This window comes from Runella zeae DSM 19591 (assembly GCF_000423565.1).
Lineage (GTDB): Bacteria > Bacteroidota > Bacteroidia > Cytophagales > Spirosomataceae > Runella > Runella zeae.
The window spans coordinates 288,358-346,028 of record NZ_KE384036.1; the positions used below are offsets into that span (position 1 = coordinate 288,358).

The following is a 57,671-nucleotide window of genomic DNA, read 5'->3' on the forward strand; positions in this document are numbered from 1 at the left end:
CCCTGATGAGCCTTTCGAAGACCCACTTCAAGGAAATGGCGGCTACAAGGCTTTTCCAGTAGACTTGCGTACCAACTTCATCAAACGTTGTATCGGAGTGGCAGGAGATGTGATTGAAATCAAAAAAGCAGTAGTATATGTCAATGGGAAAGAAGCCGAAATTCCTCCCAAAGCTCAATTCTTTTACCGCTTAGAATCCAACGATTTGTTGGATGACCGGTTTTTTGAAAATGAAGATATTCAAGCTTATAGTGCTTATCCAGCCGACTCGATTACTACAAGCAAATACGTTTATCAAATCCGTACAACTCCGCAGATTGTGGATGGATTAAAAAAACATAGTTTTATCAAAAGTGTAACCCACGAGAGTCCTTATACGCCTACAAGTACCGAAAATGGGCTTTTTCCGGTCTCGGCCAAACAAAACCTTGACTATTGGGGGCCAGTACAAGTCCCCAAAGAAGGACTCACAGTCCAGCTTGACTCGGCCAATGTCGCTAAATACGCTAATGTAATTAAGTATTTTGATCATAACGACGCCGATAAAGTAGTGATTGCCAATGGAAAAATAAGCATCGACGGCAAAGCCATTACTAGCTATACTTTCAAGCAAGATTATTATTTTATGATGGGCGACAACCGCTACGAATCGGCAGATTCTCGTTTTTGGGGATTTGTACCCGCCGACCACATTGTAGGCAAAGCGGTGTTTATTTGGATGTCGATAGATCCCAATCCCAAATCAGTTCTTAATAAAATCCGTTGGAATCGACTCTTTAGACTTATCCATTAAGTGTTCATTGCTAATTGGCATTTAGACTGATGTATTTGTTTCGATTAAATTGAGTTCAAAACAATAGAGTGGTAAAACCTGAAAATACAGTTTTTACCACTCTATTGTTTTTCATTACGGGACCAAGCTCCGCATCTTCAGTTTTTAATACAAAAATCCAAACAACCACATTGGTACCACGTTGGTATAACCCATCTCAATGTTGTCTTTGACTACCCAAGCATCGGATAATCCACTGATTTGCTTCTTTTTTTTGTTTTTTCCTCCCACCTCCAAGATAAATTTATTGTTTACTATAAAATCTCCTTGGTCGGCCAAAAACAAATGATGTCCCGCGTTACTCAATTGATTAGCGATGAAGGTTTCCCGCAAAGTACCCTCGTTGGGATTTTGCCCCAATACATAATTAAAATTGGTGTTTTCTAGTACAATTTTATCAGGTTTTTGCAGCATAGATGTGCCATGCCCTTCTTTATGGATGTTACGAATAATAGCCCCTTGCTCTAGATGTTGTAGCCACATCAGTACTGTATTACGACTTACTTGCAAGGTGGTGGCTAACTCTTGAATATTGGGAATGTAGGGAACTGCATCGGCCAAAATTCCTAACAAACGACGGATTTTGGATTGGTGAGAGGCTGAATAGTCATGTAAAAAAGCCAAATCAAATCCTAGTACAGCATCAATCAAACGAAAAGTTCGAGTGCTATATTCCTGAGCAGAGGTGGTTTGAATACCCAAAGGCAGATAACCTGTCTGTAGGTATTTTTTGAAATAAACCAATGGGCTTTCCAATCGTTCCATGATTTGCATGGCTAACAGTTGGTGATTAGTGAGTAATTGGTGGAGCGAAAAAACGGGAAAATCAGCAATTTGATATAGCGACAAGTATTCACGAAAAGACATCCCATGAAGGGTAAAACTCAAAGCTCTCCGACTCAAATCAGCCTCACCTCGGTAAATATCTAAGGCCGAAGAAGCTGTAAATAAAACCCGCATGGTAGGGAGACCATCATAGATATTTTTTAACTCTGACGACCAATTAGCGTATTTGTGTACTTCATCAATGACCAACAGCCGTCCTCCTTGCTTATGCCATTCTTCGGCGGTTTCGAGCAGAGAATGCTGATAAAACCAAGGGTAATCGGCCGTGATATACAGGGAAGTAGCTAATGACTGGGTTTTGAGGTATTGCAAAAGCAGGGTTGTTTTGCCTACACCTCGGATACCTCTAATCCCCACCAAACGACTCTCAAAGGGAACTTGCTCATAGAGATACCTCTTAAATTCGACAGGGATATTTTGTAGAATATTGTTTTGAAATAAAAACAGTTTTTCCATTTTTTGTTTTCATTAGAAAACGAAATTAATAAAACTATGTTTCTAGTACAAAACTATTTTTTACTCCATTTGTCTTTATCATTACAATAAAACCCAAAAGCTTCGATAAGCTTTAATTTTCCAAAACCACTACTTCTACTCGCCTATTTTTCTTTCGTTCTTCTTCTTTGAGGTTTGTTGTCAAAGGCCGAGTTTGACCATAGCCTCGGTATTTTAGTCGTTTCGCATCAATTCCTTTTTCGGTAAGATAGCTATACACTACTTTAGCACGGTTTTCTGATAAAGCAAGGTTGAGGCGAGCATCACCAATGCGGTCGGTATGCCCGCTAATTTCTATCTTGAGATTGGGGTTTTGTTTCAAAACCTCCGTCAGTTCATCCAACTGTGTATATGATTCGGGTTTTAAGACGTAGCTACTTTGGTCAAAATATATCTTTTCTAAGTTGATTTTTGTCCCTGTTACTAGATTCTCAAAAATATTTTCTTGTTTTTCTGGTAATAAATCATTCTTCTGAGTGGTCTCTGCCCCTAGGGTAGGCTTATCCAAAACCGCTGCACTTACCAGTTTATCTCCAAACGAGCCTATATTTTGTACTTCCTTTTTGACTGATGCTGTCGCCTGCGTTTCTCTCGTAAGATTGGCCGTACAATTGAAACTCCGATTGTCTTCTCCTAATTCTATATTTTCATCTTCTAGGGCTTTTATGTATCCTTCTGATATTACTTCCACTCTCAAAATAGACCCTTTGCTAATCGTAAATCTAAACAAATTGTTTTCTGTACTCACTCCCTCAAAAGACTCACCAGCATCGGTTGTAATCCTAAAAATTGCTTTTACCAGTTTGTTGGTCTGCCGGTCAAACGCCCTACAAGTAATAATATTGACGGGCCTTTTGCTTCCTGTAATCGCTATCTGCATAGAAGGCGGCAATTCTAGCAGTTCTTTTCCAAAGTTATTTTGGGTCAGGTTCAGAGGAGTAGCAATATGTGTTTCGGATAAAGGATCAGCAAGAGGAGAACTCAATTGAGGAATCGAAAATTCGCTAGCAGATTGAGTGGGCACGGTATTTTGACTCCATACCATATACGGTATAAAGCTAACTATAGCCACAAACAAAAAAGCCCGAAAACGCATGAAGGTAAAAATAGCCGGAACAGTAATCGATTAGGTTTGGCCCAATATACAACATCTATTCGTGTTTTTCAACCCACAATTTCCATGGTACTAAGTCCGTTGGCATTCTTAAAAAGGCGAATTTGGGTTCCTATCCGCTCTTTGAGTGCTTCTACGTGCGAAATTATGCCGATTGTTTTCTGACTTTCGGACTGCAACCGCTCCAACATACTCAAAGCCATATCGAGCGAATCGGGGTCGAGTGTTCCGAAGCCTTCATCAATAAAAAGGCTCTCAATACTTACATTTTGTGAGGCCAAGTCTGATAAAGCCAACGCCAACGCCAAACTCAAGGTGAAGGTTTCTCCTCCCGAAAGCGTATTGACGGCCCGTTGGGCATTGCCTTGATAAGTGTCTATTACAAAAAGACTATCGGTATCTTCTTTGGGTTTATCTAAAATATAACGGTCTGAAAGATGACGCAGACGTTGATTTGCCAAACCGATGAGGTTGGAAAGGGTCAGATTTTGGGCAAAATTGCTGAATTTATTACCTTCTTTATCACCAATGTAGCGATTGAGCAAATCCCATTTACGTCGCTGCTGTCGTAGTTGCTCAAGCTCAGTTTGCAAGCCCGCAAATTTTAATTTTTGTTGGGCATGATTATTTAAAGCAGCTGATATTTCCGACGCTTCTTTCAGATACTGATTGCGTAGGTCAAGGCAAGACTTTAGCTTAAAATCTACCTCTTCGTCCGAAAAAGCAGTTTGGCGCAGCTGTACGGCTGCCAATAGCTCCTGGGCCCAAGACTTATGATTTATCGAAAGTTCTTTATCTTTGTCTTCCAGCTCTTTACGCGTATTTTTAAGCTTTTCTACTTCTTGGCTTGATAGCAATAGCTCATTGGCAACCGCAATACTCGCGATACCTTTGGCTTGCAATTGTTGGGTCAACGAAGCCTCCAAACCTTTCATGGTCTCCGTCTCGGTTTTGAGTGCTTCGCTAATCTCAGAATATTGTTTTTGGGAAATTAGCAGCGTCGTTTGAGCTTGGGTAAAAACCTCCTTCAACCGCTGTGTATCTTTTCGGATGTCTAGTCCCAAGTAGCGATTTTGCTTTTGTTGCTCTTTTTCTATTTTCTTGATACGCAACTCAAACAATTGGGCATATTGGAGTAACAAACGCTGAATCATATCTTCCAATTCTTTGATTTTCAACCAATTATCGATAATTAATTGGCGTTCTTGCAATTGTTTTTTTACATCTGCCAATTGCTCAAGGGTTGTTTTAGGGGGCAAAGCCATTCCTTCCAACATCTTTTCACATTCGGCATTGGCATCTTTGTAAGCTTCACGCAACTTATCCAAATCCCCCTCAGCTTTTGCCTTTAAAGCCTCCGATTTGCTGATTTCAGTCGCTAAGTTTTTGAGTTGAGAATCTATCTCTCGGTATTCTTTTTCCAATAAATCCAACTCCACCTGAACCTCCGACAACGCACTGACATAGGCATGAACATAAGGATGATGCGTAGAGCCGCAAAGAGGACATTCTTCTCCATTTTGCAGGGCATTGCGAAGGTCTTCTAAATTAAACTTTTGTTGTTCTTTTTCTTTTTTCTGTTGTAGCTCTTTTAGTTTCAGTTCTGCTTGTTGGAGGGCTTGTTGGAGTTGTGCCGCCTTGGGTTTGTTTTCTTGTAAGTACTGTGCGTTTTCAGCCAGTATATTTTTTTGTTCTTGCCCTCTCATCATCAACTCATGACGATAGCCTAGCTTTGCCGAAAGCTCAATCAGCGTTTTTTCTTGAGCACTAAGGAAAGTAAGTTCATTTTTTGCATCAAAATTTGGCGCAAAAAGGCTCAATTCCTTTTGATTTTCAAGGCTTTTCTGCCGAAGATTTTCATAAGTATCATCGAGTTTTTCGAGCATCAATCCCTTCACCCAAGGGTGCGAAGCCCCCGCAGCGTCTTGTTTGATAGACCCAAAAACAGGTCGGATTTCGACATTTAGATTTTCTATTTCTTTTTCTAAATTTAAAATCTCACTTTCAAAAGCAGTCAGTTTTTCTACCAAATTCTCGACCGTCACTTCCTGCCGAATCAAAGCTTGGGTTTGGGTCAGCGTCTCTGCAATGCTTTTTTGTTGAAGGGCAATTTGCTGATTGGTATTTTGTAATCTTCCTTCCAAACCTACCACTTGATTTTTTTGTGCTTTGAGCGTAGCTAGATCGCCTATCCACTCGCTTACTTGCTCATGCTGCTGAAGTCGCTGCGCTTGTAGTTCAAAAGCTTCTTTTTGTTGCGCTAGGGCTTTTTTTTCGGTCTCGGCTTTTTCAATTTTTTGTTGAAGGTCAAAACATCTAAGCAGGGTATTTTTTTCTTTTTCCCAAAATTTCAAATCATCATCGGCCTGTTTTCGCTGCGTTTCGGCAATTCCTCCGGCTTTTTCCAATTGTGCTACTTCTTCTTCCGAAAGCATCGAGACGAGTTGCAGTTCTTTTTCTTTCAGGTCAAGTTTTTCTTTCCATTGTTTATCTTTCAAAAAAGCGGCACTACCGAGCTGCCGATAAATATGTTGCCCTGTAATATCCTCAAGAAGTTTGGCGCGGTCATGGGCTTTGGCCTTTAGAAATTCGGCAAAACTCCCCTGCGCCAATACAATCGACTTCACAAATTGCTCATAACTCAAGCCAATCAGCTCTTCATTTTTTCTGGGAAAATTTGACAAACCTTTGATGTCTAACAAGTTACCAGAAGGCAATTCGGCAATTTCCATTTGATAATTGTTCCAATTACCGTTGCGATTGCGGGCAATACTCCACCGTGACCGATACTGCCGTCCTTTTACTTCGTACTCTACCTCGGCGTAGGCTTCAGCCTTGGGTTCGTCGGCGGCTTTAAGGTTGACAATAGAGCCTAGCTTTTCGATTTCGGTCTTTGAAATTCCCCCAAAACGCGGAATTTCGTTGTACAAAGCCAAGGTAATAATGTCGAGTAAAGTAGATTTTCCGGCGCCCGTAGGCCCCGAAATGATAAACAAGCCCGAAATAGCCAGCGGATTTATGGAAAAATCGACGCAGCAAGGCTCACCATAAAATGAATTAATATTTTTGAAACGGGTACGAAGTATTTTCATTCAACAGGTACATTTGAAAATTGAAAATGAGGTAATTGCTACAGCAAATCGCTTAAAAATTCCTACGGACTATCATACACTTACCTGTCATTTTCAAATTATTGGATTAGCACTTTGACAACAGTGCTAATGTCTATTAACAAACAATTTGATTATCAAATCGTTAACAAAACTTTCAATTTAAATCGCCCCCTCAATCATGCTCATTCATTTCTTGCCACATCTCTTCAAAAGCTTCTACCAACAAGCTTTGGGTTTCTTGGTCTAGGTTTTCGGCCACCAGACGCTTCAAAAATACGTCTTTGGGGGTTAGGTCTTGAATAGAAGTACCTGTCATGAAAAGCTCATCAGCACCGCGAGTGCGGTTTTCAAATGACAAACGCGGCTTAATAATCTGAAAAGGAGCTTTGTCAAACTCCTGCAACAGATAATTGAAATACATTTCTTTTTGAGGGTCAGCAAAAGGCTCTGTTACGTGTACTTCTACAAAAGACGACAAAGAAGCTGAAAAAGAATAGGCTTTCAAGGCCGCCTCTACCTCGTCAAGTGTACCATTGAAGCACCTCAACTCTCGAAATGTGGGCACGGCCAAAGCCTCTACTTGGGTGATGTGCGCATTATCAAGGGTCAGTTCTAATACGTATTTGGTATCATTGCGCTCACTGAAACTAAGGGCAATCGGCGAGCCCGAATAACGAATCATTTCGGAGGTACCCATCCGTTGCGGCCGATGAATATGCCCCAAAGCTACGTAATCAAAACCTTCAGGAAAAAACTCCGCCGAAAAAGCAGCTTCCCCCCCAATGACGTGAATATCCCGCTCACTTTCCGACACCGAAGCTCCATTGACATACAAATGCCCCATCGCAATGGAAGGGAGGTTTTTGAACTGACTTGTTTTGAGGTCTATTAGCTTTTCATAATGCCCGCGTATGCCTTGCCGCAAGGCCGATAATCGGTCTTCGTATCCTTCCCCACTGACCGATTTTCGGAGGTCGGCTTCACGCAAGTAAGGCACCGCAGCCACTACTACTTCTCCTTTGGGAGTATGGATATGCAAAAGCTCATCACCAAGATTTTCCAAAGCACTTCCTACCACTTTGATATTCAGAAACTTAAGCAATTCTCGGGGTGCATTGAGTACTCCGGGCGAGTCGTGATTTCCGCCCGTCACAATCACTTGACAATCCGTCCCAATCAATTTTTTAAGAAAGCCATAATACTGAGCTAAGGCCAGGTTGGAAGGATGGGCGGTATCAAAAATATCACCCGAAATCAACAGTAAATCAATGCTACGCTGCTGAATGGTATCAGAAAGCCACTCCAAAAAAAACCGCTGGTCTTCTTCGAGACTGTATTTATGAAGTTGTTTGCCCAAATGCCAATCGGCGGTATGAAGAATTTTCATGCTCATTTTGTCAGTTTTGGCTGTTTTTGAGGTTGAAAACCTAAGGTCGTCTATCCAATTTTAGATAACATTGCAAAAATGCCAAAAAGGAACGGTAAATTTGCACGTTCAAATGCAAATAACTCAGTATCACCCACCGATAAAAATTCTAAAATTACCGCTCAATGCTTACCAACACGCTTGAACAGACCTACTATGTCATTGACTTCGACAGCACTTTTACGCAAGTTGAGGGCTTAGACGAGTTGGCAAATATTGCCCTTGCTGGCAATCCCAACCGCGAAAAAATTGTGCAACAAATCAGAGACTTGACCGAAAAAGGCATGAACGGTGAGATGTCGTTTGCCGAGGGGTTGCGTAGTCGCGTGAGCCTTTTGCAAGCCAATCGCTCTCATATCGACGCGCTCGTTGATTTTTTACGCACCAAAATATCCGACTCTTTCATTCGCAACCGCACTTTTTTGAAAGATTATGCCGATACTATTTTGATTGTATCGAGTGGTTTCAAAGAATTTATTGTGCCTATCGTTACGGAGCTTGGGCTCAAAGAAGAAAACGTGTATGCCAATACTTTTCGTTTTGATGAAGAAGGAAACATCATCGGCCTTGACGACGACAACGTGCTTTCGCAAGACAAGGGCAAAGTGAAGCTCCTTCAATCACTACAGCTAGAAGGTGATGTGTGCGCTATCGGCGATGGCTACACCGACTACGAGTTACGCGAATCAGGCGTGGCGCAGCACTTCTATGCTTTCACCGAAAATGTCGAACGTGAAAATGTGACCAAAGTAGCCGACTATGTAGTTCCTTCGCTGGATGATTTTCTGTTTCTGAAAAATCTTCCTCGTTCACAATCTTACCCCAAGAGCCGCATCAAGGTATTGCTACTCGAAAACGTACACCCAGTGGCACGCCAAGCTTTTGAAGATGAAGGCTTCAATGTCGAATTTGTGAAAGGAGCGATGGATGAAGACGAACTCATCGAAAAAATCAAAGACGTGACCATTTTAGGAATCCGTTCCAAAACAATGGTGACACGTAGAGTTCTTGAAAATGCACCTCGGTTGATTGCGATTGGGGCTTTTTGTATCGGTACCAACCAAATCGATTTGAAAACCGCCACCGAAAATGGTGTTGCGGTCTTCAATGCTCCGTATAGCAATACCCGCTCGGTGGTAGAATTGGCCGTGGGTGAGATGATTATGCTCATTCGGAATGTATTCCCGAAAAGCAGCGGAATGCACGCTGGTAAATGGGATAAGTCGGCCAACAATAGCTTCGAGGTACGCGGCAAAAAACTAGGATTGGTAGGCTACGGCCACATTGGCACGCAGCTGTCGGTGATTGGAGAAGCCTTGGGAATGGAAGTTTATTTTTATGATGTGGTTGACAAAATGCCCATCGGAAATGCCAAAAAACTCAAGTCTCTTGATGAACTTTTGCAAATTTCCGATGTGTTGAGCCTTCATATTGATGGTCGCAAAGACAACAAGAATGTCATCGGCAAGCGGGAGTTTGAGTTGATGAAAGACGGGGTGGTATTTCTCAACCTTGCTCGCGGCCACGTAGTGGATGTAGAAGCCCTCGTAGAAGCCCTCAAAAGTGGTAAAGTATCGGGAGCAGGCGTGGATGTGTTTCCGTACGAACCCAAAACCAACAAAGAGACTTTTGAAAGTGAGCTGCGCGGCTTCCCGAACGTTATCCTGACGCCGCACATTGGCGGTAGCACTGAAGAAGCCCAAGAAGGTATTGGTCACTATGTACCTGAGCGCCTGCTCGAATACATCAACAATGGTAGCACTACAGGAAGTGTCAACTTCCCTGAAGTACAGTTGCCCCTCCTCAAAGGCTCGCACCGACTGTTGCACGTTCACCGCAATGTACCGGGTATTTTGGCCAAACTCAACAATATCTTTGCGCGTTATAATGTCAATATCACTGGTCAATACCTCAAAACCAATGAGCAGATTGGGTATGTTATCATGGACGTAGCCCGTAGCTATGCCGAAGGTTTTATCCAAGAAATCAAAGAAATGGAAGAAACCATTAAGTTCAGAATGCTCTACTAATCAAACGTTTAGACCTGCACTCTACTTAAATTTTATATTGTCGAAAGGAGCGGAAGTATCATTAAGAAACAACCGCTCCTTTTCATCTTTGCCAAATCAGCAATTATGCTTCGTTATTTCTCCCGCGAAAAAACCCTTTTTCATTTATTAATAGCAGGGTGTGTACTCCGAATCATGGTCTTTTTGGTCATGAATGCCTCCAATCCCGATCAGCATCACGAGGTACTGCGGTTTATCAAAGAATTTCATCGATTGCCTCGCATCCGTGAATTGTTTTTGGCAACTCACCCTCCCTTTTATTATCTGGTAGCCTTGCCATTTTATTGGTTTGACGACCCCGTTTCGTTGAAACTTACGCAGCTTTTATCACTCCTGATTGGTACCTTTAATCTGTATTTGATTTATAAATTACACCAAAAGCTAGTGGCTGATGTTTTGGTGAGAAACTTAGCTTTTTTGATAGCAGCCTTCAACCCTACCTTTTTGGCTTATTCGCTTTATGTCTCCAACGACACCATGGCTTTTTTGATGGGGACGGGCATTTTGTATTTGATTTATCTTTATGTCAACAATCCCACTAGCCAAACCGAGATTTTTCTGGCCATAGCGACAGGACTTGCATTGCTTACCAAAACCACTTTTTTGCCTTTTATTCCGTTGGTGGTATTAGTAGTGCTGCTTATGCGCTGGAAATCAAGCCCCGCCAAAGCCGATGTGGTGATTAGTTTAGTAGCCTTTGTCTCCATTGTTTTCTTTTTGGGAAGCTACAAATTCATCGAAAACAAACACTATGAGCATAAGTTTTTCCTTCATAATCTGGACTTTTTTCCGCTCAATCACCAAGCTACTTATAAAGGCATCGAAAATTTTATCAATTTCAATCTCTGGGATTTGGTTACATTTCCGGGCGAATTCAACGACGACCATGCCACTCGATACGCCTATTTTCTGACGTTTTATGCTACTTTTTGGTATAAGCATATCGACTTCGAAAACAACCTCAACCTCGGCAATTATACGAGCTTCAAATACATAGGAAGTCTTATTTACATTTTTGGGTTATTGCCTACGCTTACTTTTTTTGGAGGTTTTTTCATCAAAATCAAAGATAGCATCCTTACCGTTTGGGATATATTGTGGGGAAAGGGCTTTTCATCGACCGGTTTATATCAAGTTTTTTTGACCGCCGTTTTTACGCTCAGTTTCTTAGCCGTTTTTGGGGCAGGTATCAAGTACGATGGCTGGTCCTTTTTTCATGGGCGCTTTTTAGGGCACGTCATGGTCGCTTTATTGTTTATCATGGCGGTTGGTTTTAGTTATCTCAAAAAACTCAATACGCCTCTGTTCAATATTTCCGCTTATAGTTTAATCATTGCCTCGTCTTTACACGTCGTTTACTTTGTGGTAGAGTCGGTATGGGAGGTGATTGGAGGTTAAAAAGATGATTACATTTCCTAATGCCAAAATCAACATTGGCTTACACATTACCGAAAAACGAGCCGATGGTTTTCACAATCTAGAGTCGTGTTTTTATCCAGTAGCATGGGCTGATGTATTAGAGGCAGTTCCAGCGGCAGATTTTAGTTTTAGCTCTTCGGGAATTGCCATCCCCGGCGATGCTACTAAAAACCTATGTGTGAAGGCCTATCAGCTTCTAAAACAAGACTTTGATTTGCCTCCTTTGGCTACGCATTTACTCAAAATCGTACCCATAGGAGCCGGCATGGGAGGAGGCTCTTCGGATGCGGCCTTTATGCTCAAAATGCTTAACGATATCGGCAACTGTGGGTTGTCAACAGCCGAACTAGAGCAATATGCCCGTCAGCTTGGGAGCGATTGTGCTTTCTTTATCCAAAATCGGCCACAATATTGCTACGAAAAAGGTGACCAATTTGCCGATATTTCCTTGAATCTGAAAGGCAAATACATCGTACTGGTTTATCCCAATTTCGCTATTTCTACCGCTGAAGCTTATGCAGGCGTAAAACCTCAATTGCCAGAAGTAAATTTGTTAGAAACATTGCAACGCCCAATGCAAGAATGGCGTCATAGTATAAATAATGACTTTGAGGCTGGGCTTTTTCCAAAATATCCTATTTTATCCCAAATCAAAGAAAAAATGTACGAATACGGAGCAATTTATGCAAGCATGACTGGTTCGGGTTCGACAATTTATGGTATTTTTGACAAACCAATACATTTACAGAACAATTTCCCCTCTTCCACTGTTTGGCAAGGAGAATGCCTGTAAATAATCACACTTGAGAGGGTGATTACGTACCCAATTTGCTCATCCATCAACAAGCATATTTCATCAAGTGAATTAATTGTTTGCGTTCGCCCATTAAAAAGTAAGCGTAAGAAAAACTTCGATGAACACCGTAAAAAAACAAAATCCACTCACTAAAAGGCGCGAACCTTTCAATTTTATGCTTTGGATAGGCATAGGCAGCAGTGTTTTGGTATTTACTATACTTTTGGCGGTGTATGTGATTCGAAAAGCCAACGGAGTGTATTGGACTGATGTACCGTTGCCAGGGCTTTTTTGGGTAAGTACATTGGCTATCATGGTCAGTAGCTTTACTTTACACCTAGCCAATCGAAGTTTCCAATCCGACCGCTATCCCCAATTTCGATTATATTTAGGAGCTACTTTATCGCTTGGGGTATTGTTTGTAATGCTACAGTTGTGGGGTTGGTATCAGCTCATTGAAGCAGGAATTTCGACTTTGCGCAATCCGTCGGTAGGTTTTATTTATTTACTCTCAGGTCTTCATATTTTACACATTGCGCTGGGTATCACTACCTTGTGTTGGCTGGTATTTCACTCTCTCAAAAATATCACTTATGTAGATGCCTTTGTATTTAGTGTCAACCCACCCAATCAGCTCAAATTTAAGCTCATCTCTATTTACTGGCATTTTGTGGATATTCTGTGGTTGTATTTGTTCGCATTTTTGCTTTATCACCACGGATTTTAGCTGCTGATTTTATAAGGAAGCCCGTAGTTTTAAGTAGAATGGCACGTATATCTGCTCCTTCAAATTTTCTTGGATAAGTTGAGCTGTTTTTTGTCCCATGAGCTCAAAATCAGCCGATATAGTCGTAATTCCCTCCAAAATTATCTTCTTTAAGGGGGTTTCGTTGTATGAAATAATCCCTACGTCTTTGCCTACTTTCAGAGAAGTAGGCAAGAGTTTTTCTACCAAACCAATCAAATCATTTTCGGTAATACTGATATAGACTTCGCCTTCCCCGATAGGTTCATTAAGAATAGTTGGAATCACTTGCATTTCAAACGAATATTGCTGGCAAAAAAGCCGCAAGCCTTCCACTATTTCTTTGGGATGGTGTGAATCTTTAGGAAAAATAATCTTAATGGTATGATACTGGGAAAGGCGAGGGAGGGCTTCTTCCAAAGCCTTATAAATATCCATCTTAAAATTCTGATACACAGCGCCATATTGCCCTTTAACACCTGCAATAGGCTTATCGACGATGATAAGCTTTTCGGCTGGAATAGTGGCGTTGATTATCTCGTGCGCCTTCTCTCCTCCTTCCATAAAATGAGGAATAATGACATAATGCGAATAATCGTGACTATTGGTCTGAACGAGTTTTTTGAAGTAATTATAGTCGTTGTTATAAACATAAAAATCAATCATGACTCGTTCGCCTAGGGAGGATACCAACGAATCATAAATGATTTTTTTGTGAGCATTAATTTTATTAACCAACAAAAAAATTTTTAGTTGAGAAGGGGTAGCTGTGCTTTTTACAAAATACCCTTTCCCTGGCACTGAGTCTAATATCCCAATTTTTTTGAGGTATTTATAGCCTTTTTCGGCGGTATCTCTTGATATATCCGACTCAAAACTTAGCTCATTGATAGAAGGTAGGATTTCATCTTTTTCCAATTCTCCCCGCCCAATAATTTCCATAATCGAATTGGCGATTTGGAGGTACTTAGGAGTTGCCGAATAGCAATCAATCGAGATAAGCTGAACCAAGGATTTATTTTTCATAATAATGAACCGTTTCTTGCCATCCTTCATAATAAGACATCACGGCCCTATTATCTACGCATGGCATTATGGTTTCTACTTCTTTTTTTAGGCTTTGGAGATGGGCAATGTTAGTAAACAATCCACACGCCAATCCTGCCATATACGCTGCTCCAAGCGCCGATACGTCGGGCATATTTATCTTTAGGACCGGTTTTCCCAACAAATCGGCCAAAAATTGTAGCACAAAACCATTGGAAGTCATGCCGCCATCTACCATCAATTCTTTCAATTCTAAGCCAGCATCAGCCTCCATCGCGCCAATAATATCTTTGATTTGATAAGGGATGGATTCTAAAGCGGCCCTTACCAGATGGTTTTTGGTAGCACCAAACGTAAGCCCCGTAATAGAAGCCTTTCGGTTCATGTCCCAATGTGGCGCCCCTAAACCACTGAAGGCCGGCACCAGATAGACGCCATTGTTGTGCGCTACACTCCTTGCCATTGCTTCGGTATCTTTGCTGTCTTCAAAGATTCCCCACTCATTTTTGAGCCATTCGATGGTAGCTCCGCAGGTCACAATTACCCCTTCTAAGGCATAATCGACGCGCTCGGCCGTACTCCAACAAATCGTAGAAACCATGCCATTGGCCGAGGATTTTCGCTGATTTCCCACATTCATCAAAATCGAACAGCCTGTCCCTAAAGTGGCTTTGGCGGTTCCTTCCGAAAAACACCCTTCTCCAAAAGCGGCTGCGTGCGAATCACCAATCATACCCATGATAGGTACGGGTTTGGGAAAAAGGCCTTCAAAATCGGACTCTCCAAAAGTATACGAAGAAGGCTGAGGTTGAGGCAATTGGAGACCTGTCAGCCCAAATTCTCTCAGCAAATCGGCATCCCAATCCAAGGTAGAAAGATTGAAAAACAAGGTGCGAGAAGCATTGGTGTAATCGGTCAAGTATTTTTTACCTTTTGTCAATTTATACAAAAGCCAGGTATCTACCGTCCCAAAATACGCCTTACCTGCTTGAATAGCTTCACGGATTTGGGGCTGATTTTGTTGAAGCCACATGAGCTTAGAACCCGAAAAATAGGGGTCAATGAGCAAGCCTGTTTTTTCATGGATGGTATTCCCTAAACCTCGTTCACGGAGTTGGTCACATATCTTTACCGAGCGCTTACATTGCCAAATGACCGCGTTGTGCAAAGGCTTTCCTTGCTCATCCCACAAGATGAAGGTTTCGCGCTGGTTAGAGATTCCAACGGTGGCAATGGAGGTCAACGAATGGCCTTTGGCTTGAAAATCAGCCAAACATTTTTTGACCGACGACATTACATTTTGGAAAATACCCTCGGGGTCTTGCTCGGCAAAGCCCTCTCCAAAATAGTGGGTTTTCAAGGGTTCGGAAGCCCGTGATACCACTTGCCCTTGTGCATCAAAAACAAGCGTTTTGGTACTACTTGTACCTTGGTCGATGGCTAAAATGAAAGACATTTATAAATTTAAGTGCGGTTGATTGTAAGTACATTGTTAAGTAAAAAGTTTTGTTTTTTACCCGCAGAAGTTCGCTGAATAATACAAACGCGGATTTTCGCTAAAAAAGGGCTTTATACAGTCTCCTATCTGCGTTTGTCTGCGACTTTAAATCTGCGCCAATCGGCGGGTAAAATAAAAAACCTTAGCTAACAATGCAGTAAGTGCTTACGCACCATTAATCTTTAATTGTTGATAATCAGCAACTACCAAACAGTTATAAGCTAATTTAGCTTTGCGCATTCACTTAAGTACTTGTGTTAAATAAGTCTTTTGCGTTAGAAAAAACAGCCTAAAATCAGTGGTTTTTGGTATTGGCTTTGTCGATAACGACCGCTATCAAAATCACCAGTCCTTTGACTACTTGTTGCCAAAAAGGCGATACATTGAGCAATACCAAGCCATTGTTTAACACTCCAATGATGATAGCCCCCAAGACCGTCCCGCCGATACTGCCCTTTCCGCCCGACAACGAAGTCCCGCCAATCACCACTGCCGCAATAGAGTCAAGTTCGTAGCCTGTACCGGCGTTGGGCTGGGCAGAATCAAGACGTGAAGTCACCATCAAACCTCCTACCGCCGCCAGCACACCCGCCAATGTGTACACAATCACTTTGACCCGATTGATATTGATTCCAGACAACCGCGCCGCATTTTCATTGCCTCCAATGGCATAGATATAACGCCCGATTTTGGTTTTGTTGGAAAGTAAAATCGCTAACACCACCACTAAGGCACTTATCCAAACCGGAACCGGCACGCCCAAAAACCAGCCTGTACCCAAAAAAGCAAAGTCTTTGCCTAATCCACTGATAGGAAAGCCCTGTGTCCAGAGCATGGTCAGACCACGCGCTACGGTCAGCATAGCCAAAGTAGCTACAAAAGGGGGTACTTTGAAACGCGTAATAGCCACGCCATTAAAAAAACCCAACAACCCACCTACTACGATGCCCGCTAGAATGCCTCCCAAAAGTGTGAAACCTACGAAAAGATTTTGGGTAGGAAACTCAATGCCCGACTTGTATAAACCAGCGGTCACAGCCCCACTCAATGCCAATACCGACCCTACCGACAAATCAATTCCTGCCATAAGTACCACGAGGGTCATACCCGTTGAAATACAGATATTTACTGAAATTTGGCGTAATACATTCCAAAAATTAGAAACGGTAAAAAATTTGTCAGATAGTAAACCTATCACCATACACAACACAAAAAGTGCTATCAGCGGTTGAAGTTTAGACAAAAGTTTTTTTTGTGAATCGATGGTTGTTTGCATTTCTTTTAAGTGCTAAAGCACAACGGGGGTCACCCAGCGGTATTTGTTTTCTCCGTTGTGGTAAAGTGTCGTGATGGTGATTCTTCCGATAACTTAATTATTACAGCGTTTAAAAATCTATGTAAAAGTCAAGGCTAAAGCCTTTTATACGAGATGTTATTTCTCTTAGTAGCTCCAACTCTGCCTCCATTTACCTCTGATTTTTTAGGATGTCGAAAAGTTTTTTTTTGCACGAAAACTTATACATCATTTTCAAATTAGATAAATAACAGTCTCCTTCAATTCTGCAAAACTTTAGGAATAGCGGCTTTCAACAATATATCTTCGGTGGCATTTTGGGTCAACATCTCCAAGGTGAGCTTGCCTTCGGCCAATACCAATACGCGGTCTGAAACGGCGAAAATTTCGGGTAATTCGGAAGAAACCATTATAATCCCCAAACCCGACGCGGCCAATTTCAGTATCAGCTTATAAATCTCACTTTTGGCATGAATATCGATTCCACGGGTAGGCTCGTCGAGCAGCAATACCTTGGGATGCGTGGCAAGCCATTTACCCAAAATCACCTTTTGTTGGTTTCCGCCGCTTAAATTTTTGATAAGTTGCTGCGACGATGAAGTTTTTACGCCTAGTTCTTGAATGTATTTTTCGGCCAATTGGGATTCGGCTTGGTTGCTCAAAAAGCCATTTTTTTCGACCTGCTCCCCCAAAGATGCCAAACTTATATTTTGGCTCACGGTCATTCCGGGCACGATTCCGTCCCTTTTTCTATCTTCGGGTACCAAAGCCAAACCCGCCCTCACTGCCTCTACGGATGATTTGAGATGAAGCGCCTCTCCATTAAGATACATTTGCCCCGTAGCCCTTGTGGGATGTAGCCCAAAAATCGTTTCGAGGAGTTCGGTACGGCCTGCCCCCATCAGTCCAAATATACCTAGTACTTCGCCTTTTTTGAGATGAAAAGAAATATCTGATAAAATAAAACTCTCTTTGTGATTAGGCTTTTTCAAAGATAAACCATTGATTTCCAGTACATTTTCTTGGTTATTCAAAATAATTTTTGGCGGTGGGATGAAGATTTCGCGACCTACCATTTTTTGAATCAACTGGTCATGGGTCATTCCCTGAATATTTCCTGATTCGATAGATTTACCATCGCGCAATACAATGTAGCGGTCGGCAATGCGAAACAATTCGTCGAGTTTGTGGGAGATATAAACGATGGTCTTATTGTCAGCCCTTAGCTCTTCGATGATGCCGAAGAGAGTTTCGACCTCTTGGTCGGTAATGGCCGAGGTAGGCTCATCCATGATGATGACCTTTGGCTCTAATAGCAACGCTTTGGCAATCTCAACTAGCTGTTGCTGCCCTACTTTTAGTTCTTGAACGGGCGTAGCGGGGTCTATATCCAGCCTAAGTTTTTGGAGCAAAACCGTGGCTTGATCGCGCATTCGCCGTTTATGGAGCGTACCCCATTTGGTCAAGATTTCTTGCCCCAAAAAGATATTTTCCGTAATGCTCAGGTAAGGTATCAGATTGAGTTCTTGGTGAATGATAGCGATTCCGGCCTGTTGCGCTTCCTTAGTGTTCTGAAAGCGGGTGGGTTTGGCGTGCCACACAATCTGCCCTTCATAATCATTATCCACCCCCGACAAGATTTTCATCAAGGTAGATTTGCCGGCCCCGTTTTCTCCCAAAATGGCATTTACTTTGCCTTCGTGGAGTTCGAGACACACCCGGTCTAGTGCCGTAACACCCGAAAACTTTTTGGTTATGTTGTCTGCAACAAGCACAATGAGGTCGATTTTGGGAATAGAATACTACTGAATAGAAACAGGAATTACTTCGATATTATCAAGATTGAGGCGAGCGCTGTTTAGCTCCATCACTCCTGTAAAGACCACATTATCACCCACTTTATCTTTTGCTCTGAAAGGAGGAATCACCTTGTTTTTTACAATTTTATTCAACTCCGCCGATACATTATTGATATCGGTGGTATTGGTAAAAGTCGTAATGTCAAACAAACCCGTAGCATCCCGAATGGCATTGCCATAAATAAACTCCGTAGCCAAAGTGAGCGATTGATTACCTACTTGAAGATTTACCTCATCTTCGTTGATAGCGGTAATAGTCCCCGTACCTTTGACTAAAAAGTATTTGATACTTCCTACTGCCGTAGCATGGGCATATTTTTCAAAAGCTTGGTCTTTAGAAATCGTCAATAGTTGAATCAACTCCTGAATCCCCGAGGCATTGGCAAGCTGTGGTGTAAGCGTTGAGGTAAAAAATTTTTGAGCATAGGCTGCCGCATCAAATTTCTTGTTGGCCACATTTTTGACTTCGTCCAATTTTTTGAAATAAACAGAATGATACCCCAAAAACAGCACGACCCCCACCCCTAGCAAATACTTTATGGTCAGATTATTCTTTTTTTCCGAATGCGGCATAATCTTCAATGTTTTCTTTGGTTACTAATTCGACGGCAACGGGCAATTTTTGTGGAAAATCTTTTTTCCCTTTCAAATATTGATCAGCATAGATAGCGGCTGTTTGGGCCATTACTTTGGGAAATTGCATCCCAGTGGCGGCAATTTTTCCGTCTTTGATAGCATCTATCACGTCGGCTGCCCCGTCAAACCCAAAAACCTTGACTTTATCGGCCTTTCCTGCCGCCGCAAGTGCTTGATAAGCGCCCATTGCCATGGCATCGTTGCCACAAAAAACCGCATCAATATTGGGATGAGCTTGCATGATAGACTCCAAGACGTCCATGGCTTTGTTACGGTCAAAATCAGCGCTTTGTTGAGCCACCATTTTTAGCCCAGCATAATTGTCAACCACACTATGGAACCCTTGTGAACGCGCCCAAGTGTTGTTGTCGCCCACCAATCCGAGCAATTCTACATAATTGCCTTTTTTCTTCATTTGTTTCACAAAATACTTAGCCAACGAAACACAACCCGAATAGCTATCTGATAAGATTTGGGAAGTGGCAGCGTCGGCCGAGTTTACTTCCCGATCCATACAAAACACAGGCACGCCCGCCGCCTTAGCTTTCTGAACGTTTACGACCGAGCCTTCGGCGTCAGTTGGGTTAAAAAGAATAGCATTGTAACCCGATACCAACGCATTTTCGAAATGGTCAGATTCTAGAGCCGTATTGTTTTGTGAATCAAAAATTTTGGTTTCGTAGCCAAGTTCTTTGGCTTTGGCGGCGGCATTATCAGCCAAAAACACAAACCACGGGTTGTTGAGCGTCGAAATGACAATAGCCATTTTCTTAGGAGTCTCCGAGGTATTTTTGTTTGAACAGCTCCCCAAAAACAAGAGACAAAAAGCAAGGCTAAAAACAATCCCTCTATTACTTTTCAATTGCCACAAATAATTAATCATTGTCGATACGCTTTTAGGGGAAAACTGTCGCAATCACCCGCTGATAACGAGTCAAAGAAGGTGTGCCGTTGTCGGATACCGCCAACACTATGTGAATAGTCTCCGGCTGAGTTACTTTAGGCGCCACAAACCAAGCCTCTGCTTTGGTTTTATCATTGATTTGAATTCCGTTTTTATTGCCATAAGTACCCGGTTCGGCATAGTATATCCAATCGTATTTGAGGAGATTGCCGTCGGGGTCGGTGCTGCCTTTAGCGCTCAATTGTACTTTTTCGCCACTTTTTACTTTCAGAAGATTAGCATGAGAAAGTTTGGCAACGGGCGGGTGATTGGCTTCTTTGTAAGACTTCACACACCAATCCATCCTCGCTGCAAAATCGTGCTGAAATGCCTCACGCCAACGCCAAATGGTGGCTTTGTTGCTGGTTTGGTAGCTACTATCCATACCTATGACTTCATCTACGGCATCGGCCCACAGAGGGCGGGTTTCGGGTTCGTAAAACCACTTTTGAGTACGAGGCGTATAAAACTCATAGCGCCCTCCCCAGCTTCCATAGTCAGGATGCTCAGAATCGCCCAAGCCATTGGGAATGAGATACAAAAAAGTAGGCGTATCTCCTTCCATCAAAAACTTCACGGCAGGATATTCTTCTCCCAACGGCCCGTGATTTTTGCGGATGTGTTGTTCTAACCAAGGATTGTCGACAATACTAAAATTAGCGCCCGAAAATCGCCCGTGAAACTTATCGCCACTGATACCCGACCAAGTAGCATAATGATAGGCACCATTGGCATGAAAACCGGGGCTTGCGATATAAAACAACTGTGGGAAATTTTTACGAATCCAAGGGCCGCTATCGTCTTGGTCTGAAATGGTATAAACCCGAAGTTTTGACACAAATTTTGCCACTTCATCGGGTGTACGGGTCATTTTGACTTTCCAAAGGGCTTGCGCCAAACAATTGGCTCCCCCCCACACCGGAATCCAAAGCGGGCGAGGGTCGTTTTTGTCAGCTTGTTTGATAATCCACTCTGAACCTTCTGAGTCTTTGCCTTCGCCTACGGCTTCCATGCCGCATTTGGGATACCCCGATTTAATGATGCCCAGCAAAAAAGCAGTTTCAGGAAAACCTTTTTCGTGTAACAATAAATTGCTCCGCACTTTGTCGTAGGCATTCACAATCTTCCGAATGCTCTCTGGAGCCGTACGGTTGCGTTGGTGAATAGAAGTCGTAGCCACAATGCCCTCAATATCCCACTGATTGCTGTAAGTCAAAAAACGCACCATCGATTGGGTATCATCGGGTTCATTTTCGATGTCGGTAAGTATCAGCACCCGAAGTTTTTCGGAAGGTTGAGCGTACAAGTGCTTAATGGAAAACAACAAAAAAACATAAACAAATAGCCTCATTGATTTTAGGAATAGTGGTTTAGGGGAAATGTATCTAATCTTACTGAGGTTGGTTAAACGCGCAATAAGGCTAAAGCTCGATGAGCAATGCCTTGTTCGGAAATACCGTAATGGTTAAAGATTTCGGTTTGAGAACCCGTCACGGTGTATTCGTCAGGAATGCCCATGAGGTCAAAAGCTTTATGATATCTATTCTTTAAAAGCCATGCAGCACAGGCTTCTCCCAAGCCACCATAAACGCTATGCTCTTCTACGGTCAAAATCGCTTTACATTTTTGCGCCAATTGAGCCAGCAATTCCTCATCCAAAGGTTTGATTGTGTGCATACTCACAACAGTCGCTTCAATATGATACTCACGAGCCAATTTGTGCGCTGCTTGCAGGGCTGGATAGACGGTCTCTCCCGTGGCAATGAGCGCTATATCATCACCTTCTCTTACCACCCTACCCTTTCCGATTTCGAAAGGAATCGCATCTTCCATGTCGAGCAAAGGCATTGGTTTTTTACCAAAACGCAAATAAAAAGGTTGTGAAAGTGCCGCCACTTGCTTTACGGCCTGCGCTGTTTCAAAACCATCGGCTGGGGCAATGATTGTAATGTTGTGAATCGCTCTCAGCACCGCAAAATCATGAAGACTGTGGTGAGTCGAACCCAAAGCGCCATAACTTACTCCTGCGCTGATACCCACGAGTTTGACGGGATTGTTGGAATAGGCCACGTCATTTTTGATTTGTTCCAATGCCCTCGCCGTCAGAAAGCAAGCAGGCGAAACCGCAAATACTTTTTTACCCGTAGACGCTAATCCTGCCGCCATGCCTACGAGGTTTTGCTCGGCTATTCCTACTTCTACTATTTGAGCAGGGTATTTTTTACCAAAGGGTACCAATTTTCCCGAACCTCGCGAATCGCTTGTTACTACTACGACCTGCTTATCAAGCGCGGCCAAAGACTGAAGCGTCTCAGCAAATACCTCTTGATTGGCAATCGCCGTCCCTGCTAAGGGAACCTCTATCATTTCGTTGCCCATTTTTATTTTAAGTTCTTACTGACAATCAACCATTTAACAAAACATCCGAACTAAACTTAAATAGCAGTTAGTTATATTACTTCTTCAGTGGCTAGGGGTTTTCGAGCTCTTCCATTGCCACTTTGTATTGTGCTTCGGTCGGAACGCCGTGGTGCCATTTCAGTTCATTTTCCATAAAACTCACTCCTTTGCCTTTCACGGTATGCGCAATAATGGCACTGGGTTTATCTTTTTCGAAAGGCAAATCCGCAAAAACGTCTCTCAATGCCTGAATATCATGCCCATCTACGTGACGTACGGCCCACCCAAAACTTTCAAATTTTTTGTCGAGGGGTTCGGTATTACATACTTCGGTAGTAGGTGCTGTAATTTGCAGACCATTGAGGTCAACGATAGCACACAGATTATCTAACTTGTAATGCGCCGCCGACAATGCCGCTTCCCAATTGGAACCTTCGGGCAGTTCGCCATCGCCCAAAAGTGTAAAAACACGGTAAGAAAGATCATCCATTTTGGCCGCCAAAGCCACGCCGGCACTGATAGGCAAGCCGTGTCCCAATGCACCGGTATTTTGCTCTACACCTTTGATTTTGCGCGTAGGATGTCCGATATAATGCGACTGGTATTGACACAGCGTTTCTAGGTCAGATTCGGGAAAAAAGCCTTTGTCGGCCAATACCACATACAACGCTTCCACACAATGCCCCTTGCTCTGGATGTATCGGTCACGGTCAAAGGCATCCGCATTGGCGGGACTTACATTCAGTACTTCATTATAAAGCACATTCAGTATATCAATGCACGACAAAGACCCACCCGTATGCCCCGCCTTGGCCTTCAGAATATACTTCAGGATTTTGCGGCGGTATTCCCTCGATTTTAGTTCTAAATTCATCTCCTAGTATTTGTTGAGCACTAATGGTGATACACTTCCCAACCCATGTAGTTTTCAAAGGCCTCTTTCAAAATATGGGCCGTTTTGGAAGCATTCATCACTACGTGGTGCTCAAAGCCATTGCGACACACATACTGCATTAATCCTTGTAAATCAGGGATTTTCGCCACCGCTCGATTTCCAAAAGTGCGAAGCTCGTCATCGGTCAACATCCCTTCTCCTATATAAGCTTTCATAACGCCTTTGGGGTCGTCGGTACTGATACGGCCATAGGTAAGCGGCATCGCAGGGGTGCGACCAGCCAATGCGCCGTAGGTATTTTCTTCTCCTACCGAAGTCCCTAAAATAGGCGCCGTACTGATTTCGATGTCGGGCAAAAACGACTTAGCCCAGTTACCACAGTGGAAGAGTACGCATTTTTCTTCGTCGTTGGCGTAGTTGTTGTTCCAATCGACCAAGGCACTCGGCGAGCCCGATGCTAGCTGCATGGCATACATACTCAAAGTGCCCGTCACATCTACTTCACAAGCACTTGGTAGCATATTTTCGCTCATGATACTCATGCTAGTACATACATTGCAGCCATAGTTTTGCTGCAAACTAGTCCAGCACTGAATCGCCGTCGCATCCAAAGAAAACTCCTCCATAAAATCAGTAAGGGCAATATCGAGTTTGGCCATTTGCAATAAACGACTGTCGGGGGTACGTCCTACTGAAGCATAACCACGGATTTTGTCGATGCGCTGCTTGACCACATCATCGGTATCTTTGAGGCGATTGGCATTTCCCAAAATCGCCGACAAATCGATAGTAGTCACCGAAATACCATTGCGTTGTAAGATTTTTTCGCTGTAACGCACCGTATTAAATGCCCCAGGACGCGCTCCCACGGCTCCAATGCGTACATTGCGCAGCCCACGCACCACTCTACAAACCGCCACAAAATCCAGCAATTCTTTTTCAAAAGTGCTTTCGGTAAGACGAATGACGTGTTTTTCGGTAAGGGAGTATTTGATACCGTATTGGTAGAGATTATTACAAACCGAGATTTTGCCACACCATGCATCACGGCGGCGCGCTACGTCGAGTTTGTCCAGGTCGTCGGGGTAGGCTTGAATCAAAACCGGCACGTTGAGTCCCGATAATTTGAGGGTATCGGCTACGCCTTTTTCATCACCAAAATTTGGTAACACCACCAAAACCCCCATGATTTCTTCGGCATGAGCTTTGAAGAGAGTGGCACATTTTTGAGCATCCCCAAACGTCTCGACTCCACCTAGCTTAGTGTCGGCATCGCTCAGTAAAATAGGTTTGATGTTGAGCTTTTTACACAACTCAATGCAATCAATGCGAGCCTCTGCTACCAACTTATCTGGAAAGAAATCTCGGTTTCCAATAATAATTCCAATACTTGTCATATAGTCAAAAAATCAGGACTTACGTCCCTTTATGTTCATGTTCTTTTGGTTGCCTAATTATTTAGCAATGATAACTTCGATGTCGTTTTGTTTGAACAATTGCAAGTGGTTGTTTTCGATACCGCTATCAGTAATCAAATAGCTGATAAGCGACAACGCCCCCAAACTTGCAAAAGCACTCTTACCGATTTTGGTTGAATCAGCCACGAGATAGGTAGTTTCGGCGGCATCAATCATTGCTTTTTTTACCACTAAGTCGCTGATACTAGGGTAAGTCAAGCCTGCTTTGAGAGAAATACCTGCCGTCGCCAAAAACAATTTTTGTACGTGGATTCCTTTGAAAAAATCTGCCGCTTTTTGCCCCGTCAACGATAAGGTTGGGGGTTTAAACTCTCCACCCGTCAATATCACCTCGATGTTTTGCTCTGCTCCTAGCATCAACCCAATGTTCATGGCATTGGTGATGACCGTCAATCGACGATTACCTCTGATTTTTTTGGCAATTTCGGTGGTAGTACTACCCGAGTCGAGGATGATGGTATCCCCATTGTCGATGTAGTCCAAACAAGTAGCGGCTATGCTCTCTTTTTTGTCCATGTTTTCTTGATGTACCAACGAAAACGACTGTACTTGGTCTTTAACGCTTTTGAGATAGGCACCACCATGCTCGCGCACAAGTATCCCTTCTTTTTCTAATTTTTCTAAATCTTGCCGAATGGTTACTTCCGTAACTTTAAACAATAAGGCTAAATCAGCTACTTTGGCCGACCCATCTTCATGCAGCAGGTCTAGTATTTTTTCTCTTCTTTGATTAGGAAGCATTGGTTTTCTTTTTTGATATTTTAAAAGTCGCATTCTCTTCAAAGAAAAGAAATAATAAGAAAACAAAAAAGGATGTTTTAGGCTGTTCAATCTATTTTTCCTAATCTTTATTCCTATTGCTGATTCGTAATCCTCGACAGCTTTGTCGTTGACTTACAAGCTTCTCTTGCAACACTCTTCTGTTTAGGCCCTTGTTTACAAGTACTGTCTTTTTTACATCCGCTCTCAAAAGCGTCATTCAATGATGATTATCGAAACTAAATTTCAAACAAAAGAAACAAAAAGAAATAAAACAAAAAAATTTTACCCAAAATTATTCTTAAAAGCAGGGAAGGGTTTTATGTTCACAAATTAGATTATTTTAATATTTTCTATTATCATTTAGTCAACAAAAAGTCCAATAAGGGGCATTTATTTAAAAAAACAAAACTTTAACATCAAATTATACAAGTCCTCAAAATTGAATATATCCAATATAGTGGCTTTTAAAATTTAAAAACAAAACTTTCGTTTATTTTCGTTTGTCAGGACGGCTCAGGACAGCTATCAATAGGGCATTTTCTAGCTTTGCCTACCATAGTTCAGCATTTTTTAGTTAAAAACTTGTATTTTATCACGTCAAACTTACACCCTATGAAATCCTTTCTATCACTCAAGTACCTGAGGTACTTTTGTTTTATTTTTCTTTCATTTTGTTTTGTTCAGGTTTTTGGACAATCGAAAGTAATTTCTGTCAAAGGAAAAATACTAGATGAAGCAGGGAAACCTGTTCCAGGGGTATCAGTCGTACTCAAATCCACGACCACGGGTACAATTTCTAATCAAGATGGACTCTACAGCCTTCCTGTTCCAGAAGACGCCATTTTGGTATTTAGCTCGGTAAGCTACGAATCGCAAGAAATCGCAATCAATAAACGTTCGGTGATTGATGTGACCCTGATGCCATCCAACAAAATCCTTAATGAAGTAGTGGTAGTAGGGTATGGTACTCAAAGCAAAAGGGCCGTGACAGGAGCAGTAGCTTCTATCAACAATAAGCAATTTCAAGACCGTTCTTTCAGCAATGTGGCACAGTCCCTAGCAGGGCAAGTGGCGGGGGTGAATATTTCGCAAGCGCAAGGTGCCCCAGGGTCTTCCCCTTTTATCAAGATTCGAGGTGTGAGCTCTATCACCGCCGGCACCAATCCATTGTTAGTAGTGGATGGCGTTCCTTTAGAAAACTTTAACCTAAATATGATTAACCCTCAGGACATTGAGTCGGTAGAAGTATTAAAAGATGCTTCGTCGGCGGCAATTTATGGGTCGAGAGGTTCGAGTGGGGTTATCATTGTTACTACCAAATTAGGAAAAGTGGGCAAAACTAACGTCAGCGCCAATTTTGAATATGGTTCACAAAAAGTGACCCGCCAAATCAAAATGATGGACGCGCAGCAATTTATCCGAACCTACATCGACGCCAAAAACAACGCCTGGATTGATGCGGGTGGTAAAGCCACCGATGGCAACGCCCTTCGTCCTACGTTGCTCAAAATCCCCGAAGATTTTCTGACCAATCCTCAGCAGTTTGGTACAGGTACCAACTGGCAAGATGTAATGTTTAGAGTCGCACCTTCGTACAATGGTCAAATCTCTGTGTCAGGTGGTACCGAGAAAACCCAATATATGTTTTCGGGGGCGTATTTGGACCAAACTGCCGTGCTAGACATGAATTACTACAAACGATTGGCGCTACGCTCTAATATCAAAACTGCCGTAACCGACCGCTTGACAGTAGGGCTTAATTTGGGAGTAACGACGATTTTTGACCGCACTGAAGGAACCAAAGGAAAAAGCGACGTGATTAGCCTTGGCCTTCAAAGCAACCCTCATTTCCCAGTTTATAACGAAAATGGCAACCTCGGCTACCGTGACCCCAACTCTACTTGGTTTCGTTTTACGGCCTTTGGCGATATGAACCTCTGGCATCCGTACTCATTGACCCGCGAAGTAGACAAAGGCACCAAATCATTCAATACCTTAGGCACAGCTTATTTGGAATACAACATTTTGAAGAATCTAAAATTCCGCACTAGTCTGAGTGCCAATCTCTTCAATACTCGTAATCATTTTTATTGGAACGATAAACAAAAATACGGCTACTCGGCAGTGCTTGCGGCTCAAGCCAACGCTGGCAATAGCTACATGCTCAATTGGCTGAGTGAAAACACTTTGACTTACGACAAACAAATCGGCGACCACTCTTTTACGGGACTTGTAGGCTATACCTCCCAAAAACAACGCGACGAAACGATGTACGTAGCTGCCAACAATTTCCCGAATGATTTGGTACATACCCTAAATGCAGGAACTGTAACAGCAGGTAATACTACCGCTAGCGAATGGTCTTTGCTATCTTACATTGCTCGTTTGCAATACAACTACAACAGCCGTTATTTCTTGACGGCGGCTATTCGTCGCGATGGTATGTCGCGCTTTGGTGACAACAACAAATGGGGATATTTCCCTTCGGTATCAGCAGGTTGGCTCATTTCGGATGAAGCTTTTATGAGCGACATCAAGAGCATCAATAACTTGAAATTAAGAGTAAGCTACGGCGTAACAGGCAACAACCAAATCCCCAACTATGGTGCGATTAGCCTTTTGGCAGCCTCCAATTATGTATACGGCGGCACCATGTCCAATGGACTGAGAGTCAGCAACATTGCCAATCCTAACTTGAAATGGGAAAAAACCAATATGTTCAACATTGGTCTGGATTTGGGGATACTCAACAACCGCCTTTCTGGGTCAATCGAGTACTACAACTCTCTGACCCGCGACATGCTACTGTTTGTGCCTGTACCCGACATCACCGGTTTTTCGTCGCAGTTGACCAATATCGGGCAAATGCGCAATCGTGGTATCGAACTTAATATTAGTTCTAAAAACGTAGTAGGAAATTTCAACTGGACTACTGACTTCAACTTCTCACGCAATCGCAACAAAGTATTGCAGTTGGGACCGGGCAATGCCCCTATTCAATACGTGGACAATGTCGTGACTGTCAGAACAGAAGTAGGGCAGCCAGTGTCTAATTTTTATGGTTATATCTTTGATGGGGTGTTTAAAAACCAAGCCGAAATCGACGCCTATCCTCACCACGCAAGCACTACCCCCGGCGACCCTAAAGTAAGGGATGTAAATGGCGACGGAAAAATCACCGACGCCGACCGTACCATCATCGGAAACAATCAGCCTGATTTTATTGCAGGTATGACCAACACCCTGTCTTACAAAGGCTTTGAGTTTTCGTTTATGCTGCAAGGTTCTTACGGTGGCGAAATCGCCAACAACAATATTCGCTACTTAGGCACTTGGGACAATGGTCGTAATTTTTATGCGAGTATGTACAACTACTGGCGCTCAGAAAGCGACCCCGGCGATGGGATTCATTTCAAGCCCAACGTCAGCTACAAAGGTTTGCAGAAACAGTTTTCGTCGTATTGGGTAGAAGATGCCTCTTTCTTACGTATGAAAAACATCCGCTTGTCGTACGCGATTCCGAGCAAGTTATTAAACAAAATTGCTTGCAAATCGGCGCGGGTATATGTCAATGCCGAAAACGTATTTATCCTAACCAAATACAAAGACGGCTACGACCCCGAAAATACCACCTACGGCACCACTACCTACAGCAGCAGCATGGAGACTTCTGGCTCCTATACGAGTGGCAATGCTCCCGTGCCGGGTGCGTTTCAGGGGGTAGATTATGGTTCATATCCACTGCCTCGCGTGATTACGGTAGGTATCAAAGCTGATTTTTAATCAAATAAAACCAACAAAGAAATGAAGAAGTTTAAACATATATTGGCCGCCTGCCTCACTGGTGTAGTGATGAGCAGCTGTAGCGATTCTTTTCTCAAACTCGCCCCGGTATCCAATCCCAACGCTGAGACATTTTTCAAAACCAAAGCTGATTTTGACTTGGCATCCAATGCCGCCTACGCTACGCTTTATACCATTTATAATCCCGAAGGGCCTATCTCATACATGGGTGAACTCATGGGCGATAATGTCACGATTCTGAATATTTCGGGGAATATGGCCGATAAGTGGCAATTCAGGGATTATACCCTTGCGCCTGCCAATACCATGGTCTATCAGTTTTGGCAAGATTTCTATCGTTCGCTTTACAACATCAACATCGTTATTAGTAAAGTAGAAACAAGCGAATTAGAAGCTGCCAGCAAAGACAAAATCAAAGGCGAAATGATGTTTTTAAGGGCACTTTATTACTTCAATATGGTGCAAATTTGGGGAGATTTGCCGCTCGTAACTGCTCCCATTACCGCCGCCGAAAGTTATGGAGTATTACGTTCACCAGCTTCCGAAGTATATGCTCAGATTGTAAAAGATTTACAGTTTGCGGCCGATAAACTGCCCCTCGCTTCCGCCGCTGGCGTAGGAAAAGCCTCCAAAGGAGCGGCTCAATCGCTACTCGGAAAAGTATATTTGACCATGGGCGATAAAACCAAAGCCGCCAATACCCTCAAAGAAGTAGTCAATAGTGGGCAGTACCAATTGCTTCCCAACTATACTTCGCTTTGGGATCCTAAAAACAAAAATACCAAAGAGTCTATCTTCGAAATTCAGTTTTTGGGCGGTTCTTCTACGGCTCCTTTCAGTGATTATTACTTGGGCTTTTTCCCCAATTCCAACGCGCTTGGCTTCTACGGAAGTGGCATGAATCAAGTAGTAGATGATATTTGGAACGAATATGAAACAGGCGATAGCCGCCGCGTAGCCTCTATCGACACGGGCTTTACGGATGCAAAAGGCGTGTTTACCAAAGTCAAATTCCCTAAAAAATGGCAAGACAAAACCGCCCCTATCATTGGGCAACGCATCGCGGCCAACAACAACTTTATGGTATTACGCTACGCCGATGTGTTGTTGATGTTGACCGAAGCGACTGGCGATGCTCAATACTTAAATCAAGTACGCAAAAGGGTAGGGTTGCCTGAATACGGAACCGCTGCCTACCCTTCCAAATACAATAGCATCGAGCTAGCTACTGAGCACGAACGCCGCGTTGAATTGGCTTTTGAGTTTCACCGTTGGTTTGACCTCAAAAGAACCAACCGCGCGCTTACAGTATTGCCAAGCAAAGGTAAAGCCGTGACACAAGCCAAATTGCTAATTCCCATTCCTAACGTAGTGAGAGATCAAAATAGCAAAATCACTCAAAACGCGGGCTACTAGATGAAGACTTTCCAAGTTTGATAACGAAATAGAAATAAACTTGGAAAGTATCGGCTAAAATATCGTCAGACTTTCCAAGTTGCTTAAATCGTTGATAACAAACTTGGAAAGTATCGGCTAAAATATCGTCAGACTTTCCAAGTTGCTCAAATCGCTGATAACAAACTTGGAAAGGCTATCATGAGAAAGTAGAATTAGCATAAAATAAGGTTATTAGCACAGTGTAGTATTGGCCATTTTAGTATTTAATCACAATGAATCATCTTGACTGATTTTTAGCGAATGGAAAGAATTATCGCTACCTATTTTATAGAAACGCCATTTGACGTTGAAAAAGCGGCACAAGTGCTTGCTGGTGAACAATCCAGCGGTACTTTTGTGGCAATTCCGGGTGAAACTGAAGCTTTAAAAGAGCGTTTTGCCGCCAAAGTAGAATCCATAAATTTACTTGAGCCTGCCTATCATCCTTCCTTGCCCGGCGCAGAAGGTTATCCTGTATATCACCGTGCCGAACTCAAAATCTCTTGGTCTATCGAAAACTTTGGGTATAATCTGCCCGTTATGATTTCGACTTTGCAGGGCAATTTATACGAGTTGACCCAATTTACGGGGCTCAAACTCATGGATATTGACATTCCAAACTCTTTTGCTCAGCATTTTGTAGGCCCGCGTTTTGGCATAGAAGGTTGTCGTAATCTTACTCATGTTTATAAGCGGCCTCTGATAGGTACCATTATCAAACCTAGCATTGGGCTTTCACCCGACGATACCGCCGCGCTTGTTAAAACACTAGCGGAGGCAGGTATTGATTTTATTAAGGATGATGAACTCCAATCTGCCTCGGCCAATTCTTCTTTCGAAGCCCGCGTAGATGCAGTTATGGAAGTCATCAATCGTCATGCCGATGCCACGGGCAAAAAAGTAATGTATGCTTTCAACCTTAGCAATGAAATAGATAGTATGCTCCGCCGCTACGAATATTTGATAGAAGCAGGAGGGACTTGTGCTATGGTGAGCATCAATAGCGTAGGTTTGGCGGGTACCAAGAAAATCTGCGACCAAGGCGTATTGCCTATTCATGCCCACCGCAATGGTTGGGGAATGATGACCCGTCATCCGCTTTTGGGAATAGATTTTAGGGCTTATCAAAAGCTATGGCGTTTGGTAGGGGTAGATCAGCTCCATGTCAATGGTATCCAAAACAAATTTTGGGAAAGCGATGACTCCGTAGTACGCTCTATAGAAGCTTGTCGTCAGCCTATGCTTGGTGGCTATGAAGTACTACCCGTGGTATCGTCGGGACAGTGGGGCGGGCAAGCTCCCGAAACTTACCGCCGCACCCAAACTGTGGATTTGCTATACATGGCTGGCGGCGGTATCATGGCGCATCCTGACGGCCCCAAAGGAGGAGTGATTGCCCTTAATCAAGCGTGGGAAGGAGCGGTCAAGGGTTTATCAATACAACAAACTGCTGCACTTTATCCTGAGTTTGCTAAGTCTGTTGCCAAATTTGGAAAGTCACTTTCGTTTATGTCAAATTGATTTTAGCATTTGTCTAGTTTATCACCAACCCAACCCTCAAGCGAATCGCCTTGGTGATTTGTGTATTTTCTTAAATGTCATTGACAAACAGCTCTTTATTATTGGCCTATTACGGAGATGATTTCACGGGCTCAACCGACGCCCTAGAATTCATGAGCCGCGCAGGAGCACGTACGGTGCTTTTTATCGAACCTCCTACGCTTTCTCAACTCGCCCAATACGAAGATTTACAGGCTATTGGAGTAGCGGGGCTATCGCGCTCGCTGTCGCCCCAAGCAATGGAGCTATACCTACGTCCCGCATTTGAAGCCCTACAAAAACTTAATCCCCAACACATCCATTATAAGGTGTGTTCTACTTTCGATTCTTCGCCTACGATTGGCAGCATCGGAAAAGCTTTGGAAATAGGAGCCGAAGTGCTTGAAAGTGAATGGGTTCCAATTCTGGTTGCGGCACCTTCGTTGGGGCGTTATTGTACTTTCGGAAATCTTTTTGCCCGCATGGGTATTGGCAGCCAAGGCGTCATTCATCGCCTCGACCGCCATCCTTCTATGCGTGTTCATCCCGTGACTCCCGCTACCGAAAGTGATTTAAGGCTGCATTTAGCCCAACAAACCACCCGAAAAACGGGCTTATTGGACATTCTTCAAATCGTCCAAGCAGATGCCGCTGAGCAGTTAGCTCAACTCATCGAACTAGGCTATGACAATGTACTATTTGATGCTATTTATGACCAACACCTCCTGCGGATTGGGGAGTTGATAGACCAATTTCAAAAATCTAAAAATCAAGCGTTATTTTCAGTGGGTTCTTCGGGAATTGAAATGGCCTTGGGGAGTTATTGGCAAACAGAAGGTCTTTTAAACAAGCGCACCCACTGGGATGCTTTAGAGCCTGAGTCGGCAATTTTGGTGATTTCGGGAAGCTGCTCTCCCGTCTCTGCCCAGCAAATTGCGTGGGCCGAACGCTACGGGTTTGTAAGTATTGGCTTAGATACTACAACTATTGCGGCGCATCCCAACGACGATTCGGTTTTGAACACTACCATTGAGCAAGCGCTCACTTATGCCCAAGCAGGTCGGAGTATCATCATTCATTCGAGCAGTAGCAATCTCGACCCTCGTATCAAAGAAGCCAACGACATTTTTATACAACAAGGTTTTAGCCCTTCCCAAATTCAATCCCGTACAGGTCAGCTTTTTGGCAGGGCGCTGGGGATAGTAGCCAAAGAAATTCTGGCTTCCTCAGCCATTAAGCGTATCGTTGTAGCAGGAGGGGACACGTCTAGCTATGCTGCACGCGCTATGGAAATCGAAGCAGTAGAAATGATAGCGCCACTTACGCCCGGCGCACCTGTATGCGTAGCCCATGCGCCTCACTCTGCGTTGCATCAAAAACAAATCATTTTTAAAGGTGGTCAGGTAGGTCCTGAAAACTATTATGAATTGGTCAGGGGATTCAGTTAAGCGTCACATAAACCTATTTTATTATTTATGAAAAAAACACTTGGATTAGTTCATACATCGGCCACTTTAGTTCCTGTTTTTCAGCAACTTTGCGCACAATACCTACCTCACATCAATGTCTTCAATATTGTGGATGATAGTCTTATCAAACAAGTCATCACGCGAGGAGAATTACAGCCCGATACGGCACGTCGCGTGGTCAATTACGCAAATTCGGCTGAAAGTGCGGGTGCCGATTTCATTATGTTTACTTGCTCCTCCATTGGCGCGGCCGTCGAAACTGCCGCTACCTTGACCCAAGTTCCAGTGCTCCGCGTAGACCAACCGATGGCTGACAAAGCCGTATCGATGGGTAAAAAAATAGGCGTAATTGCAACCCTTCCTACCACCCTTGCGCCTACTTCTGATTTAGTAAAACGCCGCGCGGCTGTGGCTGGTAAATCTATTGAAATTAAATCAGTTTTGTGCGAAGGGGCCTTTGACGCACTCATGGGCGGCAACCCTGCCCTACACGACCAAATGGTCGCTGCGGCACTGAAAGAATTGAGTCATGAAGTGGATGTAATTGTACTAGCGCAAGCCTCAATGGCACGCGTGGTTGATACCCTCTCAGACACAGAAAAGAAAGTGCCTATTTTGGCAAGCCCCCCCATTGCGATGGAATATCTAGCGACTTTGTTATGAAACAATTATCAAAAATAGCCCTATACGGTAGCGCTGTAGCTTTGGCAGTACTTTTATGGGGGATTTTTACTTCTACGCCTTCTTTATGGCAGCCTTCAGCCCTGGGGCTAGCGGTGTGTATTGCGTTGGGATTGGGGGCAATCCCTGCTCTCAAAGGCTATCAATATACCGCATGGATTATGGCGGCGGTAGTGGCTGGAATGATTTATCCAGCGGCTTTTACCAAATGGGGAGACTTTGATTTACGCAACAAATGGCTCATTCTCATCATCATACAAACGGTGATGTTTGGGATGGGTATCCACATGAGTGTACGCGATTTTTCGAGCTTGGCTATTACCGGCAAAGGGGTCGTGATTGGGCTTTTATGCCATTTTTCGGTCATGCCTTTGATGGGTTTGCTTCTTACCAAAGTCTTTGATTTTGAACCAGAAATCGCTGCGGGTATCATTCTCATTGGTTCATGTTCGAGCGGATTGGCTTCCAATGTGATGGTCTATTTGGCCAAAGCGAATTTGGTATTGTCTGTAATCGTAACAGCAATGGCTACGCTAGTAGCTCCTTTTCTTACACCTCTGCTCATGAAATTGCTGGCCGGAACACTGATTGAAGTTCATTTTGTGGATATGATGATGGAAATCATCAAGATAATCATTGTCCCTATCGGGGCAGCCTTGTTATACGATTTTCTTACCACGGCCACCCGTCCCCAATGGTACAAGGTAACACGCGTTGCTTTTATTGCTGCGCTTTGGCTTTTGGCGCTGCCCGTCGGAATGTGGGATTTTTTCAAAGCCCATATTACTTCGCAAGCAGCACTACAGTCACTCGAAATTTTAGGATTTTTTGCGGGGGCATTTCTGGTCGGTATGGGCTATTATTTTCTTAGCCGTCGTTTTTCCAAGTTAGATGATTTGATGCCCTATTTTTCGATGTTTGGTATTATTTATTTTACTACCGTTACTACAGCCGCTGGCCGCGAAAACCTCCTAAAAGTAGGCTTTTTGCTCTTTATTTGTTCGGTGATTCACAATGCCGCAGGTTATTTTTTTGGTTACTGGCTGAGTCGTTTATTTGGATTGGATGTTAATTCTTCACGCACTGTTGCTTTTGAAGTAGGACTTCAAAACGGCGGTATGGCATCAGGATTGGCCGGAAGTATGGGCAAACTCGGTACGGTAGGACTACCTGCCACGGTTTTTAGCCCTTGGATGAATATTTCGGGTTCTATTTTGGCCAATTATTGGCGCCGCCATCCCGTAGAAGAAGTCAAAGACACTAACACATTTTCAAATTAACACATTACATTCATGTTTTATCGTAAGGTTTTATTTCTGGTATTCATCATTTGTACGGGCAAAGTGTGGTCGCAAAACCCTACCGTTTCTCCCCAAAAAATGCAAGAAGTGTATGATGAAATAAAAACCCCGCATAAATACGGCTTGGTAATGATTCCCTCGGACAATTCAAAAAAGCTAGATTGCCCCACCGTATTTCGTAAAAACAAACAGTGGTTCATGACTTATTTGGTGTTTGATGGGCGAGGTTATGAAACCTGGCTTGCCAAAAGTAAAAACCTGCTTGATTGGGAAATACTCGGCAAAATCATGTCTTTTTCGGCTGATACTTTACAATGGGACAGCAACCAAAAAGCGGGTTATGTAGCCCTTCAAAACACCAAATGGGGAGGAAAGTACAATCTCTTAAAATACCAAGGCAAGTATTGGATGCCGTATTGTGGTGGCAATAGCCGAGGCTATGAGGCAGGCAAACTCTCCGTTGGAATGGCTTACAGCGACCAAAACCCAACCAAATTGGTAGAATGGCAACGATTTCCTAAGGCAGTGCTATCGCCCAACGACACCGATGTAAGGTGGTGGGAAAACAAAAAACAATACAAAAGCACGGTAGTCTGGGATAAGAAAAAAACGACGGGTTATCCTTTTGTAATGTACTACAATGCCAACGGCGATAGCAGCAATAATAACCCCAAATATCGGGAAATTGAGCGCATCGGGATGGCTGTTTCTAACGATATGAAAACTTGGAAACGTTTCAAATCAGAGGCCGTTTTGGATCACTATTCGGGCATCACGGGTGATGGAGTTCTGCAAAAAATGGGAGACTTATGGGTGATGTTTTATTTTGGGGCATTCTGGAATGAGCGCAAAGACGCTTACAATCGTTTTGCTTGTTCGTATGACATGGTCAACTGGACTGATTGGAACGGCCCCGACCTTATCAACCCTTCCGAGCCTTATGATAATATGTATGCTCATAAATCGTACGTAATCAAACACAAAGGAGTGGTTTATCATTTTTATTGTGCGGTCAATAAAGACGACCAACGAGGCATAGCCGTTGCTACTTCCAAAGAAATAGGAAAAAGTACCCTCACTTTTGTACCGCCACCACCCAAGAAAACCAAACAGACCTCCAAATAGACATTTGTACTTTTATTCATCTGATTATCAAAAACTTAAATAGGCTATACCCCACCCATAAAATAAAATTAACATGACAAAAAACGCTTTTATCATTCCTCTTTTGTTCGTTTTTACGCTTTTCGTAGAAGCGCAAAACAAGGGTTTGGTCAATACAAGTCAAAGCCCTTACGCCAAACTTTACACTCCCAATCTCGCCGATGTACGTTGGACGGGAGGCTTCTGGGCCGACCGTTTTCGGGTTTGTAAAGAAACCATGGTTCCCCAACTTTGGAAAACTTACACCGACCCCAATATCAGTCATTCGTTTAGAAATTTTGAAATTGCTGCTGGCCTCGAACAAGGCAATTTTAAAGGGCCTTCTTTTCACGATGGCGATTTTTATAAAACCTTTGAAGCCGTGGCAAGCTTATATGCCACCACCAAAGACCCCGAACTCGACGCTATCATGGACAAAGCCATCGAAGTAATGGCCAAAGCCCAACGCGAAGATGGCTACGTTTATACCAAAGCTATCATCGAACAAAAGAAATCGGGACAAGCAAAGATGTTTGACGACAAACTGAGTTTTGAGGCTTATAATTTTGGACATTTGATGACCGCCGCTTGTGTGCATCATCGTGCTACGGGCAAAACATCGCTGCTCAACGTGGCAAAAAAAGCCGCTGATTTTCTCATTGGGTTTTACAAAATTGCTACGCCTGAGCAAGCTCGCAACGCCATATGCCCCTCCCACTACATGGGTTTGACCGAGCTGTATCGCACTACCAACGAAAAACGCTACCTTGATTTGGTGAAGTACCTTGTCAATATCAAAGGTACGACCGAAGGCACCGACGACAACCAAGACCGTATTCCATTTCGTCAGCAAACAGTGGCGATGGGCCATGCCGTACGTGCTACCTACCTTTATGCAGGGGTGGCTGATGTATATGCCGAAACAGGCGAAGACTCCCTCATGCGCTCGCTCAATCTGATTTGGGACAATCTCACCCAGCGCAAAATGTACGTCACAGGGGCTTGTGGTGCCCTTTTTGACGGAGTTTCGCCTTATGGAACTTCTTACAAGCCCAACGACGTCCAGAAAACCCACCAAGCTTTTGGGCGCGATTATCAACTGCCCAACGTCAGTGCTCACAACGAAACCTGTGCCAACATCGGCAATGTACTTTTCAATTGGCGGATGTTTGCGCTTACAGGCGATGCTCGCTATACTGATGTTGTAGAATTGGCTTTGTACAATAGTGTACTGTCGGGAATCAGTTTGTCGGGAGATAAATTTTTTTATACCAATCCCCTCGCCGCGTCCAACGATTTCCCCTATCAACTCCGCTGGATGGGTGGGCGGATTCCTTATATCCGAATCTCCAACTGCTGCCCCCCAAATACCGTCCGTACAATCACCGAAGTAAGCGACTATGCTTATAGCCTCAGCGATAATGCCGTCTGGTGTAATCTCTTTGGGAGCAGTCAGTTACAAACAACCCTCAAAAATGGGCAAGCTGTAAGCCTGCAACAAGAAAGCAACTACCCTTGGGATGGTAATGTAAAAATTACGGTAGAACAACTGCCAGCCGACGATTTTTCGCTCCGGCTTCGCCTGCCAAGTTGGTGCTCAGAAGCCAAGCTATTTATCAATGGCAAGTCCACGCCTTATACCACCGACAAAGGCTATGTCAATATCAATCGTAAATGGAAAAAAGGCGATATCATCACTTGGAATATGGCTATGCCTACCGAGCTATTGGAATCGAATCCGCTTGTGGAAGAAACCCGCAACCAAGTGGCCGTCAAACGAGGCCCGATGGTCTATTGTTTAGAATCAAACGATATGCCTTCAGGAGCCCGTGTTTTTGACGTAGCGATTCCAAGTACCGCTACCTTCAAACCCACCCCCACTACTTTAGACAATGCGCCTATCACCGCTTTAGAAACCACGGGAGTGCGTATCAATGACCAGCAATGGGACAAAACGCTGTATCGTCCTGTTTCTAAACAAAAGAAAACCGTTCCTCTTAAACTCATCCCTTACTATGCTTGGAGCAATCGAGGCCCGTCTGAAATGACAATTTGGGTACCGATAGTACGGTGAGGGCATTACTTGTCAAATATTGTTTTTTCTTCCAAATGCTGCTCAGCTTCTTTTCGACTAAACCAAATAGGACGCATTTTCTTTTCAGACAAAAGCGGTAACTGGTCGGTTTGATGTTTGGAATCGGGCTGAGTAGCATTGCCATAACTAGTAAGAACTTTAGCTTTTAAGGGCTTTGAAAACTCAATAGCGGCTACATAGGTATCTCCGTGTACGGGTACAAATTTGCCATCAGATGTAGGTCCTAAAGTCATAGTTCGAAACACCCCCATAGGTCCCGGGCCCCCATTACCGGGCAAATCCACGTCATTGATTCTAAACCTGAATACTTCTCCCCATGCTACATCCAAGCGCCCATGAGTAGCTTTTACTTCTTTGGCGGCATCCAAAAGCGCCAAGAGTGCTGCTTTAGGGTCAGCGATTCCGCTGGGGGTACTATAAGGTTGATTCAAATCCCAAGGTTTAGCAAATAAAGTAGAAGCCGTGCCGAGCGAATTAAGCTTTTCATTTCCTCCTACCCATTTTCGTACAAAGCGGTCAAACAAAAATGCCCCTTTGCTTTCATTGTCGGTACGGTGATCCCACGCCGTCAATACCGCCGCTACTTCTTTGGCTTCGGTGCTACCCTCTGCTTGTGCCAAAGCCACCAAATCGCCCACAATGCGGTCGGCAAGTTCCATTTTGGTGGAGAGTTTCATTTCCACAACATCATCTAAGGTAATCTTAGAAGCCGTTGAAAGCATTCTGACTGAGCTTTGCGTCCTAAACGACATCTGCGGTGGCGGTGCCATGTAAGCCGGAAAATCTTTGTAATTGTTGACCATCGGCACGGTGGCAGTCCACGGCGGCTCATTGGTGTTTTGAAGCCAACCTGTGGTGGGATTTTTTACTTTTGGTAAATCCTTGTAGGGATGCGTTTGGGTCCAAAGTGTACTGGAGGTATCTCCCCTTACTACGCCTGACCAATATTTCCAATCACCCACGGGGCGCTTAGGTACTTCGGCATTAAAAAGATTGAAAATGTTGCCTTTATTGTCGGCAAACATCAAGGTATACATCGGAATCTGCAACCTACTCACTACCGCCTCAAACTCCTCCAAATCTTTGGCCTTGGCCATGTCCCAGTATTGTTCTATCATTCCAGATTGTTGAAGTCCTGCTACCCGCATCGCAATCGCCTTTCCTCCTTTTTCGCTCACTACTGGCCCGTGAATCGAATGTTTCACTACTATTTTTTCCTCTCTCAAACTTCCGTCAGTTTGTCGGATTTTTAAACTTTTTTCTTTCGTCTCAAAAGCCTTCACTTTGCCATCCCAGCGATACCCTCCTTCGGCAAGCGAGAGTTCATAAAAATCTTGCCCGTCGTTGGTATTGACCGTTTGGGCATAGCCACCAGTGGCATTGAATGCCATAGTCAGCACTGGAAATCCCATGCGGCTAATACCGTAAGTATTGACCCCCGGCGCGACCAATTGCGCCTCAAAATACATGTACAAATCGCGCCATGGTAGGTGCGGATTGGTCAATAAAAGGGTATTGCCCGTAGCTGATTTGGAAGGGCCTACGGCCCAGGCATTCGAACCATTTTTATCACCTTGCACTCTTTCGGTAGCGGCCAATCGCGCCTCAGAAGCCAAAAACACAAAGTGCGTAACCCGATGGCAGTGTGCAATCAAATCTATGGCATCAATCGGAAGCACGCGCTTGGCCTCCTCGCTGATTTTATCAGGATTTTGCGAAGCATAGTCGTTGACTCCTTGGGCAAAAGCGTCAAGATTTTTGCGCATGGCAGGTTTTTGGGCTTTATACCATTCTTGTGCTCTTTCGTATACACTATTTAAAATCACCCAACGGTCGGCCGAAACATACTTTTCTCCCCAATATTCTGCCCCTTTTCCTCGTGCCTGTCCATAGAGTTGGAGAATGAGATTGCCGTGGTTTTTAGATTGTGCCCAGCCATAAGCATAAAAAAGGCTTTCATTATTTTTAGCATAAATATGCGGTACTCCCCAAGTATCCCACAATATTTCGGCTTGTTTATAGGAAGGCTTTTGCTGGGCGTGAGTTTCGGCAATTTGTAAAAGCAACCCCAACACAACAATAATATGGATAGATTTTCTGAACATAAGTTTCAGCAATTAGGGTTCAAAAAAGAAGAATAGAATGTTGAGAAGTAATAATTTATTATTATGCAAAATACACCATTACCAATTAAAATTTTAGCAATGAGTTATTTTTAAAACTATTCTTTTATAAAATCCAAAAAATACCAACAATAGTACTAACCACCGTCAAAGCTTCTTTTAGTCCCTCACCCTTAATCATTACCAAAAACAAATTATTTAGGTTTAATTGAGGTCAATTTTACTAAAGCTATGGCCTCCTTTTTCACTGTCGAACTCTCAGAGCCACGTTTTGAACGCGATCATTTACGGCTCATCACCGTCAAAAGCAATGCGCTCCAAAAACGCGCCGACATCAGTGTTTTTGTGCCACCTGTTCCCTTTTCAGAACTAAAAGGTATGGTTATTCTACTGCACGGCGTCTATGGCAGTCATTGGGCTTGGACGCTCAAAGGCGGTGTACATCATACGGCGCTTCAACTTATCAACGAAAACAAAATCCCTCCCATGATGCTAGTCATGCCCTCCGATGGGCTTTTTGGGGATGGAAGTGGCTATGTACCACACCTCAGCGAAGACTATGAAAAGTGGATTGTAGAAGATGTACCCAAAGTAGTGGAAGAAGAAATAGTGGGACACCCTTTGCCTTTATTCGTTACGGGTCTGTCTATGGGCGGATATGGGGCATTGCGCTTAGGCGCTAAATATTCAAATCTCTTTCGGGCTTTTTCGGGGCATTCTTCCATTACTGAATTCACCCAGTTACGGCATTTTGTCAAAGATTTTGAAGGGCTTCAAGCCTCCACCCAAATAACTGATTCCGTGATAGATACTATTTTAGTACATCGCCACCACTTAGCTCCTTTTCAGTTTGATTGTGGACACAGCGACGTCCTTATCGAAGCCAATCGCGCCCTTCATCAAGCCCTCCAAACGCATCAGATTTCGCATCAATATCGCGAATTTGAGGGAGGTCACGAATGGCCTTATTGGGAAAAACACATTGCCGATTCTCTTCTTTTTTTCAGCCAATTTTGTAACACTATTTAATCAAAGAGCATGAACGACCATTCAATTTCTTCCATTCCTGCCGTAATTACGGCGATTGACGCAGACGCCACCCAACACAATTTTGGACAGCCCTCCGACAATCTTACGGGCGCATTACTGCGTACCATTGTAGCAAGCAAGCCCAATGGTCACTTTCTCGAACTCGGCACAGGCGCAGGCCGCGCCACGGCTTGGCTTTTAGAAGGTATGGATGAAAATTCGACGCTTATCTCAGTGGAGTTTGATGCTCAACTTATCGAAATCGCCGCCCGTCATTTGGGACACGACACACGCTTGCAGTTGATTTGTCAGCCCGGAGAAGAGATGCTTACCACTCTCCCACCCAATGATTTCGACTTGGTATTTGCCGATACTTGGCCAGGCAAATACAACCATTTAGAAGAAGCCCTTTCGTTGGTAAAAAAAGGCGGTTTTTATATCATTGACGATATGCTTCCCCAGCCCAATTGGCCCGAAGGCCACGCCGATAAAGTAACCACCCTCCTCCAAACCCTTGACAATGACACGCGATTTCAGCTAGTCAAACTATCATGGGCGTCGGGAGTGGTGGTGATGGTACGAAAATAGGAAACCCTCCATCAGAGGATTTCTGATGGAGGATAAATTCAGTATGAAGGATACGTTTCACAGCCAAGCGTAGCGCTGGGAGAATCATAAGTCTTAATGAAAAATAAATCAGCCTCTTCTAATTCTCTATGAGACACATATCGGTAAGGTTGACGCCATTTCTCTTTGAGCAGATACTCACCCCACCGCCAAAATTTCCACGGTTCAATAGGTTGCAATCGATAAAGCGTCGGGTTGGACAAGGGATACATCGCCCGATACTGCCGATAACAGTAATTTTGTAAAGTATCCTTCAAATAACCACCATAGAGATACTTCAAGTCTTTCGTTACATACAAGCTTTCATTAGTACCTCTCACTATTGAATCTCCTCCAAAAATGCGAAAGAATACGTTTAAAGGCAGTAGGTTACTTAAAATGATAAATAGCAATAGGTAAAGGAAGGGTTTGTACTTTTTCATGAGAGCCGATGATAAAAGGTTTTCCCAGAAAGAAGAGAGTTAGGGGAGCTTCCACATAGCTCACTCCCCTAAGTACTCTATCACTCTTGATTAGCGCGAAGGATAAGTTTCACAGCCAAGCGTACCGCTGGGAGAATCATAAGTCTTAATGAAAAATAAATCAGCCTCTTCTAACTCCTTATGAGACACATATCGGTAAGGTTGACGCCATTTCTCTTTGAGCAGATACTCACCCCAACGCCAAAATTTCCACGGTTCAATAGGTTGCAATCGATAAAGCGTCGGGTTGGACAAGGGATACATCGCCCGATATTGCCGATAACAGTAATTTTGTAAGGTATCTTTTATTTTACCACCATAGATATACTTTAAATCTTTAGTCACATACAAGCTTTCATTAGTACCTCTCACAATTGAATCTCCTCCGAAAATGCGAAAGAATGCATTTAAAGGGGGTAAGTTGCTTAAAATGATAAACAGCAAGAGGTACAGGAGGAGTTTGTATTTTTTCATGAGAGTTTATTTTTACTTCTAACCCTATCCGTATCAAGTTTTCAAAACAAGATACCAATAGATTTTTCGCTACAAAACTCCCTCCTAATACGCAGCAAAAAATTGACATATGTCAATTAGAAAGTCAAACTTTACCATTTCTTGGCCCTCAATCTACTGAGGGTTTCGGAGCTAATTCCCAAGTAAGAAGCGATATACTTGAGCGGTACGCGATTGCTTATGTCGGGAAAAGAAGCAACGAGGTTTCTATAACGCTCATCGGCCGTTTTTTTTCTTAGGTTTTGAGTGCGCTGTTCGCTCAATACATAATACTTTTCGGTCAGCAACCTTCCCACCAAATTGAAGGCAGGGTATTGGAGATAAAGACGCTCAAGATTTTGGCGCGAAATAGACCATAACAAGCTCTCTTCTAAGGTTTCGATGATTTCTTCGGAAGGTGATTTGGCATAAAAACTAACAATAGAAATCACAAAGTCGCCTTCTTTCATAAACCAAGAATTCACCTCTTGCCCGTCTTTTAGATAATACCCCCTCACACAGCCTTTTTCAATAAAATACATTTTCTGGGCCACTTGGCCTTCTTTTAAAACGAACTGTTTTTTGGGCACCTCTTCTCTCACCAAAACCTGCCGCAAAGAATATTCAAAATCAGTGGTCACTTCCGGCCACAACAGCCGAATAAGCCCGATTAGCTTTTCCATGGTATTCAGATATTTAGCCTCCTAAAACGCAAAAGAGGCTACCAAATGTTTGGTAGCCTCTTTTACAAAAATAAGATTTGTCAACTAATCTTGGCTCAAGCTCTTCACAATCTCCTGAAATTGGTCTACATCGATGGTTTTGGCTTCGAGGGTCAACTGCCCTTTGAGTACCTCAAAAATGCGGTCGTCAAACACCAAATTATACATCTTAGAGTAGTTATTTTCTTTTTCTGAAGTCAAATAGTTCATCGCGATTTTGCGGATGGTATCGTTCATTTCGGCGCCCATGTCATTGCCATAGAACCCAAACTGCTCACGTACCATATCTTCGGCACGAGCAACAACCTCCTCAGAATCAACTTTAACGTCTACTTGCTCGGCGATTTTATTTTTAATCAACGACAATTTCAACGACTTAGTGAATTGTGGATAATCGGCATCAATTTGCTCAGGCGTAAATTTGCCTTCGTTTACTTTGAAAAGCCAATCTTTCAAAAATGCTTCGGGTAGGTCGATGCTGATGTTGTCCAACAACGCTTGGTCGATATCACGACGCAACAAGGCATCGGCTTCGCGGGCGTAGTTACGTTGGATAATTTCAGCTACTTGGCTACGAAACGTTTCTTCCGAATCTGCTTTGCCTACTCCCAATACTTTATCAAAAAACTCTTGGTTGATTTCGGCAGGCGCTTGGCGAGTAATGTCCTCAATCGTAAATTCGTAATCTCCGCTCAATTCGGCAGCAGCTTCGTCTTTCAAACCTGTAAGATGTGCCACAGCTTTGTCATCCACGAAAGTATCACGAATATCAAACGTAATCACATCACCTTTGGCAAGGCCAACAAATTTTGCCTGCGCTTCTTCTTTGATTTGTTTAGAAGGGATGGCTGTTTTGGTCGAAAAATCTCCCTGCTTCAATTCCCCATAAAGCATATCGCCTTCTTCTGAAGTTTCAGGATTGATTTGTCCGGCAAACTGACTGCGAAGGTTTTCGATCGTATCATTCAATTCTTTCTCACCTGCCTCAATGTTATAAGTTGATACCGCAGGAAGATTCGATAAGCTTACTTCAAAATCCGAAGCCAGACCTAATTCATAAGCAAACTCAAATTCACTTTGGGCATCCCAATCAATCGTAGCGGTTTTAGCTTGGTCGATTTGAGGGTCACCTACTACTTGAAGTTTGTTGTCACGGATATAGCCGTTGACCGTATCACTGAGAAGCTGATTTACTTCATCAATAACGATGCTTTTGCCATACATCCTTTTGATGACCTGCGTAGGCACTTTGCCCGGACGGAAGCCCTTCAAATTGACACGTTTACTATAATCTTTGAGTGTTTTTTCTACTTTTGGTTGATAATCTTCCTTCGCCAATTTTACGGTTAGGGTGGCGTTGGTAGGCGTACTTTTTTCTAACAGAACCTCCATTGTTGCAGTTATTAATAATCTGTGATGATTTCAAACAGATGATTTGTGAGTGGTTAATTATTAAAAAAACCCTCAAACTATGACGAGTTTGAGGGTTTAGCTTTTTGACATTTCTCTATTGAAGAGAGCTGTCAGCAAAGGTACGGGCGGAGGGACTCGAACCCCCATGCCTTGCGGCGCCAGATCCTAAGTCTGGTATGTCTACCAATTCCACCACGCCCGCAGCGTGTATTTAGGCATTTCCGAAAGGTGGCTTTTAGAAACTATTTTTACCACTTATTTCGGGCTGCAAAATTATACACAATTTTATAAAAGCCAAAAAAAATTTCAACTTTTCATACTTTCTTTAAATTGGAATACATCCACAGCCTACCATATTTTATTGTATATCAAACACTTGCCTCTTTATCTTCTTTTTTTTTCATGTTTTATAATCATTAAAAAATTGTAAAATTTATTATCTTTACCTACTTTAGTCGTATTGAGTACAGCAAATTCGGCAGACCGAAACAACAAAAATATGCCCATCGAAGTAGAGATTGATTTGGAGCTTGAGCGGTCAGAAATATTGAAAAGATACCGCAGATTGCTCCGCGCGGCCAAGCCCTTTTTGAAAGACAATGATGCCAAACTCATCAAAAAAGCTTTCAATCTGTCGGTAGAAGCCCACAAAGACATGCGCCGCAAATCCGGCGAGCCCTACATTTACCACCCGATTGCCGTTGCGCAGATTTGCGTAGAAGAAATTGGACTTGGCACTACCTCCATTATTTGTGCCCTTCTGCATGATGTAGTAGAAGACACGGATTTTACCCTGCAAGACATCGAGCGTCAATTTGGCTCTAAAGTGGCCCAAATCATCGACGGTCTTACCAAAATTTCAGGACAGTTTGAATTTGGAACGTCGCAACAAGCCGAAAATTTTCGGAAAATGTTGTTGACACTTTCTGACGACATCAGGGTCATCATGATTAAGCTCGCCGACCGCTTGCACAACATGCGCACCCTTGATAGCATGGCTCGCGACAAGCAGCTTAAAATTGCATCTGAGACAATTTTCATCTATGCACCTCTAGCTCACCGCTTGGGTCTTCATTCTATCAAAACTGACCTTGAAGACCTCTACCTCAAATACACCGAACCCGAAGGCTACGAAGAAATCAAACATAAACTGCGGGCTACCAAAACAGCACGTGACAGGTTTATTGCGAAGTTTATCGAACCTATCGAAGATGATTTGAGAGAGCAAGGTTATGATTTTGTCATCAAAGGCCGCCCCAAATCTATCTACTCCATTTGGAATAAAATGCGTAAGCAAAAAAAGCCATTTGAAGAGATTTATGATTTGTTTGCGGTGCGGGTCATTATGAATTCAAAAGATGACCCTAAAGAAGAGAAATCGGACTGTTGGCACGCTTATTCTATCGTCACTGATCACTATACCCCCAATATCGACCGCCTCAAAGATTGGCTTGCTACGCCACGCGCCAACGGCTACGAATCACTGCACATTACTGTAATGTACCGCCCCGAAGGTACCGACAAAGGGCAGTGGGTAGAAGTCCAAATCCGTTCGAAACGAATGGATGAAATTGCGGAGAAAGGCGTAGCTGCCCACTGGAAATACAAAGGTAATGATACCAAAACAGGGCAAGGGATTGACCAATGGATCAATCAAGTGCGCGAAATGCTGGAAGCTACCAAAGATAACAAAACGGCGGCCTTGGAGTTTTTGGATGATTTTCGAAGCAATCTCTTTGCCGAAGAGGTCTTTGTGTTTACTCCCAAAGGCGAGCTTCGCGTATTGCAGCGCGGTGCCACGGCCCTAGACTTTGCTTTTGATATTCACTCCGAAGTAGGCGCGCGCTGTATCGCCGCCAAAGTCAACAATTCGCTTGTGCCGATCAGTCAGCCTCTCAATAACGGCGACCAAGTCGAAATCATCACGGCCAAACGTCAAAAACCAAGCGAAGATTGGCTCAAATTTGTGGTAACTTCCAAAGCAAAAGCCCGTATCAAAGAGCTTATCAAGGAAGAAAACAAACAATATGTAACCGACGGCCGAAACATCATTGAGAAAAAATGTAAGATTCTTCACCTGGAAGTTACGCACGAGCTTATCAATCAGCTCAGGGCTTATTTCAATTGTAAGACTCCTAGCGATTTGTATTATCGCTTTGGGAAAGGCTACATCAACGCCGACGAAATCAAGAAGTTTAAAAATGAGAAAGAGGCCAAGCTCAATATTCAGGCCAAAATCAATACCGATCAGCTTCAAGACGGCAAGCAGTTTACGAAAGAACTCAAAAGAATGCACGGCGAACGCGCCGATGCCGATGCGCTGCTGATTGGGGAAGACATGGACAAAATCGACTATATCCTCGCCAAATGCTGTAACCCTATTCCGGGCGACGATGTATTCGGGTTTGTGACCGTCAACGAAGGGATTAAAATTCACCGTACTACTTGCCCCAATGCCCCCGAATTACTTTCTAATCACGGCAACCGAGTCATCAAAGCAAAATGGACTTCCCAACAAAAGTTGGCCTTTTTGGCAGGTTTGCGTATCGAAGGTACTGATCGCGTAGGTCTTGTCAATGACCTCACTCGTATCATTTCCAATGAACTCCATATCAACATCCGCTCGATTGCGGTGGAGACTGAGGAGGGTATTTTTGAGGCTATCATCAAGCTCTATGTGTATGATACACGCCACCTCGAACAACTCATGCAAAAATTAGAAAAAGTAGATGGCGTGTTTAAAGTCGCGCGATTTGATTGAAAATTAGTACTTTTGTAGAAGTTAATCGCGATTTTTCGCCCCCGTTAATTGTTATGAGTCAATAGGTGCTTTTAAGGATAAAATTTAGCTTTTTATGCCCTCATTCCCTATGACTCTTGACTTTTAACTTTTAACTCAAAAAGCAATGCCCCAAGCCAAACACGAAAATTTAGAAGCGGCCAAGCGTATCCTCACTGCTTATTTGGAGCGTAAAGGTCTCCGCAAAACGCCCGAACGTTTTGCTATATTGGAAGAAATATATACTCGCGAAGACCATTTCGATGTGGATGAGTTGTATATATCAATGAAAAACAAAAAGTACCGCGTCAGTAGAGCTACGGTTTACAACACACTCGATGTGTTGGTAGATTGCGATTTGGTAACAAAACACCAATTTGGTAAAAATCTGGCACAGTACGAAAAAGCCTATGGCTACCGTCAGCACGATCACCTCATTTGTATGGATTGCCATCAAGTGATGGAGTTTTGTGACCCGCGCGTCCAGAACATCCAAAACATGGTGGGTGATTTATTGAAATTCAACGTTTTGCACCATTCTCTTATTTTTTACGGCAATTGTACCCGTGAAAACTGCGAAAACAAAACCAAAGCAGTGCTAGAAAGACCTAAAAGAGTAGAAATAGAATAATCCCCTATTTGTTCTCGTTACCTCATACTCATACGTGCTCATATACCCAAACCCCACGGCACGTCTTTCACCAAATCATAAACTCCCCCAAGGGGTTGGGGGCTTACAAGTTCTAATGAAAGTTGACGTACTACTCGGCCTCCAGTGGGGCGACGAAGGAAAAGGGAAAATTGTGGATGTATTAGCACCACAATACCAAGTGGTTGCAAGATTTCAGGGCGGCCCTAATGCAGGTCATACACTCGAATTTGATGGTTTCAAACACGTACTCCACCAGATTCCTTCTGGTATTTTCAGACCAGAAATCAAAAATATCATCGGCAATGGCCTTGTGCTTGACCCAATTGTTTTGAAAAAAGAAATCGAAGGATTGGCAAAATATAATCTTCCACTCCAACAAAACCTTTTTATCTCCAAAAAAGCGGCTATCATTATCCCTACCCACCGCTTGCTTGACGCTGCTTATGAACAAGCAAAAGGTGATGCTAAAATCGGCTCTACTTTGCGCGGAATTGGCCCCGCCTATCAAGATAAAGTAGCACGCCAAGGCCTACGCATGGGCGATATCGTATCGCCGGGGTTCAAAGAGAAATATGAGCGCCTTGTCAATCAACACAAAGTCGTTTTGGATTTCTATAAATATGACTATGAAGCGGCCTTAACAGAAGCAGAAGCGACGTTTTTTGAGGCTACCGAATTTTTGAAACAATACAATTTTGTAGATACCGAATACCTCGTCAATGAATCTTTAGAAGCAGGAGAAACAGTCTTGGCCGAAGGGGCCCAAGGCTCGCTGCTAGATATTGATTTTGGTTCTTATCCATTCGTGACTAGCTCCAATACCACCACTGCGGGTGCTTGTACCGGACTGGGGCTTTCTCCTCGTCGCATTGGCGAAGTCTATGGTATTTTCAAAGCTTACTGTACGCGCGTAGGTAGCGGGCCTTTCCCTACAGAGCTTTTTGACGAAGAAGGCGAGCGTATGCGCCAAGAAGGTCGGGAGTTTGGCTCTACTACGGGTCGGCCTCGCCGCTGCGGATGGCTGGATTTGCCTGCCCTTAAATACGCTATCATGATCAATGGTGTCACGCAGCTGGTGATGATGAAGGTCGATGTCTTGAATATTTTTGATGAAATCAAGATTTGTACCCATTATCAAATGCCCGACGGAACGCTCACTGACCGCTTCCCTTATGACCTTTGTCATAATGATGTAACCCCTGTCTACAAAACCATGAAAGGCTGGGCTACTTCGCTCGAAAACTTACATACTTACGACGAATTGCCTACTGAGTTGGCGGCTTATATTAACTTTTTGGAAGCCGAGCTCCAATTGCCAATCAGTTTTATTTCGACAGGCCCTGACCGCGAAGCAATCATCCACCGCGAGGCTCAAGTCGTCTAAAATCAGTATTACAGTAATCACATTATTAAGCGCGAAGCGAGGTTCGCGCTTTTTTTGTACAATTCTACCTCACTTCTTCGCCTCTATTTCTATAGTCCCACCTGATTTTACTTCGTACTAAATACAAATTAGGGGCAAATAAATTGATATTGGTCAATTTATTGAAAATACCTTTTGGAGATTTTTGGGTACACAAAACCCCTCATCTCCATGATATTATCTATTATTTTTGCAGTTTTTGGAATATGTTTTATCATCGAAAAACTTATTCCGGGATGGAAGCTCCCTCAAGTTCCCACTTGGACGATTCGTGTATTAGCAATTAATTTTATCCAATTACTCGTAGTGCTGATTGCGGGTTGGACTTGGGAAAAATGGTTATCCGCTTTTTCAGTATTTCATTTATCTACTTATGTGGGCAATATCTTCGGCGGTATCATAGCCTACTTTATCGCTACTTTCGTTTTTTATTGGTGGCATCGCTGGAGACATACCATCGATTTTTTATGGAAACATTTTCACCAAATCCATCATAGCCCCCAAAGAATTGAAGTCATTACGTCATTTTACAAACACCCCCTCGAAATGACCGTCAATTCTATCATCGGGAGCTTGTTAGTCTATTCTTTTTTAGGGCTTAATGTAGAAGCGGGCGGTATTTATACCTTGTGTACCGCGTTAGGGGAGTTTTTTTATCATACCAATGTCAAAACACCCCAATGGATAGGATATATTTTTCAGCGCCCCGAAATGCATCGCATTCATCACGAATACAACAAACATACTCATAATTACGGCGATATCGTTTGGTGGGATATGTTGTTTGGGACCTATCACAATCCCAAAGAATTTACGACTTCCTGCGGCTTTGACCCCGACAAAGAAGAACGTCTTAAAGAGATGTTGCTCTTCAAAGATGTACATTCGCAATAATTGGAGAAGGTGGCAATGGAAGGCTTTTTTTGTATTTCTAAAAAACGTAATTTACATTCCTAAGCCATCATTATCTTCAACCTTTTGGTCTATGATTTCTAGCCATATCGTGAGAGTATGCTTATTGCTAAGTATTCTACTTTATCACCATAAGGTACTTAGTCAGTCTCCTACGCTCAAAGTTTTGTTTGTAGGCAACAGCCTCACTTATACCAACGACCTACCTCAGATAGTGCAAGAACTAGCCAAACATGACGGTGTGCAGCTCCAATACACCACTTTTTTATATCCAAACTATTCGCTGGAAGACCATTGGAAAGAAGGTAAAGTACAACGAGCCATTGAAAGCCAAACTTTCGATTTTGTGGTAGCGCAGCAAGGGCCTTCAGCCTTGCCCGAATCACAAGTTTTATTGACAGATTATGCTACTCGCTTGGCCGAAATTTGCAAAAAAAACAACGTCAAAATGGCCTTGTATATGGTCTGGCCTTCTTTAGCACGTTCTTTTGACTTAGAAAACGTCATTCAGTCTTATACGCAAGCTGCCCAAAAGATCAATTTATTGCTCTGTCCGGCGGGGTTGGCTTGGAAATATGCTTGGCAGCTCGAACCTCAACTCTCACTCTACGGACAAGATAATTTCCACCCTAGTTTGAAAGGAAGCCTTTTGGCCTCACTTACCATTTATGGTACTCTTACTCGTAAAACTAACTTTGATTTTTTACCTACCGATACAGCAACGTGGATACGAGAAATCAATACCCATGACTTTGACACTCTCAAAAAAGCTGCTATGAAAGCCCTTGAAAACAAATGAATTGTCAGAAAAAATACAATTTTAATCAGGTATTTTCTTAAAAAAGTGGACTTATAGACCATAAGTCCGCAAAACCATGAAACCATACCTCCCATTTCTAGGCACCGTCGTTGTAGTATTGTTAATAGGCTTGATTTACGGCTGTGTTTTGCCTTACAATCCCCCCGAAATCAAACAAGCTCAAAGCTATTTAGTAGTTGAAGGTTCTTTGAATCTATCGCCTTCAGCCATAAGTGAAATTCAACTAAGTCGAACCCAAAATATAGGAGAAAAAGAGGCACCCGATAGGGAGCAACGCGCCATAGTTAGGGTAGAGGGGGATAAAGGCAGTAGCTTCAACTTTAGGGAATATCAGCCCGGAAAATACCAATTGGGAGCGGTATCTTATGCCCCCAACGAACAATTTAGGCTTTTTATCAAAACTACGAATGGCAAAGAATATCGTTCTTCGTATGTACCCGTGATTAAAACCCCCGCTATCGACAGCATTACTTATCGTTTATTACCTAACAATGAAGGCGTTAGGATTAGCATTAACACCCATGACCCGTTGAATAATACACGCTTTTATCGCTGGAATTTTGAGGAAACTTGGGAATACCGCGCGCCTCTATTCTCAGGTTATGAAATCATAAATGGTGAAATAAAACCTCGTACCGAGCAAATTGAGCTTTGTTGGCCCACTCGAAAGTCCACCAAAATTACGCTAGGCTCGTCTATTAATCTCTCACAGGATGTGATAAAGGACGTCCCGATTACGGAAGTGACGGCATTGAGTGGTAAACTCGCCCGCAAATACAGTATTTTGGTAACTCAATACGGGCTTTCACAAGAAGAATTTGAATATTGGACCGCTATCGCCAAAACCAACGAATCGACTGGAGGGCTTTTTGACCCTCAGCCGTCCCAAGTTACGGGCAACATTACCTGCCTTACTGATTCGGAAGAAATAGTTTTCGGTTTTTTTAATGCTACTACTCCCACGCAACAACGGATTTTTATTACCGAAAACTTGGGACGTAATACCCTAGCAGATCAAGCATGTGCACCGCTTGATACCCTTCCCACGCACGAAATCATCAAACAAGCAAAGGAGGCTCCTTTTTTAGTATTGATTGAATTTCCCGTACCTGGTTCAGAAATTCCTTGGTATACTACCGGAAGCATTGCCTGCTCAGATTGCCGCCACATGGGCGCTACCAATAAGAGACCAAGCTATTGGAGATAGTTCTCTCTACTTTTACCCCTTTTTCAAAACTTTGTTCTTCCTTCTGAGTTTGTAATTACAAACCGTTTTAAAAAAAGTAAATAAATGCCCTCTTGTATTATCATTGGAGCAGGTATGACAGGCCTTACCGCCGCCAACTTGCTACAGCGCGACGGCTGGCAAGTGACCGTACTCGACAAAGGCCGTGGTGTGGGCGGTAGGCTTGCTACGCGTCGGTTGTCTTCTTCTCGTGCCGACCACGGTGCTCAATATTTTACCGCTCGTACCCCCGAATTTCAACAGCATATTGCCGATTGGCAGCAAGCTGGCATCGTCAAAGAATGGAATTTAAGCAGTGCTTCAACCACAGATATTACCTTTCAGCACCCTCGCTACATAGGGGTTGAAGGCATGAATAGCATTGCCAAATACATGGCTCAGAACTTGAGCGTTTTGACCAATGAAAAAGCAATAACATTGACAAAAAGTGAAGCAGAATGGGCGGTAAATACAGAAAATGGCAATATTTATACAGCCAATCATATCATTTTGACTCTTCCTGCTCCTCAAGCGCTTGATTTATTAGCTCAGAGTGCTATTGCTCTTTCACCAGAGCACCATCTTGCCTTGACTTCTATTCAATATGCGCCTTGCATTGCGGTTGTGGCTTCGTTACATCAAAAGAGCTTGATTCCGAATCCTGGCGTTTTGAAGTTTGATACAGGTTCTATTGCTTGGGTAGCCGACAATTTCCAAAAAGGTATCACAGCTCACCCTTCTGTCACGATTCATGCAAGTGCTGATTTTAGCCGACAAAAACTAGAAGAAGACTTGAATACGGTAGGACAAGAACTAATGCATGACTTAGTTCAGTGGATTGTACCTTCCAATCTCCAAACTATGCAAGTCCACCGCTGGCGCTATAGCTTGGCCGAGCAGCGATGGGCAGCACCCTATTTGGCGCTAGATATTTCGGACTCGCTTTTGATTGGCGGGGATGCCTTTGGGATGGGCAATGTAGAAGGGGCCTTTCAATCAGGCTTTCGGATGGCTCAATTTCTTTTCAAAAAATAAATTCTACTTCCCACAGAATCCTGCTCGTGAGGTTTCTGTGGGAAGTCTGTGTTTAGATTCCTGCTATCAAGTCAGCTACCTGCCGCCCAGTAGCCATCGCAGCATTGAGAGAAGGATAAGCCACATGGTCGCCACATTCGTAGAGATTTTCGCTCAATCTTAAACTGGTTTTTGAGGCATCGACCGTAAATTTCATGAGCGCTTGGGGTATATGATATGTTCGTAAATGTCGCCAAGTTTTCACCTCGTCACCAAACCACTCTGTAAGTTCAGAAATGATGTGAGAGGTTAGTTTTTTCTCATCAAACAAGGTAAACCCTTGAGTACTAACCGAAATCAACGTTTTTCCCGCAGGAGCATAGGCAGGCGAAATATCACTAGGCACGCATACATTATGTACTACCGATACTCGGTTGGGATTCAATGCCAGCATTTTTTCTCTGATTGGTGAGTCAGTGGCTTCAAAATAAGTACATGTCGTAACATTGTATTGGCGATTCGCATTTCTATTCAAAAGCTTATCTGCCTGATAGGCATCCGTAGCTATCACTATATTTTTGGCAGCGAGTACTTCTCCATTTGCAAGATGGAGGTTTGAGTTTTGAATTCTTTCTACTTTGGTATTTAGCCGCACCATTCCAGCAGGCAATTTTCCAGCGATTTGTTCGGGAATGGCTTGCATTCCTTTGGCAGGCAGCATAGCCGAGCCTGTATAAAATTGTTTGAAAATAAATCGAAAGAAATTACTTGCTGTTTCCAGCGAGTTTTCTAAAAAAACGCCTCCAAAGAAAGGCTTAAAAAAATTGTTAATCATGGTTTCACTCCATCCATAATGCCTCAAATATGAAAGCGTATCGGTCGCTATTTCCTCAAAAAACGCTTCCGTGGCTTCTTTGCTTACTTCATTTGACAATTGAAGCACTTTTAGCTTATCAGCAAAAGTACCTACTGGCGAAAACAACGTCTTGAACAATTGGAGCGGCTCTTTGAATGGATCACTCATGACTTCAAAGGTATTGTTGAGACGAATCAACGCCCCGGACCGAAAAGCCTTTAGCTCAAGAGCTTCATAATCAAGAAGGCGTTGGGCTTCGGGATAAGATGTCAACAGAATTTGAAAACCTCGATCTAACAAAAATCCGTCTACAACGTCGGTTCTTACTCTTCCTCCTACCGCATCAGACGCTTCTAACACCAGAGATTCTATCCCATAATCTTTCAAATATTTGGCGCAAGTAAGACCCGCTACACCGGCGCCTATGATAACAACTTCGTGATTTGCCATATCAAGGGAACTGTTTTATACAAAAATAGTTTTTTGGCTTCGGCAAAAAAAGCACAACGGCATCCTTTTTAGAGGCATTCAAAGCTAACTTTGCTTCAATAAATCATAAGCCCTACCTTTGCCGAACTAAGTAAATTTAGATTTGGTTATCTGGTTCACTAGTATTTATTTGAAAAAAACAATCAAACTATATTTGGAATATGCTTAAAGCAGAAATGATTACCGAAAAAGGGACCATGCTGATTGAATTTTACGAAAAGGATGCCCCTAATACCGTTGCCAATTTTGTCAATTTATCTAAAAGTGGCTTTTATGATGGTCTTACTTTTCACCGAGTGATTCCAGATTTCGTCATTCAAGGAGGATGCCCTGAAGGTACAGGGCGTGGTGGCCCAGGCTATCATATCAAATGTGAACTTACCGGCGGTAATCAATACCACGACCGTGGTGTACTTTCAATGGCTCACGCCGGCCGTGATACTGGCGGTTCTCAGTTTTTTATCTGCCATAGCCGCAACAATACCGCCCACCTCGATCGCAAACATACCTGCTTTGGTAAAGTAGTAGAAGGTTTGGAGGTGATTGATGCGATTCGTCAGGGCAACAAAATCCTCAAAATCAACATCATCGAAGAACAAGAAGCTTAAAATATGAAAGTAGAACTAGTGCGCGTAGATGATGGGTTTCATTTCGAAGCCCGAGGCTCCTCTGAGGCCATTGTACACACGGATGCTTCTCCCAATATAGGTGGACAAAACGCAGGTGTACGCCCTATGGAACTACTGCTGATGGGTTTGGGAAGTTGCTCAGCGATTGATGTAGTACTGGTTTTGAAAAAACAACGTCAAGAAATTCTTGATTTCCGCATATCGGTAGAAGGCGAACGTGTCAAAGAAGAAGACACTGAGCGCTCGCCCTTTCGTAATGTCAAAATCCATTATTTTTTCAAAGGAAATCTGGACCCTGCCAAAGTAGAAAGGGCCGTGAAGCTTTCGATGGAAAAATACTGCTCCGCTACGGCGCAGTTTGAACCGTTGGCTCAGATTACCCACGAAATTACGATTGAAGCCTAAAGATAATCCCCCTTACTTTTGAAGATAAGGGGGATTATCTTTATTAGTACTTTAACTAGACCTTTACCACCAACGGTAAAACAAACCTGCACGAACATTAAAGGAGGAAGCATCTTTGACACCTTCGCCAGCTACCTCAAACGGTAAGTGCTGATAGGTAGCCCCCGCTTCTAAGCCAAATTTCCCATTTTTATTAAACAAGGCCCTGATACCAGCCCCTGCTTGTGCCACAAACCTAAAGCCATTGTCGCCGGTAGGGATAGTACCATAATAATTCGCTAATTCAGCAAAAGCTCCTCCTAAACCTACTTGCACATAAGGACGAATAGGGGCATTGACTTTGCCAATGTGGTAGCTACCCGTCACTACCAGCGGAATCGCCGACAAGGTGCGGGTTTGTACTGCTGATACATCCTGACTATCAAAATTATACAACTGACGAGGTAGGCGATTTTTGAAGTATT

General features: G+C 43.3%; 46 protein-coding genes and 1 tRNA gene (2 of these 47 only partly in view). 24 read left to right on the top strand and 23 right to left on the bottom strand.

Going from position 1 to position 57,671, the window contains the following annotated elements:
* Nucleotides 1–793, top strand: partial view of a signal peptidase I gene (lepB, locus tag G563_RS0119745; RefSeq protein WP_028666821.1) — the 3' portion only. 347 nt of this gene lie to the left of the window's left edge; the window shows 793 of its 1,140 coding nt (coding positions 348–1,140); its start codon lies off the left edge, out of view; its stop codon occupies nt 791–793.
* Nucleotides 794–937: 144 nt separating this feature from the next.
* Here lepB and G563_RS0119750 read toward each other — a convergent pair whose 3' ends face one another.
* The 4 genes from G563_RS0119750 to G563_RS0119765 form a co-directional block, all read right to left on the bottom strand.
* Nucleotides 938–2,134 (bottom strand): ATP-binding protein, encoded by a 1,197-nt coding sequence (locus G563_RS0119750; protein ID WP_028666822.1) that lies wholly within the window; start codon nt 2,132–2,134, stop codon nt 938–940.
* A 112-nt stretch (nt 2,135–2,246) separates the two neighbouring features.
* Nucleotides 2,247–3,197, bottom strand: a complete 951-nt coding sequence (locus tag G563_RS37150; RefSeq protein ID WP_229598538.1) for an OmpA family protein — start codon at nt 3,195–3,197, stop codon at nt 2,247–2,249.
* 140 nt (nt 3,198–3,337) lie between these two features.
* On the bottom strand, nt 3,338–6,379 hold the full coding sequence (locus tag G563_RS0119760) for an AAA family ATPase (protein ID WP_028666823.1): 3,042 nt from the start codon (nt 6,377–6,379) through the stop codon (nt 3,338–3,340).
* A 193-nt stretch (nt 6,380–6,572) separates the two neighbouring features.
* The gene (locus tag G563_RS0119765) at nt 6,573–7,787 is read right to left on the bottom strand and encodes an exonuclease SbcCD subunit D C-terminal domain-containing protein (RefSeq protein WP_028666824.1); all 1,215 of its coding nucleotides are present in this window, start codon (nt 7,785–7,787) and stop codon (nt 6,573–6,575) included.
* A gap of 164 nt (nt 7,788–7,951) precedes the next feature.
* Between G563_RS0119765 and serA the strand changes: the two genes are divergently transcribed.
* The 4 genes from serA (at nt 7,952) to G563_RS0119785 (ending at nt 12,837) form a co-directional block, all read left to right on the top strand.
* Nucleotides 7,952–9,856, top strand: a complete 1,905-nt coding sequence (gene serA / locus G563_RS0119770; protein ID WP_028666825.1) for a phosphoglycerate dehydrogenase — start codon at nt 7,952–7,954, stop codon at nt 9,854–9,856.
* A 105-nt stretch (nt 9,857–9,961) separates the two neighbouring features.
* Complete coding sequence (locus G563_RS0119775; RefSeq protein ID WP_084650919.1) at nt 9,962–11,293, top strand: glycosyltransferase family protein; 1,332 nt, start codon at nt 9,962–9,964, stop codon at nt 11,291–11,293.
* A 4-nt stretch (nt 11,294–11,297) separates the two neighbouring features.
* Complete coding sequence (gene ispE / locus G563_RS0119780) at nt 11,298–12,107, top strand: 4-(cytidine 5'-diphospho)-2-C-methyl-D-erythritol kinase (protein WP_028666827.1); 810 nt, start codon at nt 11,298–11,300, stop codon at nt 12,105–12,107.
* 121 nt (nt 12,108–12,228) lie between these two features.
* Complete coding sequence (locus G563_RS0119785; protein ID WP_028666828.1) at nt 12,229–12,837, top strand: cytochrome c oxidase subunit 3; 609 nt, start codon at nt 12,229–12,231, stop codon at nt 12,835–12,837.
* A gap of 9 nt (nt 12,838–12,846) precedes the next feature.
* On the opposite strand, the gene G563_RS0119790 is transcribed toward G563_RS0119785, so the two are convergent.
* From G563_RS0119790 to G563_RS0119840, 11 genes are all read right to left on the bottom strand, one after another.
* Nucleotides 12,847–13,881, bottom strand: a complete 1,035-nt coding sequence (locus tag G563_RS0119790; RefSeq protein WP_028666829.1) for a GntR family transcriptional regulator — start codon at nt 13,879–13,881, stop codon at nt 12,847–12,849.
* Nucleotides 13,871–15,358 carry an FGGY family carbohydrate kinase gene (locus tag G563_RS0119795; protein WP_028666830.1) on the bottom strand — a complete coding sequence of 496 codons (1,488 nt, stop codon included), beginning with the start codon at nt 15,356–15,358 and terminating at the stop codon, nt 13,871–13,873. The genes G563_RS0119790 and G563_RS0119795 overlap by 11 nt, the downstream gene beginning before the upstream one ends.
* A 337-nt stretch (nt 15,359–15,695) precedes the next feature.
* The gene (locus tag G563_RS0119800) at nt 15,696–16,676 is read right to left on the bottom strand and encodes an ABC transporter permease (RefSeq protein WP_028666831.1); all 981 of its coding nucleotides are present in this window, start codon (nt 16,674–16,676) and stop codon (nt 15,696–15,698) included.
* Nucleotides 16,677–16,954: 278 nt separating this feature from the next.
* Nucleotides 16,955–18,469 carry a sugar ABC transporter ATP-binding protein gene (locus G563_RS0119805; RefSeq protein WP_028666832.1) on the bottom strand — a complete coding sequence of 505 codons (1,515 nt, stop codon included), beginning with the start codon at nt 18,467–18,469 and terminating at the stop codon, nt 16,955–16,957.
* A gap of 27 nt (nt 18,470–18,496) precedes the next feature.
* Nucleotides 18,497–19,126 (bottom strand): DUF2291 domain-containing protein, encoded by a 630-nt coding sequence (locus tag G563_RS0119810; protein ID WP_028666833.1) that lies wholly within the window; start codon nt 19,124–19,126, stop codon nt 18,497–18,499.
* On the bottom strand, nt 19,101–20,072 hold the full coding sequence (locus G563_RS0119815; protein ID WP_084650920.1) for a D-ribose ABC transporter substrate-binding protein: 972 nt from the start codon (nt 20,070–20,072) through the stop codon (nt 19,101–19,103). Before G563_RS0119815 ends, G563_RS0119810 begins: the two co-directional genes overlap by 26 nt.
* Nucleotides 20,073–20,085: 13 nt before the next feature.
* A complete protein-coding gene (locus G563_RS0119820; RefSeq protein WP_028666835.1) occupies nt 20,086–21,483 on the bottom strand; it encodes a DUF1593 domain-containing protein in 1,398 nt (465 codons plus the stop codon).
* A gap of 53 nt (nt 21,484–21,536) precedes the next feature.
* Nucleotides 21,537–22,499, bottom strand: coding sequence for a transketolase family protein (locus G563_RS0119825; RefSeq protein WP_157585493.1), 963 nt, complete (start codon nt 22,497–22,499; stop codon nt 21,537–21,539).
* Between the two features lie 103 nt (nt 22,500–22,602).
* Nucleotides 22,603–23,406 (bottom strand): transketolase, encoded by an 804-nt coding sequence (locus tag G563_RS0119830; RefSeq protein ID WP_028666837.1) that lies wholly within the window; start codon nt 23,404–23,406, stop codon nt 22,603–22,605.
* Between the two features lie 20 nt (nt 23,407–23,426).
* Nucleotides 23,427–24,824: an L-fucose/L-arabinose isomerase family protein gene (locus G563_RS0119835; RefSeq protein ID WP_028666838.1), complete on the bottom strand. Its 1,398-nt coding sequence runs from the start codon at nt 24,822–24,824 to the stop codon at nt 23,427–23,429.
* A gap of 57 nt (nt 24,825–24,881) precedes the next feature.
* Nucleotides 24,882–25,646: a DeoR/GlpR family DNA-binding transcription regulator gene (locus tag G563_RS0119840; RefSeq protein ID WP_028666839.1), complete on the bottom strand. Its 765-nt coding sequence runs from the start codon at nt 25,644–25,646 to the stop codon at nt 24,882–24,884.
* 633 nt (nt 25,647–26,279) lie between these two features.
* Here G563_RS0119840 and G563_RS35370 point away from each other — a divergent pair.
* The 8 genes from G563_RS35370 to G563_RS0119885 all read left to right on the top strand — a co-directional run bounded on the left by G563_RS35370 (nt 26,280) and on the right by G563_RS0119885 (nt 39,115).
* On the top strand, nt 26,280–29,450 hold the full coding sequence (locus G563_RS35370; protein WP_084650921.1) for a SusC/RagA family TonB-linked outer membrane protein: 3,171 nt from the start codon (nt 26,280–26,282) through the stop codon (nt 29,448–29,450).
* Between the two features lie 21 nt (nt 29,451–29,471).
* Nucleotides 29,472–30,887: a RagB/SusD family nutrient uptake outer membrane protein gene (locus tag G563_RS0119855; RefSeq protein WP_028666840.1), complete on the top strand. Its 1,416-nt coding sequence runs from the start codon at nt 29,472–29,474 to the stop codon at nt 30,885–30,887.
* Nucleotides 30,888–31,169: 282 nt separating this feature from the next.
* Entirely contained in the window at nt 31,170–32,429 is a 1,260-nt protein-coding gene (locus G563_RS0119860) for a ribulose-bisphosphate carboxylase large subunit family protein (RefSeq protein WP_028666841.1), read from the top strand.
* Between the two features lie 74 nt (nt 32,430–32,503).
* The gene (locus tag G563_RS0119865) at nt 32,504–33,895 is read left to right on the top strand and encodes a four-carbon acid sugar kinase family protein (RefSeq protein ID WP_028666842.1); all 1,392 of its coding nucleotides are present in this window, start codon (nt 32,504–32,506) and stop codon (nt 33,893–33,895) included.
* A gap of 27 nt (nt 33,896–33,922) precedes the next feature.
* Nucleotides 33,923–34,579: an aspartate/glutamate racemase family protein gene (locus G563_RS0119870; protein ID WP_028666843.1), complete on the top strand. Its 657-nt coding sequence runs from the start codon at nt 33,923–33,925 to the stop codon at nt 34,577–34,579.
* A complete protein-coding gene (locus G563_RS0119875; RefSeq protein WP_028666844.1) occupies nt 34,576–35,877 on the top strand; it encodes a bile acid:sodium symporter family protein in 1,302 nt (433 codons plus the stop codon). Before G563_RS0119870 ends, G563_RS0119875 begins: the two co-directional genes overlap by 4 nt.
* A gap of 12 nt (nt 35,878–35,889) precedes the next feature.
* Complete coding sequence (locus G563_RS0119880) at nt 35,890–37,023, top strand: glycoside hydrolase family protein (protein WP_028666845.1); 1,134 nt, start codon at nt 35,890–35,892, stop codon at nt 37,021–37,023.
* Between the two features lie 73 nt (nt 37,024–37,096).
* Entirely contained in the window at nt 37,097–39,115 is a 2,019-nt protein-coding gene (locus G563_RS0119885) for an aceric acid hydrolase (protein ID WP_028666846.1), read from the top strand.
* 5 nt (nt 39,116–39,120) lie between these two features.
* Here G563_RS0119885 and G563_RS0119890 read toward each other — a convergent pair whose 3' ends face one another.
* Nucleotides 39,121–41,241 carry an acylase gene (locus G563_RS0119890; protein ID WP_028666847.1) on the bottom strand — a complete coding sequence of 707 codons (2,121 nt, stop codon included), beginning with the start codon at nt 41,239–41,241 and terminating at the stop codon, nt 39,121–39,123.
* A 249-nt stretch (nt 41,242–41,490) separates the two neighbouring features.
* Here G563_RS0119890 and G563_RS0119895 point away from each other — a divergent pair, with 249 nt between their 5' ends.
* Both G563_RS0119895 and G563_RS0119900 read left to right on the top strand, forming a co-directional pair.
* The gene (locus G563_RS0119895; RefSeq protein ID WP_028666848.1) at nt 41,491–42,288 is read left to right on the top strand and encodes an alpha/beta hydrolase; all 798 of its coding nucleotides are present in this window, start codon (nt 41,491–41,493) and stop codon (nt 42,286–42,288) included.
* Between the two features lie 9 nt (nt 42,289–42,297).
* Nucleotides 42,298–42,876 carry an O-methyltransferase gene (locus G563_RS0119900; RefSeq protein WP_028666849.1) on the top strand — a complete coding sequence of 193 codons (579 nt, stop codon included), beginning with the start codon at nt 42,298–42,300 and terminating at the stop codon, nt 42,874–42,876.
* 38 nt (nt 42,877–42,914) lie between these two features.
* Here the strand turns inward: G563_RS0119900 and G563_RS0119905 are convergent, their stop codons facing one another.
* From G563_RS0119905 to G563_RS0119925, 5 genes are all read right to left on the bottom strand, one after another.
* The gene (locus G563_RS0119905) at nt 42,915–43,337 is read right to left on the bottom strand and encodes a hypothetical protein (RefSeq protein WP_028666850.1); all 423 of its coding nucleotides are present in this window, start codon (nt 43,335–43,337) and stop codon (nt 42,915–42,917) included.
* Between the two features lie 90 nt (nt 43,338–43,427).
* On the bottom strand, nt 43,428–43,850 hold the full coding sequence (locus G563_RS0119910; protein WP_028666851.1) for a hypothetical protein: 423 nt from the start codon (nt 43,848–43,850) through the stop codon (nt 43,428–43,430).
* Between the two features lie 131 nt (nt 43,851–43,981).
* Nucleotides 43,982–44,551, bottom strand: a complete 570-nt coding sequence (locus G563_RS0119915; RefSeq protein WP_028666852.1) for a Crp/Fnr family transcriptional regulator — start codon at nt 44,549–44,551, stop codon at nt 43,982–43,984.
* Nucleotides 44,552–44,635: 84 nt separating this feature from the next.
* Entirely contained in the window at nt 44,636–45,982 is a 1,347-nt protein-coding gene (tig, locus tag G563_RS0119920; protein ID WP_028666853.1) for a trigger factor, read from the bottom strand.
* A 141-nt stretch (nt 45,983–46,123) separates the two neighbouring features.
* Nucleotides 46,124–46,205, bottom strand: a tRNA-Leu gene (locus G563_RS0119925).
* Between the two features lie 297 nt (nt 46,206–46,502).
* On the opposite strand from G563_RS0119925, the gene G563_RS0119935 reads away from it, so the two are divergent.
* The 7 genes from G563_RS0119935 (at nt 46,503) to G563_RS0119965 (ending at nt 54,849) form a co-directional block, all read left to right on the top strand.
* Nucleotides 46,503–48,764 carry a RelA/SpoT family protein gene (locus G563_RS0119935; RefSeq protein WP_028666854.1) on the top strand — a complete coding sequence of 754 codons (2,262 nt, stop codon included), beginning with the start codon at nt 46,503–46,505 and terminating at the stop codon, nt 48,762–48,764.
* A 145-nt stretch (nt 48,765–48,909) separates the two neighbouring features.
* Entirely contained in the window at nt 48,910–49,413 is a 504-nt protein-coding gene (locus tag G563_RS0119940) for a Fur family transcriptional regulator (RefSeq protein WP_028666855.1), read from the top strand.
* 115 nt (nt 49,414–49,528) lie between these two features.
* Nucleotides 49,529–50,818: an adenylosuccinate synthase gene (locus G563_RS0119945; protein ID WP_028666856.1), complete on the top strand. Its 1,290-nt coding sequence runs from the start codon at nt 49,529–49,531 to the stop codon at nt 50,816–50,818.
* A gap of 210 nt (nt 50,819–51,028) precedes the next feature.
* Complete coding sequence (locus G563_RS0119950) at nt 51,029–51,751, top strand: sterol desaturase family protein (protein ID WP_211235294.1); 723 nt, start codon at nt 51,029–51,031, stop codon at nt 51,749–51,751.
* A gap of 91 nt (nt 51,752–51,842) precedes the next feature.
* Nucleotides 51,843–52,568, top strand: a complete 726-nt coding sequence (locus G563_RS35380; protein WP_051211089.1) for a hypothetical protein — start codon at nt 51,843–51,845, stop codon at nt 52,566–52,568.
* A 76-nt stretch (nt 52,569–52,644) separates the two neighbouring features.
* Nucleotides 52,645–53,796 carry a DUF4249 domain-containing protein gene (locus G563_RS0119960; protein WP_028666858.1) on the top strand — a complete coding sequence of 384 codons (1,152 nt, stop codon included), beginning with the start codon at nt 52,645–52,647 and terminating at the stop codon, nt 53,794–53,796.
* 84 nt (nt 53,797–53,880) lie between these two features.
* Nucleotides 53,881–54,849, top strand: coding sequence for an NAD(P)/FAD-dependent oxidoreductase (locus G563_RS0119965; protein WP_028666859.1), 969 nt, complete (start codon nt 53,881–53,883; stop codon nt 54,847–54,849).
* A gap of 52 nt (nt 54,850–54,901) precedes the next feature.
* On the opposite strand, the gene G563_RS0119970 is transcribed toward G563_RS0119965, so the two are convergent.
* Complete coding sequence (locus tag G563_RS0119970) at nt 54,902–56,134, bottom strand: protoporphyrinogen/coproporphyrinogen oxidase (RefSeq protein ID WP_028666860.1); 1,233 nt, start codon at nt 56,132–56,134, stop codon at nt 54,902–54,904.
* A 200-nt stretch (nt 56,135–56,334) separates the two neighbouring features.
* On the opposite strand from G563_RS0119970, the gene G563_RS0119975 reads away from it, so the two are divergent.
* Both G563_RS0119975 and G563_RS0119980 read left to right on the top strand, forming a co-directional pair.
* Nucleotides 56,335–56,781 (top strand): peptidylprolyl isomerase, encoded by a 447-nt coding sequence (locus tag G563_RS0119975; RefSeq protein ID WP_028666861.1) that lies wholly within the window; start codon nt 56,335–56,337, stop codon nt 56,779–56,781.
* Between the two features lie 3 nt (nt 56,782–56,784).
* Nucleotides 56,785–57,207: an OsmC family protein gene (locus tag G563_RS0119980; protein WP_028666862.1), complete on the top strand. Its 423-nt coding sequence runs from the start codon at nt 56,785–56,787 to the stop codon at nt 57,205–57,207.
* Between the two features lie 63 nt (nt 57,208–57,270).
* On the opposite strand, the gene G563_RS0119985 is transcribed toward G563_RS0119980, so the two are convergent.
* On the bottom strand, nt 57,271–57,671 hold the 3' portion of the coding sequence (locus tag G563_RS0119985) for an OmpW family outer membrane protein (RefSeq protein ID WP_028666863.1). 268 nt of this gene lie beyond the right edge of the window; the window shows 401 of its 669 coding nt (coding positions 269–669); its start codon lies off the right edge, out of view — the gene reads right to left on this strand; the stop codon is at nt 57,271–57,273.

Coding starts and splice junctions, on each gene's coding strand:
- G563_RS0119750 (WP_028666822.1), bottom strand. CDS start 2,134: ATGGAAAAACTGTTTTTATTTCAAAACAATATTCTACAAAATATCCCT.
- G563_RS0119760 (WP_028666823.1), bottom strand. CDS start 6,379: ATGAAAATACTTCGTACCCGTTTCAAAAATATTAATTCATTTTATGGT.
- G563_RS0119765 (WP_028666824.1), bottom strand. CDS start 7,787: ATGAAAATTCTTCATACCGCCGATTGGCATTTGGGCAAACAACTTCAT.
- serA (WP_028666825.1), top strand. CDS start 7,952: ATGCTTACCAACACGCTTGAACAGACCTACTATGTCATTGACTTCGAC.
- G563_RS0119775 (WP_084650919.1), top strand. CDS start 9,962: ATGCTTCGTTATTTCTCCCGCGAAAAAACCCTTTTTCATTTATTAATA.
- ispE (WP_028666827.1), top strand. CDS start 11,298: ATGATTACATTTCCTAATGCCAAAATCAACATTGGCTTACACATTACC.
- G563_RS0119785 (WP_028666828.1), top strand. CDS start 12,229: ATGAACACCGTAAAAAAACAAAATCCACTCACTAAAAGGCGCGAACCT.
- G563_RS0119790 (WP_028666829.1), bottom strand. CDS start 13,881: ATGAAAAATAAATCCTTGGTTCAGCTTATCTCGATTGATTGCTATTCG.
- G563_RS0119795 (WP_028666830.1), bottom strand. CDS start 15,358: ATGTCTTTCATTTTAGCCATCGACCAAGGTACAAGTAGTACCAAAACG.
- G563_RS0119800 (WP_028666831.1), bottom strand. CDS start 16,676: ATGCAAACAACCATCGATTCACAAAAAAAACTTTTGTCTAAACTTCAA.
- G563_RS0119810 (WP_028666833.1), bottom strand. CDS start 19,126: ATGCCGCATTCGGAAAAAAAGAATAATCTGACCATAAAGTATTTGCTA.
- G563_RS0119815 (WP_084650920.1), bottom strand. CDS start 20,072: ATGATTAATTATTTGTGGCAATTGAAAAGTAATAGAGGGATTGTTTTT.
- G563_RS0119820 (WP_028666835.1), bottom strand. CDS start 21,483: ATGAGGCTATTTGTTTATGTTTTTTTGTTGTTTTCCATTAAGCACTTG.
- G563_RS0119825 (WP_157585493.1), bottom strand. CDS start 22,499: ATGATAGAGGTTCCCTTAGCAGGGACGGCGATTGCCAATCAAGAGGTA.
- G563_RS0119830 (WP_028666837.1), bottom strand. CDS start 23,406: ATGAATTTAGAACTAAAATCGAGGGAATACCGCCGCAAAATCCTGAAG.
- G563_RS0119835 (WP_028666838.1), bottom strand. CDS start 24,824: ATGACAAGTATTGGAATTATTATTGGAAACCGAGATTTCTTTCCAGAT.
- G563_RS0119840 (WP_028666839.1), bottom strand. CDS start 25,646: ATGCTTCCTAATCAAAGAAGAGAAAAAATACTAGACCTGCTGCATGAA.
- G563_RS35370 (WP_084650921.1), top strand. CDS start 26,280: ATGAAATCCTTTCTATCACTCAAGTACCTGAGGTACTTTTGTTTTATT.
- G563_RS0119855 (WP_028666840.1), top strand. CDS start 29,472: ATGAAGAAGTTTAAACATATATTGGCCGCCTGCCTCACTGGTGTAGTG.
- G563_RS0119860 (WP_028666841.1), top strand. CDS start 31,170: ATGGAAAGAATTATCGCTACCTATTTTATAGAAACGCCATTTGACGTT.
- G563_RS0119865 (WP_028666842.1), top strand. CDS start 32,504: ATGTCATTGACAAACAGCTCTTTATTATTGGCCTATTACGGAGATGAT.
- G563_RS0119870 (WP_028666843.1), top strand. CDS start 33,923: ATGAAAAAAACACTTGGATTAGTTCATACATCGGCCACTTTAGTTCCT.
- G563_RS0119875 (WP_028666844.1), top strand. CDS start 34,576: ATGAAACAATTATCAAAAATAGCCCTATACGGTAGCGCTGTAGCTTTG.
- G563_RS0119880 (WP_028666845.1), top strand. CDS start 35,890: ATGTTTTATCGTAAGGTTTTATTTCTGGTATTCATCATTTGTACGGGC.
- G563_RS0119885 (WP_028666846.1), top strand. CDS start 37,097: ATGACAAAAAACGCTTTTATCATTCCTCTTTTGTTCGTTTTTACGCTT.
- G563_RS0119890 (WP_028666847.1), bottom strand. CDS start 41,241: ATGTTCAGAAAATCTATCCATATTATTGTTGTGTTGGGGTTGCTTTTA.
- G563_RS0119895 (WP_028666848.1), top strand. CDS start 41,491: ATGGCCTCCTTTTTCACTGTCGAACTCTCAGAGCCACGTTTTGAACGC.
- G563_RS0119900 (WP_028666849.1), top strand. CDS start 42,298: ATGAACGACCATTCAATTTCTTCCATTCCTGCCGTAATTACGGCGATT.
- G563_RS0119905 (WP_028666850.1), bottom strand. CDS start 43,337: ATGAAAAAGTACAAACCCTTCCTTTACCTATTGCTATTTATCATTTTA.
- G563_RS0119910 (WP_028666851.1), bottom strand. CDS start 43,850: ATGAAAAAATACAAACTCCTCCTGTACCTCTTGCTGTTTATCATTTTA.
- G563_RS0119915 (WP_028666852.1), bottom strand. CDS start 44,551: ATGGAAAAGCTAATCGGGCTTATTCGGCTGTTGTGGCCGGAAGTGACC.
- tig (WP_028666853.1), bottom strand. CDS start 45,982: ATGGAGGTTCTGTTAGAAAAAAGTACGCCTACCAACGCCACCCTAACC.
- G563_RS0119935 (WP_028666854.1), top strand. CDS start 46,503: ATGCCCATCGAAGTAGAGATTGATTTGGAGCTTGAGCGGTCAGAAATA.
- G563_RS0119940 (WP_028666855.1), top strand. CDS start 48,910: ATGCCCCAAGCCAAACACGAAAATTTAGAAGCGGCCAAGCGTATCCTC.
- G563_RS0119945 (WP_028666856.1), top strand. CDS start 49,529: ATGAAAGTTGACGTACTACTCGGCCTCCAGTGGGGCGACGAAGGAAAA.
- G563_RS0119950 (WP_211235294.1), top strand. CDS start 51,029: ATGATATTATCTATTATTTTTGCAGTTTTTGGAATATGTTTTATCATC.
- G563_RS35380 (WP_051211089.1), top strand. CDS start 51,843: ATGATTTCTAGCCATATCGTGAGAGTATGCTTATTGCTAAGTATTCTA.
- G563_RS0119960 (WP_028666858.1), top strand. CDS start 52,645: ATGAAACCATACCTCCCATTTCTAGGCACCGTCGTTGTAGTATTGTTA.
- G563_RS0119965 (WP_028666859.1), top strand. CDS start 53,881: ATGCCCTCTTGTATTATCATTGGAGCAGGTATGACAGGCCTTACCGCC.
- G563_RS0119970 (WP_028666860.1), bottom strand. CDS start 56,134: ATGGCAAATCACGAAGTTGTTATCATAGGCGCCGGTGTAGCGGGTCTT.
- G563_RS0119975 (WP_028666861.1), top strand. CDS start 56,335: ATGCTTAAAGCAGAAATGATTACCGAAAAAGGGACCATGCTGATTGAA.
- G563_RS0119980 (WP_028666862.1), top strand. CDS start 56,785: ATGAAAGTAGAACTAGTGCGCGTAGATGATGGGTTTCATTTCGAAGCC.